The sequence below is a fragment of the Robinsoniella peoriensis genome (assembly GCF_000797495.1).
Taxonomy (GTDB): Bacteria; Bacillota; Clostridia; order Lachnospirales; family Lachnospiraceae; genus Robinsoniella; species Robinsoniella peoriensis.
Genome location: NZ_JTGN01000001.1, coordinates 468,872 through 526,542, shown reverse-complemented (window position 1 = coordinate 526,542; position 57,671 = coordinate 468,872). Strand labels below are relative to the sequence as shown.

Annotated in this window: 48 protein-coding genes, 1 pseudogene and 1 riboswitch (1 of these 50 cut by a window edge); of the genes and pseudogenes, 45 read left to right on the top strand and 4 right to left on the bottom strand. The window is 41.3% G+C overall.

The genetic code is table 11. From position 1 onward, the window contains the following. Positions 1-431: 431 nt before the first annotated feature. Positions 432-722, bottom strand: a complete 291-nt coding sequence (locus tag QR40_RS02220; RefSeq protein ID WP_044293129.1) for an FtsW/RodA/SpoVE family cell cycle protein — start codon at positions 720-722, stop codon at positions 432-434. A 363-nt stretch (positions 723-1,085) separates the two neighbouring features. Here QR40_RS02220 and QR40_RS02215 point away from each other — a divergent pair, with 363 nt between their 5' ends. Both QR40_RS02215 and QR40_RS02210 read left to right on the top strand, forming a co-directional pair. After that, positions 1,086-2,039, top strand: a complete 954-nt coding sequence (locus QR40_RS02215; protein WP_044293127.1) for an Rpn family recombination-promoting nuclease/putative transposase — start codon at positions 1,086-1,088, stop codon at positions 2,037-2,039. Positions 2,040-2,234: 195 nt separating this feature from the next. Continuing rightward, positions 2,235-2,412: riboswitch (NiCo riboswitch) on the top strand. Between the two features lie 103 nt (positions 2,413-2,515). After that, on the top strand, positions 2,516-3,397 hold the full coding sequence (locus QR40_RS02210) for a cation diffusion facilitator family transporter (RefSeq protein ID WP_044293126.1): 882 nt from the start codon (positions 2,516-2,518) through the stop codon (positions 3,395-3,397). Between the two features lie 141 nt (positions 3,398-3,538). Here QR40_RS02210 and QR40_RS02205 read toward each other — a convergent pair whose 3' ends face one another. Then, positions 3,539-4,888, bottom strand: a complete 1,350-nt coding sequence (locus QR40_RS02205) for an MATE family efflux transporter (protein ID WP_044293124.1) — start codon at positions 4,886-4,888, stop codon at positions 3,539-3,541. Positions 4,889-5,183: 295 nt separating this feature from the next. Here QR40_RS02205 and QR40_RS02200 point away from each other — a divergent pair, with 295 nt between their 5' ends. From QR40_RS02200 to recQ, 6 genes are all read left to right on the top strand, one after another. Next, on the top strand, positions 5,184-5,858 hold the full coding sequence (locus QR40_RS02200) for a response regulator transcription factor (RefSeq protein ID WP_044293123.1): 675 nt from the start codon (positions 5,184-5,186) through the stop codon (positions 5,856-5,858). Continuing rightward, complete coding sequence (locus QR40_RS02195; RefSeq protein ID WP_027293505.1) at positions 5,846-7,039, top strand: HAMP domain-containing sensor histidine kinase; 1,194 nt, start codon at positions 5,846-5,848, stop codon at positions 7,037-7,039. Before QR40_RS02200 ends, QR40_RS02195 begins: the two co-directional genes overlap by 13 nt. A gap of 65 nt (positions 7,040-7,104) precedes the next feature. Continuing rightward, entirely contained in the window at positions 7,105-7,983 is an 879-nt protein-coding gene (locus QR40_RS02190) for an ABC transporter ATP-binding protein (RefSeq protein WP_027293506.1), read from the top strand. Continuing rightward, complete coding sequence (locus tag QR40_RS02185) at positions 7,983-9,248, top strand: ABC transporter permease (protein WP_044293122.1); 1,266 nt, start codon at positions 7,983-7,985, stop codon at positions 9,246-9,248. The genes QR40_RS02190 and QR40_RS02185 overlap by 1 nt, the downstream gene beginning before the upstream one ends. Beyond that, a complete protein-coding gene (locus tag QR40_RS30655; protein ID WP_052430653.1) occupies positions 9,205-9,822 on the top strand; it encodes a hypothetical protein in 618 nt (205 codons plus the stop codon). Before QR40_RS02185 ends, QR40_RS30655 begins: the two co-directional genes overlap by 44 nt. A gap of 259 nt (positions 9,823-10,081) precedes the next feature. After that, the gene (gene recQ / locus QR40_RS02175) at positions 10,082-12,346 is read left to right on the top strand and encodes a DNA helicase RecQ (RefSeq protein WP_081998785.1); all 2,265 of its coding nucleotides are present in this window, start codon (positions 10,082-10,084) and stop codon (positions 12,344-12,346) included. Here recQ and QR40_RS32935 read toward each other — a convergent pair. Further along, on the bottom strand, positions 12,292-12,423 hold the full coding sequence (locus tag QR40_RS32935; RefSeq protein ID WP_334291764.1) for a DUF6783 domain-containing protein: 132 nt from the start codon (positions 12,421-12,423) through the stop codon (positions 12,292-12,294). The genes recQ and QR40_RS32935 overlap by 55 nt on opposite strands. Between QR40_RS32935 and QR40_RS33490 the strand changes: the two are divergent. The 27 genes and pseudogenes from QR40_RS33490 to ftsZ form a co-directional block, all read left to right on the top strand. After that, positions 12,424-12,483, top strand: a pseudogene (locus QR40_RS33490) (DUF6783 domain-containing protein); the annotation flags it as partial. 208 nt (positions 12,484-12,691) lie between these two features. Further along, entirely contained in the window at positions 12,692-14,170 is a 1,479-nt protein-coding gene (locus QR40_RS02170) for a UDP-N-acetylmuramoyl-L-alanyl-D-glutamate--2,6-diaminopimelate ligase (RefSeq protein WP_044293121.1), read from the top strand. A 47-nt stretch (positions 14,171-14,217) separates the two neighbouring features. After that, positions 14,218-16,440 (top strand): replication restart helicase PriA, encoded by a 2,223-nt coding sequence (priA, locus tag QR40_RS02165; RefSeq protein WP_044293120.1) that lies wholly within the window; start codon positions 14,218-14,220, stop codon positions 16,438-16,440. 49 nt (positions 16,441-16,489) lie between these two features. Further along, a complete protein-coding gene (gene def, locus QR40_RS02160) occupies positions 16,490-16,966 on the top strand; it encodes a peptide deformylase (RefSeq protein WP_027293511.1) in 477 nt (158 codons plus the stop codon). A 133-nt stretch (positions 16,967-17,099) separates the two neighbouring features. Then, entirely contained in the window at positions 17,100-18,032 is a 933-nt protein-coding gene (gene fmt, locus QR40_RS02155; protein WP_044293486.1) for a methionyl-tRNA formyltransferase, read from the top strand. Positions 18,033-18,224: 192 nt separating this feature from the next. Next, entirely contained in the window at positions 18,225-18,908 is a 684-nt protein-coding gene (locus tag QR40_RS02150; RefSeq protein ID WP_138002641.1) for a zinc metallopeptidase, read from the top strand. Further along, on the top strand, positions 18,901-20,256 hold the full coding sequence (rsmB, locus tag QR40_RS02145) for a 16S rRNA (cytosine(967)-C(5))-methyltransferase RsmB (protein WP_027293514.1): 1,356 nt from the start codon (positions 18,901-18,903) through the stop codon (positions 20,254-20,256). The genes QR40_RS02150 and rsmB overlap by 8 nt, the downstream gene beginning before the upstream one ends. A 4-nt stretch (positions 20,257-20,260) precedes the next feature. Then, positions 20,261-21,298, top strand: a complete 1,038-nt coding sequence (gene rlmN, locus QR40_RS02140; protein ID WP_044293118.1) for a dual-specificity RNA methyltransferase RlmN — start codon at positions 20,261-20,263, stop codon at positions 21,296-21,298. 31 nt (positions 21,299-21,329) lie between these two features. Next, entirely contained in the window at positions 21,330-22,067 is a 738-nt protein-coding gene (locus QR40_RS02135; protein ID WP_027293516.1) for a Stp1/IreP family PP2C-type Ser/Thr phosphatase, read from the top strand. Then, positions 22,067-24,415: a Stk1 family PASTA domain-containing Ser/Thr kinase gene (pknB, locus tag QR40_RS30645; protein WP_044293117.1), complete on the top strand. Its 2,349-nt coding sequence runs from the start codon at positions 22,067-22,069 to the stop codon at positions 24,413-24,415. The genes QR40_RS02135 and pknB overlap by 1 nt, the downstream gene beginning before the upstream one ends. A gap of 10 nt (positions 24,416-24,425) precedes the next feature. Continuing rightward, entirely contained in the window at positions 24,426-25,304 is an 879-nt protein-coding gene (gene rsgA, locus QR40_RS02125) for a ribosome small subunit-dependent GTPase A (protein WP_027293518.1), read from the top strand. Position 25,305: 1 nt separating this feature from the next. Beyond that, a complete protein-coding gene (gene rpe, locus QR40_RS02120; RefSeq protein ID WP_027293519.1) occupies positions 25,306-25,968 on the top strand; it encodes a ribulose-phosphate 3-epimerase in 663 nt (220 codons plus the stop codon). A gap of 21 nt (positions 25,969-25,989) precedes the next feature. After that, positions 25,990-26,637: a thiamine diphosphokinase gene (locus tag QR40_RS02115; protein ID WP_044293484.1), complete on the top strand. Its 648-nt coding sequence runs from the start codon at positions 25,990-25,992 to the stop codon at positions 26,635-26,637. Between the two features lie 156 nt (positions 26,638-26,793). Beyond that, positions 26,794-27,891: a redox-regulated ATPase YchF gene (gene ychF / locus QR40_RS02110; RefSeq protein ID WP_044293116.1), complete on the top strand. Its 1,098-nt coding sequence runs from the start codon at positions 26,794-26,796 to the stop codon at positions 27,889-27,891. Positions 27,892-27,900: 9 nt separating this feature from the next. After that, on the top strand, positions 27,901-28,773 hold the full coding sequence (gene lgt, locus QR40_RS02105; protein ID WP_027293522.1) for a prolipoprotein diacylglyceryl transferase: 873 nt from the start codon (positions 27,901-27,903) through the stop codon (positions 28,771-28,773). Between the two features lie 10 nt (positions 28,774-28,783). Next, a complete protein-coding gene (locus QR40_RS31660; RefSeq protein WP_156042849.1) occupies positions 28,784-28,933 on the top strand; it encodes a hypothetical protein in 150 nt (49 codons plus the stop codon). Between the two features lie 908 nt (positions 28,934-29,841). Then, entirely contained in the window at positions 29,842-30,273 is a 432-nt protein-coding gene (gene mraZ / locus QR40_RS02100) for a division/cell wall cluster transcriptional repressor MraZ (protein WP_027293523.1), read from the top strand. A gap of 15 nt (positions 30,274-30,288) precedes the next feature. Continuing rightward, positions 30,289-31,227 carry a 16S rRNA (cytosine(1402)-N(4))-methyltransferase RsmH gene (gene rsmH, locus QR40_RS02095; RefSeq protein ID WP_027293524.1) on the top strand — a complete coding sequence of 313 codons (939 nt, stop codon included), beginning with the start codon at positions 30,289-30,291 and terminating at the stop codon, positions 31,225-31,227. Positions 31,228-31,457: 230 nt separating this feature from the next. Continuing rightward, a complete protein-coding gene (locus QR40_RS02090) occupies positions 31,458-31,985 on the top strand; it encodes a hypothetical protein (RefSeq protein WP_044293114.1) in 528 nt (175 codons plus the stop codon). Between the two features lie 84 nt (positions 31,986-32,069). Then, entirely contained in the window at positions 32,070-34,127 is a 2,058-nt protein-coding gene (locus tag QR40_RS02085) for a peptidoglycan D,D-transpeptidase FtsI family protein (protein WP_242849077.1), read from the top strand. 58 nt (positions 34,128-34,185) lie between these two features. Beyond that, the gene (locus tag QR40_RS02080) at positions 34,186-35,940 is read left to right on the top strand and encodes a peptidoglycan D,D-transpeptidase FtsI family protein (protein WP_044289286.1); all 1,755 of its coding nucleotides are present in this window, start codon (positions 34,186-34,188) and stop codon (positions 35,938-35,940) included. Between the two features lie 300 nt (positions 35,941-36,240). Next, a complete protein-coding gene (gene mraY, locus QR40_RS02075; protein ID WP_044289287.1) occupies positions 36,241-37,206 on the top strand; it encodes a phospho-N-acetylmuramoyl-pentapeptide-transferase in 966 nt (321 codons plus the stop codon). 133 nt (positions 37,207-37,339) lie between these two features. Beyond that, positions 37,340-38,698, top strand: coding sequence for a UDP-N-acetylmuramoyl-L-alanine--D-glutamate ligase (gene murD, locus QR40_RS02070; RefSeq protein WP_044293112.1), 1,359 nt, complete (start codon positions 37,340-37,342; stop codon positions 38,696-38,698). A 19-nt stretch (positions 38,699-38,717) separates the two neighbouring features. Beyond that, positions 38,718-39,797, top strand: a complete 1,080-nt coding sequence (locus QR40_RS02065; protein ID WP_027293528.1) for an FtsW/RodA/SpoVE family cell cycle protein — start codon at positions 38,718-38,720, stop codon at positions 39,795-39,797. Between the two features lie 78 nt (positions 39,798-39,875). Continuing rightward, positions 39,876-41,138 carry a UDP-N-acetylglucosamine 1-carboxyvinyltransferase gene (gene murA, locus QR40_RS02060; protein ID WP_027293529.1) on the top strand — a complete coding sequence of 421 codons (1,263 nt, stop codon included), beginning with the start codon at positions 39,876-39,878 and terminating at the stop codon, positions 41,136-41,138. 77 nt (positions 41,139-41,215) lie between these two features. Further along, positions 41,216-42,223, top strand: a complete 1,008-nt coding sequence (locus QR40_RS02055) for a cell division protein FtsQ/DivIB (protein WP_052430652.1) — start codon at positions 41,216-41,218, stop codon at positions 42,221-42,223. 306 nt (positions 42,224-42,529) lie between these two features. Continuing rightward, positions 42,530-43,708: a cell division protein FtsZ gene (gene ftsZ, locus QR40_RS02050; RefSeq protein ID WP_027293530.1), complete on the top strand. Its 1,179-nt coding sequence runs from the start codon at positions 42,530-42,532 to the stop codon at positions 43,706-43,708. 59 nt (positions 43,709-43,767) lie between these two features. Here the strand turns inward: ftsZ and QR40_RS02045 are convergent, their stop codons facing one another. Next, on the bottom strand, positions 43,768-44,712 hold the full coding sequence (locus tag QR40_RS02045; protein WP_044293111.1) for an AraC family transcriptional regulator: 945 nt from the start codon (positions 44,710-44,712) through the stop codon (positions 43,768-43,770). A gap of 174 nt (positions 44,713-44,886) precedes the next feature. Between QR40_RS02045 and QR40_RS02040 the strand changes: the two genes are divergently transcribed. From QR40_RS02040 to QR40_RS01995, 10 genes are all read left to right on the top strand, one after another. After that, positions 44,887-45,816 (top strand): nucleotidyltransferase family protein, encoded by a 930-nt coding sequence (locus tag QR40_RS02040; RefSeq protein ID WP_027293531.1) that lies wholly within the window; start codon positions 44,887-44,889, stop codon positions 45,814-45,816. Next, the gene (locus QR40_RS02035; RefSeq protein WP_044293110.1) at positions 45,816-46,928 is read left to right on the top strand and encodes a phosphotransferase enzyme family protein; all 1,113 of its coding nucleotides are present in this window, start codon (positions 45,816-45,818) and stop codon (positions 46,926-46,928) included. Before QR40_RS02040 ends, QR40_RS02035 begins: the two co-directional genes overlap by 1 nt. A gap of 257 nt (positions 46,929-47,185) precedes the next feature. Continuing rightward, a complete protein-coding gene (locus QR40_RS02030) occupies positions 47,186-48,106 on the top strand; it encodes a nucleotidyltransferase family protein (RefSeq protein ID WP_044293109.1) in 921 nt (306 codons plus the stop codon). A 163-nt stretch (positions 48,107-48,269) separates the two neighbouring features. Next, positions 48,270-49,286: a UDP-glucose 4-epimerase GalE gene (gene galE, locus QR40_RS02025; protein ID WP_027293534.1), complete on the top strand. Its 1,017-nt coding sequence runs from the start codon at positions 48,270-48,272 to the stop codon at positions 49,284-49,286. 316 nt (positions 49,287-49,602) lie between these two features. Continuing rightward, positions 49,603-50,595: a coiled-coil domain-containing protein gene (locus tag QR40_RS02020; protein ID WP_044293108.1), complete on the top strand. Its 993-nt coding sequence runs from the start codon at positions 49,603-49,605 to the stop codon at positions 50,593-50,595. 89 nt (positions 50,596-50,684) lie between these two features. Then, on the top strand, positions 50,685-51,452 hold the full coding sequence (gene aroD, locus QR40_RS02015; protein WP_044293107.1) for a type I 3-dehydroquinate dehydratase: 768 nt from the start codon (positions 50,685-50,687) through the stop codon (positions 51,450-51,452). A 318-nt stretch (positions 51,453-51,770) separates the two neighbouring features. Then, complete coding sequence (locus QR40_RS02010; RefSeq protein WP_044293106.1) at positions 51,771-52,604, top strand: sigma-E processing peptidase SpoIIGA; 834 nt, start codon at positions 51,771-51,773, stop codon at positions 52,602-52,604. An 11-nt stretch (positions 52,605-52,615) separates the two neighbouring features. Then, positions 52,616-53,356, top strand: a complete 741-nt coding sequence (gene sigE / locus QR40_RS02005; RefSeq protein ID WP_027293538.1) for an RNA polymerase sporulation sigma factor SigE — start codon at positions 52,616-52,618, stop codon at positions 53,354-53,356. Between the two features lie 238 nt (positions 53,357-53,594). After that, positions 53,595-54,875 (top strand): glycoside hydrolase family 125 protein, encoded by a 1,281-nt coding sequence (locus QR40_RS02000; protein ID WP_027293539.1) that lies wholly within the window; start codon positions 53,595-53,597, stop codon positions 54,873-54,875. A gap of 129 nt (positions 54,876-55,004) precedes the next feature. Beyond that, positions 55,005-57,671, top strand: partial view of an alpha-mannosidase gene (locus tag QR40_RS01995; RefSeq protein WP_044293105.1) — the 5' portion only. 468 nt of this gene lie beyond the right edge of the window; 2,667 of the gene's 3,135 nt are visible here — the first part of the coding sequence; it begins with the start codon at positions 55,005-55,007; its stop codon lies off the right edge, out of view.

The following is a 57,671-nucleotide window of genomic DNA, read 5'->3' as shown; positions in this document are numbered from 1 at the left end:
AATTATACTACATGCAACTGTCCAAAGCAATGAGCAATACCCGACCATTCCGACCATCCAACCGGTCAAGGGACGAGTAGTAATTTTTCGCAAAGAAAGCGAAAAAGTCTCCACTCTTAAACCCTTGACCGGCTGGATTTTTGCCGTGACATTTCGTTTGCTTCATTATACGGCAAAACCGTCTGCACTATTGCGGCGGTTATTGTTAGCTTTACGGTGGCTCTGTCCCCGCCCCCCCGACCTCTACAAAGAACAGAATGAAAAACCTGTTTACTGGAAGATTTGGATACGGTATGGAAAGAACAGGCAAGTGAGTGGAATGAGCGCTTAAATTTGTATATCCAGTGAAATGATAATGGCAGAACTGCTGATTCTGTGGTCATCAGCAGTTCTGCCATTCATATCCAATTATATGTTTCAGATTCTATTATCTAAGCGCGTACCTTACCACGAATTCCAAATTCCTTTGAAGGCGGCGAAACAGGCAGGATATTCTGGTACCGGCAGATACTTAAAAGTATTCCGATAAGTATATAGGTAATCACTGTCCCGGTACCGGCGTAGGAGAGGAACGGACAGTTGGTGTCTGTGAACATAAGTCCCATATTGTTTAAAAAATAAAGAATTACCTGCAATAACAATATAGTGGAGCATGCCATGCCCATTATCATGCCCAGTTGATTTTTTTGTCTGAGAGAAATCCTTAAAAAGCGGCAGAACACATAAATCACTGCTTTTCAAGGTCTGTTGCACAAGGTGATGATTGATTTGTGGGGGCACGGGATGAAGTGGAAAAAGAAAAGTGATAGACAATGAGGTAACAGAATCTCAAGTGAGAAATTACATACAATAAGATGAAATAAATAAATATATAAAAGTCACAAAAAATAAAAATAAAGCTTGAACTTTAGAAAAAACTGTTATATAATGAAAAAAAGAAATACATAGATACATTTCATTGAACAACACTTTTTTCTAAAGTTCTTAAAATTCATTTTATATCTGGTACATATTCTGTACAATTTCCCTTTAGAATTGTTATATCATTTTTGTGTCTTTGTATTCGGAATGAATAGGAGGAATCTATGACACAAGAAAAAGATATTGCAGCAAAGATATTTTTTGCTAAGCCGGAGCATTTTGCAGATCTTTATAATGGTGCCTGCTTTAAGGGCGAGCAGATTTTAAATCTGGACGATTTAACCCCTCTGGATTCTGTGCAGGAATGCTTACCTGGCAGTCAGAGCTTTAGTAAAAAAGCCGTACGAAGGAACCGGGATGTAGTCAAAATGACTGCGTTGGGTGCAAATTTTTTAATTCTGGCATGTGAAAACCAGGAGCATGTACATTATGCAATGGTAATTCGGAATATGCTGTATGACGCTATGAATTACGCAGAACAGGTACAACAGATAAAACGTAAATATAAAATCGCCGGGGATTATGGTAATTCAGATGAATTCTTATCTGGAATGAAAAAGCAGGATAAGCTTCTGCCGGTTATTACATTGGTTGTATATTTTGGAGCAAAGCCCTGGGATGGCTGTCTGGATTTGCACAGTATGCTGGATATACCAGCAGAAATGGAGACATTCCGTCAATATCTGCCGAATTATAAGATACAAGTTCTGGATGTAAAGAGGATAGATCATCTGGAATATTTTCAAACGGATTTAAGAGAAGTATTCGGAGTTATTAAATATGCAGAAGATAAGAATATGATGAAAGCACATGTGAAGAAGCACCAGGACAGATATAGCAGATTGATGAAAGAAACAATAGAAGTTATTTTCATCATGCTGGGTGAAAAAGAAAAGATGTCAGAGATCATAGAACAGGCACAGATAGATAATAAGGAGGAATATGATATGTGTAAAGCATTTGAAGATATGAGAAGTGAAGGAAGAATGGAAGGCGAAGAATTATTTGCCAGATTAACATTAAATTTAATAAATGATAATCGAACCGTAGAATTAAAAAAAGCGGTAACAGATAAAGATTCCAGAGAAAATCTGTATCAGGAGTATTGTCTGGTGTAACTGTAGTTTTTTTAATCTTATCTTGTGATTTTATGAATACATGATAGGGATATCTCACATGGATGCCATGCATTCTTAATTTTTTCGCCATGCATCCTTAATTTTTTTCACCTTGACATGCTATACTGAATATGTTAGATTATTAGAAATCGATTTGCACTGCATTACATTCTAATAAAAAAGAATGCGAGATCAACAGTACAAACTGAGCAGGCGATAAACCATCTAATGCCGCCCGAGTAAATAGGCCACTATAACACCTGACGCAGACATCAGGCACTATATCGGCATATTTACAACCGGTGGCACTGGTTTGTGGGGCCGGGCCGCTAAGCGGCAGCAGATGGGTATGAAACACATCTGTGGGACAGTAGTATGTTCCGCAGGTGTGTTTTTTTTGTTTTCCGAACAGAACAGCGCATCTTATGAATGAGTCTGAGCATGGTCGGTTAACATTTAGAATAGGGGTGAAGAAAATGAAATCAAATCAACAAATTGCAACAAAAGTATCAATTGTCACCATTATAGGAAATATAGTTTTGTCTCTGTTTAAGCTCTATGCAGGTATATTTGCAAAATCAGGAGCAATGATTTCTGATGCAGTTCATTCTGCTTCGGATGTATTTAGTACATTAATTGTAATTCTCGGTGTTAAGATGGCAAGCAAAGAATCGGATAAAGAACATCCGTATGGCCATGAACGAATGGAATGTGTGGCCGCCCTGGTACTTGCTATTGTACTGGGGATTACCGGGCTTGGAATCGGATACAGCGGGATACGGAAAATATTCTCCGGGGATACGGAGTCCCTGGCGATTCCGGGAATGCTGGCGCTTGTGGCAGCGATAATTTCGATTGTGACCAAAGAAGCCATGTATTGGTATACCAGAGCGGCGGCAAAAAAAATTAATTCCGGAGCGTTAATGGCGGATGCGTGGCATCATCGTTCCGATGCTCTGTCATCGATTGGAAGTATGATAGGTATTCTGGGGGCAAGACTTGGGCTTCCTGTTTTTGATCCCATTGCCAGTGTGGTAATCTGCATTTTTATCCTAAAGGCAGCATTTGATGTATTTAAAGATGCCATTGATAAAATGATGGATAAAGCCTGTGAAGATGAAGTCGTTGATGAGATGCGTAAGGTAATCAGCCGGCAGGAAGGTGTTATGGGAATTGACCAAATTAAAACAAGATTATTTGCAGATAAAATCTATGTAGATATTGAAATTCAGGCAGATGGGGAAGAAACACTCACTGAGGCCCACTCAATAGCACAGAGGACCCATGATGAGATAGAAGGTACTTTTCCTAGTGTGAAGCACTGTATGGTGCATGTGAATCCGGTAAGAAAAGCATAAGGACGTATGAGCGATTTTAAATAGAATACATAAGAATAGAACAGAAAATAAAAAGAAACCTTTCAGGAATTATGGAATGCTGTGAGGTTTCTTTTTTCTTAATTATTGTCTGTGAATGAATTTCAGACAAGCTGCTTAACTTTATGCCCTTGTAAGATTCTTTACCCATTTATAACTGTTTACCCGGATAAAAGCAATGACACATTTAAATATCTGATCTGAATTCAGACAGCATACGACGATAATCGGTGACAATCGGAAATAAAAGGCAGCAAGGAAGGAGATGGGAATGACAATCAACCAGATACTGATGATGTCATTAATCATGGCAAACCTTGTATCGCCGCCGCCACGGATTAAGCCTGTCAGGACAGGCATCTGGTATGCGGTGCCGATGCAGGTCACACATAATATGGTTAAAAATGCATTTGCCAGGTATTTGGTTTCTTCAGATAAAGCGTAAAGTCCCAAAATCGGAGTTTTTAACAGGAATAAGGCAAGGCTGGTTAAAAGGCCGATACAGAGGAACATTAATTGTAAGGTTCGGGTATATTCTTTTACCTTGTGCATATCTCCGCAGCCGATTGTCTTGCCGATTACAATTGTGGCGCAGGAGGAAGCACCTACCGATGCCACTTTCAGAATCAGGAACAAGGTAGAGGCGACACTGTTGGCTGCAATAGCATTGGACTGCAGATGTCCCAGGATTACGGTCTGCATGGCTGTGGATAACCCCCACATTCCTGCCACAATAATTACCGGATAACATACATGGATATAGTCGTGAAGCAGAGTACGGTCGCAGTGCAGAAAATCCATGAGTTTTAAATGCAATTTCTGATCTTTTTTATATAGGTAGAAACAGACGATAAGCAATTCGCTGATTCGCGCAGCCAGTGTGCCGATTGCAGCTCCTTTTGCTCCCATTTCCGGAAAACCAAAATGTCCGTAGATCAGAGTATAATTGATACAGCAATTTATTACCAGAGCGCTGATTGATATATAGAAAGCAATCTTAACACTTTCCACACTTCGAAGGGAGGCCAGAAGTACAGTTGTAATCGCAAATATAATATAGGTAAAACGAATAATGGATAAGTATTCCATTCCTGCAGCGATAATTGCTTCGTCGTTGGTAAATAAGCTCAATACACCATGAGGGAAGAGGCTGACTGTAATAAACAAAAGAACGGCAAAAAGCAAAGCCGCCCGCAGGGCAATAGTAGAGAGCTTACGAATAGGTTCAATTCGCCGCTGCCCCCAATATTGACTTCCCAATACCACCAGGCTGTCACCACATCCATTCATCAGCTGCTGAAGCACAAACTGTATCTGATTCACTGCTGCAACGCCGGATAAAGCTGTTTCATTATAGGCACCAAGCATAATATTATCAGCCAGATTGACACTTAAAACAATAACATTCTGAAGGACCAGAATCCAATACAGAGAGAAAAAATTATGATAAAAACTGCGATCCTTAGTAAACATAAAGAGCCTCCTGAATGTATTTATTTAAATAGAAAAATGTATAAATAATCTAGTTGTCAGGGATATTCTAGCATAGTAGGTTTGGGAAGTCTATAGGGGAATTGGTATGCGTGGGTAAATACTAAACCCAATATATTTTTGTAACTTATCTATATCTCCTACAAAATTATGAATTCCTTTCATAGTAAAAATTTCCTACGTTGATATAGTATTTTTATAGAGATTTATATGATAAAATAAGCTCGTTATTTTAACAAACGAAATTTATTATGTTTTCACATAAAGGAGAGTCTTAATGCAGTATAAAATCTTGGCAGTTGATGATGAAATACATATTTTAAAGTTATTAAAGGATTATTTTAATATGCAGGGATATCTGGTCTATACGGCCTGCGGCGGGAGTGAGGCTCTGGAAAAAATTGAGATACAGCCGGATATCATTCTGCTGGATATTAATATGCCGGATATGAATGGGCTGGATGTGTGCAAAAAAATCAGAGATCATGTCGCTTGTCCGATTTTGTTTTTGACGGCAAAGGTGGAAGAAAGGGACCGGATTAACGGGTTGATGATCGGAGGGGATGATTATATATTAAAACCCTTTAGTATAGAAGAATTAGGGGCAAGGGTGGCGGCACATTTGAGGAGGGAACACAGGAGCGGTGCAAAGGAAACCTTGAAGTTTACAGATGATCTGCTTATCAATTATACGGAGCGGAGTATTTATTATCAGAATAAAGAAATTACCTTAACGAAAACTGAATTCGATATTATAGAACTGCTTTCCATGAACCGGGGGCAGATTTTCAGTAAAGAGACGATCTATGAGCGCATCCGGGGCTTTGACGGGGAAAGTGACAGCAATATTATTGCGGAACACATTCGCAGAATACGTTTGAAAATCGGGAAATATGCAGACAAGACCTATGTAGAAACTGTTTGGGGAGTGGGTTATAAATGGATTGGATAGATGAACTGGTATTTAAATTTAAGAAAAAGATGCTGGATATTTCCCTGAAAAGGGCAATGGCAACGTACCTGCTGATTGCCATTGGAGCGGTTTTAATACTTTTTGCAGTCAGTACGGCGGTCGGCGAAAAATGGAGTACGCTGCTAAGTATACGATATTTTGGAAATACCTATGGGATTACAACAAATCTGGTATGGACAGAGGTTAAAATGACACTGCCGGATCAGATTCTGACTTTTGCGGTGATCTTTTTACAGTCATTCAGTATTGTTGTTTATAGCATAGGTGCAGTTATTGTTACCTCCTATTTATTTTATAAGAATAAGCTGGCGGAACCGATTGAGTTATTAAAGCGGCAGGTAAAGCATATTGGAGACAATGAACTGGGGTACGAGTGTGTCTATGAGGGGAAGGATGAACTGGGAGAGGTGTGCAGTGCATTTGAGCAGATGCGCATTACGCTGATAGAAAATAATAAAAGAATGTGGAATATGATGGAGGAGCAGCGTCGCTTGAATGCAGCGTTTGCACATGATCTTCGGACTCCCCTTACAGTTATCCATGGATATGCGGATTTTTTAAGTAAATATTACCCTACCGGTAAAATTACGGAGGAGCAGATGATGGAAAATTTTAATTTAATCAATGCACAGGCAATGCGGCTGATGAATTTTACCAATACCATGAAGGAAGTGGGCAGCCTGGAGGCTCTGGAATTAAACAGAAAAAATATAAAAGGGGAAACACTGTTAAAAAGGGCATCAGGGATTGCACAGATTATGGAAGAAATGGGAGAAATAAAAGTTACCTGTGAGTCTGCACTTCCAACGGATTCTGACTGGTTTTTGGATGAGATGATGTTTATGGAAATTCTTGAAAATATGCTGTCCAATGCTATGCGGTATGCCAAATCAAAAGTTGTTATTACCCTGGAAAGCAGTGAAGATTATGGGGAGTTGTACCTCTATGTTCAGGATGACGGAGAAGGATTTTCCAAGGAAGGACTTAAAATGGCAGACCGTCCATATTACAGTGACCAAAAGGGGAAGGATGATGGTACACATTATGGAATCGGTCTGTTTATCTGTAAATTTTTATGTGAAAAACATGGCGGGAGCCTGGACCTGGCAAACAGCATAGATGGGGGAGCAATTATTTGTGCAATTTTTGGTGTGAAATAGGAAAAGTGTAGATATTTAGTCCGTATGATAAAAACCACAAAGGAATAGCAGAGAGGAGAATAAAAATGTCTACAGAAATCATAATCGAAAATCTGGATAAAAATTATGGCAAAAAACAGGCGTTAAAAAATATCAATCTTAAGATTGAAAGTGGAATGTTTGGGTTGCTTGGCCCTAACGGAGCAGGAAAGACCACACTTATGAAAGTCCTTGCCACACTGCTTAAAAAAAATGCAGGAGAAGTAACGGTGTGTCAGGTTCCCATCGGGAAGGCGGAGGAAATAAGGAAAATGATCGGTTATCTGCCACAGGATTTTAACATGTATGGAAATATGACTGCTTATGAAGCGATGGATTATTTAGGGGTCTTGTCCGGAATGAGCAGATCCCGCCGCCAGGAGCGTATTGGGATCCTGCTTGAAAAGGTAAATCTGCAGGAGGAAAGAAAAACGAAGGTACGGGCCATGTCAGGCGGAATGCGCAGAAGACTGGGGATAGCGCAGGCTATTCTCCATGATCCAAAAGTATTGATTGTGGATGAGCCTACGGCAGGGCTGGATCCGGAAGAACGGGTGCGTTTTCGGAATTTGCTCTGCGAGCTTGCAGAAGAACGCATCGTAATTTTATCTACGCATATTGTTGGGGATATTGAGGCAACCTGTGAGGATATTGCAATCCTGAACCACGGCAGAATTCTGTATAAAGGTACTGTGGAACAGCTTCTTCACGAAGCAGACCAGAAAATCTATACAGCTGAGATTTCCAAAAAAGAACTTTCGGGTATGAAAGAAAAATATGTTGTTACCAGCATGATGACAATAGGGAATCATCTGAATGTGAAATTTGTTTCGGAAGAAAAACCATTTTCCGGAGCTGTCCCCTGTGAGCCAAACGTCGAGGATGCATATATGTATCTGATGCAGAAGGAAAGAGGTGACAGGTGATGTTTCTGAGTTTGTTAGGAAAGGAATGCAAACAGATATTTAAGAGCCTAATCTTTTACCTGTACCTGATTATACTTGCAGTGTTTGTTACTTCGCAGATGGAGGAATTTTCAATTATTACAAAGCCTCAGCCTGGACAGGAGTCTTATGGAATGAAAGAGAGCAGCGACCCTAAAGAGATTATGGAGGCTACAACAGGCAAACTGATACGGGATTGGTATAACAATTCGTATGCTGCTTATCCTATCGGATTTTATAAATCAGTATCCCTGGATAAAGAAGATTATAACCGTGTAGCAGAGATACTGGAAGAAGTGACGGGAAAGACAGAAGAAGATTTAGTACGTGATTTACAAGCAGACAGTCCAAATTCTTCTAACCAAACGCAGCAGGGAACCATCATGCCGCCGATGTACGGGCGTACAGTAATATCAGATACCATTACTTATGAGCAGTTTGAACAGTTAATGAAAGAAGTGGATTCTATTCTGGGGGCTAACGGATCTTCCTATTATGCACCTGAGAAGATGTCCCGCAATGCAATGGTTCCAATGAATTATGAAGAGGCTCTGATTGAGTATCAGCAGATCATTGATGTGGATCATGTGACCGGTGCATTTGCCCGGATATTCTGTGACTATATGGTGTTGATGCTGGCGATACTTCCGGTATTTCTGGCTGTAACAAGGGGACTGCGGGATAAGCGTGCAGGTGCCAGTGGACTCATATATTCCAGAAAAGCATCTTCTGTATCAATTGTACTTTCCCGCTATCTGGCAACACTGATTATGAGCATGATACCAGTGGTTATTTTAAGCATTTCACCTATGATGGAAGGAATTTACTATGCAAGAACACTGGGAGTATCTGCAGACGTATTCTCATATATGAAATACATTTTGGGATGGCTTTTTCCTACGGCAATGATGGTAGTTTCCATTGGGTTTTTCTTTACTGAACTCACGGACAGCGCTCTGGGGATACTGATTCAGGGAATCTGGTGGTTCATTGATATAAATAGTGCAGTAAAAAATGGACTTGTAGGAGGATTTGGTTTACATTTGGCACCAAGATGGAATACGGTGGGAGAGGGTGAGAAATTTTTAGAAGAGTACCAGGGGCTTTTAACCAACCGTATCTTTTTTACCGTGTTGGCAGTTGTCATATTAATAGCAACCATATTTATTTATGAATGGAAAAGAAAGGGGATCTGGAAATTCAATGGAATTGTATATCGCAGTGGGAAAAGCAAATCTGAAGCATAATTTTCTGCCCCATCTTTTGATTGCCTTATGTTTTAGCCTGTTAGCTCCGGTTTTGATGGGGATGAAAGGATTGGATTCTGGCCAGGTAGCACAGACGCTGGAAATGTATGTACAGTTAGCGGGCATTATTCTGTTAGTTCCGATTTTTATTCCTGACCAGGATAAGAACATCCGGGATCTTGCTAAGAGTAAATATATGCCTGAGGTCAAAGTACATCTGATACGGCTGTCGGAGTCCCTGTTGGCATTGTTTGTGGTATTGGGGGCATTTATCATCATTTTGTATTCCAATAATCCGGTGTTTTCTCCGATTCAGTATTACTTTGGAGTCATGGGAGGCGCTGTCTTTTTAGGCGGGCTTGGAATATTTGCATACAGCTTATCTGATAATGTAGCAATTGCTTATATGGCTCCAATGGTATATTATGTATGTAATTATTCCGGAGATAAATATTTTCAGAAATTCTTTCTGTTCTCCATGGCAAGAGGCAGTTTTGAGGAGAAGATTGTTTTAGGTGCGGCAGGTATCGTATTGATTGGTGTTGGTATTTTATACAGGCAGAGAAGAAGGTAGGTAAAATATTAATCGTTGAAAAGAAGAGCTGGCCCGTAACAGGCAGATGACGGCATGGACCTATGAGGTATGCGTCATCTGCCTGTTTTCTTAATCAGTATCCCCATTACTACATCCAAGAAACTATTGACATCCTTTTGAATAACCGCTATATTCATATTATAAGAATCATTAAGAATATAAAGATTTAGCATATAATAAATCAGCAGCCGCAGCAGACGGCAGAAAGGTGAATATTTTGGATTTACGCAAGGAAAAGATGAAGGTTTTAAAGCAGTATTTTGGATACGATGAGTTCCGTGAAGGACAGGAAACTCTGATTGACAGTATTTTGTCAGGACGGGATACACTGGGGATTATGCCAACGGGAGCGGGAAAGTCGTTGTGTTTCCAGGTACCCGGTTTGTTATTAGATGGTATTACTTTAGTTATTTCTCCACTCATTTCTCTTATGAAAGATCAGGTCAGAGCATTAAATCAAGCAGGCGTTCATGCCGCATTTTTAAATAGTTCCCTTACAACATCTCAATATTATAAAGCTTTGGATCTAGCCAGAATGGGTCAGTATAAGATTATTTATGTGGCGCCCGAACGGTTGATGACAGAAGAGTTTTTAAACTTTGCTATGCAGGTGAAAATTTCAATGATTGCAGTAGATGAGGCACACTGTGTATCTCAGTGGGGACAGGATTTCAGACCAAGTTACTTAAAAATTCTGGAATTTATCCAGCTATTTTCCATAAGACCGGTTATTTGTGCATTTACGGCTACTGCAACACAGGAAGTAAGAGATGATATTATTGATATTTTAATGCTCCAGGCGCCCACTGTGGTCAGTACGGGATTTGACAGGTCGAATCTGTATTTCTCGGTTTTAAAGCCGAAGGACCGTTATGGAGCTGTTAAAAATTATTTGGATATGCATCCTGAAGAAAGCGGAATTATATACTGCCTGACCAGAAAAGTGGTAGAGGAAGTTCATGAAAATCTGGTACGGGATGGGGTTTTGGCAACCCGTTACCATGCTGGGCTTGGTGATAGGGAAAGGCAGGAAAACCAGGAAGATTTTACATATGACAGAGCACCTGTCATGGTGGCAACGAATGCATTTGGAATGGGAATTGATAAATCCAATGTCAGATTTGTTATCCACTATGGAATGCCCAAAAATGTTGAGAACTATTATCAGGAAGCAGGAAGAGCGGGAAGAGACGGGGAACCGGGGGAATGTATCCTCTTATATAACGGGCAGGATGTGATTACCAATCAGTTTTTTATCGAGCATGATATAGATAATGATGAATTGGATGATATTACCAGAGCAGTGGTAAGAGAACGTGACCGTGAGCGGTTGAAAAAGATGACTTTCTACTGCTGTACCAATGACTGCCTGAGGGATTACTTACTTCGATACTTTGGAGAATACGGAGATCATTACTGCGGGAATTGTTCTAATTGCCTGACCCAGTTTGAAGAGGTTGATGTAACCGATTTGGCTAAGAGTCTGATTGGGTGCGTACAGACCAGCCATCAGAGGTATGGTATAAATGTAATCATTGATACGGTACATGGTGCGAATACCGCGAAGATCAGGCAGTACCGGATGGATGGCAATCCCCATTACGGAGAGCTTGCAAAAACACCTGCACATAAGCTGCGTCAGGTGATGAATCATCTGCTGCTGAACGAGTTTTTAAGTGCGACAAATGATGAGTATACGATTATAAAACTTACGGAAAAATCCGGACTGATTCTTCATGAGGATGAACGGGTTTTGATGAAGATGTCTAAAGAACAAGAAAAAGAAACTAAGGCAAAGCAGGAAAAGAAAGCGAAGAAGAGCAAAACGGCTGGGCTATCTCTTTCAGAAGCGGATGAGGATTTGTTTGAAAAACTGCGGAGTTTAAGGACAGAAATTGCAAGAGAAGAAAAAGTACCGCCATACGTTGTATTTTCAGATAAAAGCCTGGTTCATATGTGCGTGTTGAAACCAAAGACCAGGGAAGAAATGCTTACGGTATCCGGTGTGGGAGAATTCAAGTACGAAAAGTACGGAGAACGATTTTTAAACTGCGTGCAGAATGGAGCCACAACTGCATCTGCAAGTGAAATCGGATTTGCAGGAAGTGCAGATAGTGATTTTGCGGAAGAGGGAGAAATAAAAGAAAAACGCAGCAAGAACAAAAAATCTGAATTTGTTTTAACCAATGAAACTGCGGAACAGATCTATTACTCGGAACAGACGACATTAAGTGACCTGGTGGGACAAATCAATGACTTACGGGATGATCAGGTTATGAAACGGCTCACGAATAAAGCAATATTACAGAAACTGACAGAAGAAGGTTATCTGGAAGACAGAGTGATAAACGGACGGCTATTTAAAACCGTAACAGAAACGGGTGCCGGATATGGAATACAGGCTATAACACGGATAAGTGAAAAAGGAAATGAGTATGAAGTACTTTATTATAATGAGGATGCACAGAGGAAAATAGTGGCGGCTCTGCTGGAACGCGCTTGAAAATTCATTCCCGCCATCTGCACGCCCCACTTTGCGGTATATTTGCCCGGATTCAGGTTACGTAGCCCGCTACGCACTTCATCCGGGACAAATCTCCCACAAACTGTGACGCGCAGCTGTCAGAAAGCAATTTTTAAATACGTACTAAAGCAGGGGTGAAAAGCCATCAATTTTAAGTCGTCTCCTGCGATGATAAAAAGTTGAAAAGTACCTGTAGGTATGTTATCCTAAAGGGTAGAAAATCTCTGTAACCACATAAATCAGCTTCTGTTGTCAGAAAGCAATTTTAAACACGCTCTGGGGTTATGGATTAAGACATGTAAGACAGACATGGAGGATAATATTATGAAATTAGCACAATTATTAGAACGGGTAGAATATCAGTGTATTCAGGGGGATATTCAGACAGAAGTTACGGAAGTAGTGAATGACTCCAGAAAAGTATCAGATGGTTCTCTGTTTATCTGTATTAAAGGAGCCGTCAGTGATGGACATAAATATGCAGCAGAAGTTGTTGAAAAAGGAGCAAAGGTTCTGGTGGCAGAAGATCCGGTAAATGCTCCAAAACATGTTACGGTGATTCAGGTAGCAGACACACGTTACGCCATGGCCCTTATTGCCGCGGCATATTATGGATATCCTGCGGAAGAATTAAAGGTGATTGGGATTACAGGAACCAAGGGAAAAACCACAACCACATATATGGTAAAATCTATCCTGGAATCCGCAGGTCATAAGGTAGGACTGATAGGGACGATAGAAGCCATTATCGGAGAGGTTGTAATTCCAGCGGCAAACACAACACCGGAATCTACGCTGGTGCAGGAATATTTTAGACGCATGGCAGATGCAGGATGCGACTGTGTTGTGATGGAAGTTTCCTCTCAGGGGCTGATGCTCCACAGGACGGCAGGATTTACCTTTGAAATTGGTATTTTTACGAATATAGAACCGGATCATATCGGCCCTGCGGAGCATGAGAGCTTTGAGGACTATTTAAGGTGTAAGGCAATGCTGTTTAAACAGTGCAAACTGGGTATCTTCAATGCAGATGATGAACATCTGGATCAGATACTAAAAGGGCATACCTGTGAAGTGGAAACCTACGGCTTTTCCGAAAAAGCAGATCTTCGTGCAACCAACACAGAACTGGTATCGAAACCGGGATATCTGGGGATTTCCTACCATGTAAATGGGCTTATGGATTTTGATGTTGAAATAGATGTCCCAGGGAAATTCAGTGTATATAATTCACTGACAGCTATTGCAATCTGCAGGCATTTTGGGGTAAAAGAATCGGATATCGTTAATGCTCTTGGAAAGGCAAAAGTAAAAGGCAGAATAGAAATGATTAAGGTGTCGGATGCATTTACCTTGATGATCGATTATGCCCATAATGCCATGAGTCTGGAGAGCCTGCTTGGAACGCTGAAGGAGTATCAGCCCAAAAGACTGGTCTGTGTCTTTGGATGCGGCGGAAACCGGTCAAAAGCCAGAAGATATGAAATGGGCGAGGTGTCAGGCAGGCTTGCAGACTTCACGATTATTACATCCGATAATCCCAGGTTTGAAAAACCGGAAGATATATTAGCAGATATTGAGATTGGAATTTCGAAGACAAAGGGAGAGTTCATTAAGATTAGCGACAGAAAAGAAGCAATTGCCTATGCCATTCATCACGGCCAGCCGGGAGATGTCATTGTTCTGGCGGGTAAGGGACATGAAGATTATCAGGAAATTGAGGGTAAAAAATATCCTATGGATGAACGTGTTCTGATTCAGGAAATATTGGATGAAGACAGACAAATCTCCCGCAAAGTGTGATGCACTGCAGTCAGAAAGCAATTTCAAATCACGCTCAAGGAGAATAAATGCAAAAGTTATACGCAAATATTATTGTGGATATTACACAGGAGAAACTGGATCGAACATTCCAGTACCAGATTCCCCAAGAAATGCAGGGCAGCCTGCAGATAGGAATGGTTGTAAAGATTCCGTTTGGCAGGGGAAACAGATTCATTAAAGGGTACGTGGTTTCTATCAGCCGCAAATGTGAATACGAACCGTCAAAAATGAAGGAAATCTGCGAAATCGTCACAGACAGCAGTGACAGTGAATCCAGGCTGATTGCCCTGGCGGCCTGGATTAGGGAAAATTATGGTGCGACGATGATACAGGCGCTTAAAACGGTAATTCCCATAAAGCAAAAGGTCAAACCAAAAGAAAAAAAACAGATCTGCCTGATCATGGAACGAAGGGAAGCGGAAGAAAAACTGGAATTTTATAAAAAGAAACACCAAAAAGCCAGAGAGCGCCTGCTGGAAGCACTCTTAGAGGCAGAAGAGCTTCCCTATGAACTGGTAACAACAAAGCTGAATATTACCGGAGGCACCATAAAGTCACTGACAGAACAGCAGATCATAGAGGTAAAAACCACGAAGGTCTACCGCAATCCCATAAAACTGGGGATGAAAGAAGATTATCTGCTTCGGCTTAACGAAGAACAGGCATATATTGCAGATAAGATCATTGCCGGCTGGGAAGATAAAGAAGAACGTACGTATCTGATACATGGGATCACCGGCAGCGGCAAGACAGAGGTATATATGGAGCTGATTGCCCATGCAATCGATAAGGGGCAGCAGGCGATTGTGCTGATCCCGGAAATTGCACTTACTTATCAGACTGTGATGCGTTTTTATAAACGGTTCGGAGACCGGATTTCGATTATGAACTCCCGGCTGTCCCCGGGGGAGCGTTTTGATCAGTTTGAACGGGCAAAGCAGGGTGACATCGATGTGATGATCGGTCCAAGGTCTGCATTGTTCACCCCCTTTCCTAATTTGGGAATCATCATTATTGATGAAGAGCATGAGCCGACATATAAAAGTGAAAGCGTACCCCGCTATCATGCCAGGGAGGTTGCAATCCAGCGTGGTGTCTTAGAAGGCGCCAAGGTGGTACTTGGTTCGGCAACTCCATCAGTGGATGCTTATTATAAGGCAAAGACTGGAGAATATACACTGTTCACCATGCAGAACAGGGCAAGGACCAGTGAACTTCCAAATGTATTTGTGGAAGACATGCGTAAAGAGATTAAGACAGGAAACCGTTCGGTCATAAGCGGCAGGTTAAAAGAATTGATGCAGGACCGGCTTGATAAGAGGCAGCAGGTTATGTTATTCTTAAACAGAAGAGGTTATGCAGGCTTTATCTCCTGCCGTATGTGCGGACATGTTATTCAGTGCCCTCATTGCGATGTCTCCCTGTCAGTTCATAATAACGGAAAGCTAGTCTGCCATTATTGCGGTTACGAAGAACCCCGGCCCGAGAAGTGTCCGAACTGCGGTTCTGAATTCATCAGGGGATTTCGGGTGGGAACCCAGCAGGTAGAAGAGTTTGTACAGAAAGAATTCCCCCAGGCAAAGATATTAAGAATGGATATGGACACTACGAAAGAAAAGGATGGACATGAAAAAATACTGTCGGCCTTTTCTAATCAGGAAGCAGACATATTAATCGGAACCCAGATGATTGTAAAAGGGCATGATTTTCCAAATGTGACCCTGGTTGGGATATTAGCGGCGGATCTTTCACTTCATGCCAGTGATTACCGGGCAGGGGAACGTACTTTTCAATTGCTGACCCAGGCTGCGGGCAGAGCAGGCAGAGGTGAGGAAAAAGGGGAAGTCATCATCCAGACGTATGACCCGGAGCACTATTGCATTATCACAGCAGCAAATCAGGATTACGAAAGCTTCTACGAACAGGAAATAGCCTATCGGAGTCTGGCGGGGTATCCGCCTGCATCAAATATGATGGCAATTCACGGAGCATGTCAGGAGTTGATGCATTTAAGTCTGGCCATGGATTATCTGCAAAAGTTTATTGTACGGATTGCGGGAAATACCAGTGTGCGCATTATCGGACCGGCGGATGAACCGGTTGCAAAGGTAAATGATATCTATCATAAAGTTATATATCTGAAGGAAGAAAGACACGATTTACTGACTATGATTAAAGATAAAGTGGAACAATATATAGAAGCAAACCAGGGATATGAAAGTGTAAATATACAGTTCGATCTGAATTGATTACATTGATGCCCTGATAATATAAACAAAAGAGTTGGAGGAAAGTAAAATGGCACTCAGAAAGATAAGAATTATGGGGGATCCGGTTTTAACGAAGAAATGTAAACCAGTAAAAGAGATGACTCCGAGAATCCAGGAACTTATCGAGGATATGTTTGAAACGATGTACATGGAAATGGGAGTGGGCCTTGCGGCACCACAGGTTGGAATTTTGAAAAGAATTGTGGTGATTGATACGGACGGAACTCCAAGAGTATTTATCAATCCTGAGATTGTGGAAAAAGCGGATGAACAGACTGGAAATGAAGGATGTTTAAGCCTGCCTGGCAAGACCGGCATTGTAACAAGACCCAATTATGTAAAAGTGAAAGCACTGGATGAAAATATGGAAGAATTTACGCTGGAAGCTACGGAATTGCTTGCAAGAGCAGTCTGCCATGAGTGCGATCACCTGGACGGAGTTATGTTCACCAACCATGTGGAGGGGGAACTGATGGATGTGGAAAGTTTAGAGGAAGAAGAATAGTCATTCTTTAGAAAAAAGTTATAAGGCTGAAAGAAAATTCTGATATTGAAAGGATGCCACGCTTTGATTCTTTCAGCCTGTTTTGTAAGTGGCAGTATTGCAGGCAGGCCTGGAATATGCAAAGGGTATAAAGTTGAAAATTGTATTTATGGGAACCCCGGATTTTGCAGTGGGGACATTGAAGAAACTAATAGAATCCCGGCATGAGGTTTTGGCAGTAGTAACCCAGCCGGACAAACCAAAGGGCAGAGGAAAAGCAATGCAGTTTCCTCCGGTAAAAGAAGTGGCAGAGAAAGCAGGAATCCCTGTTTACCAGCCGAAAAAAGTAAGAGATCCGGAATTTTTAGAAATATTAAAAGAACTTTCTCCGGATGTGGTTGTAGTGGTGGCTTTTGGTCAGATTATACCCCAGGCAGTCCTGGACGTTCCAAGACTTGGATGCCTGAATGTACATGGTTCATTATTACCGAAGTACCGGGGGGCTGCACCTATTCAGTGGGCAGTGATTGATGGGGAAAGGGAATCCGGAGTCACAATTATGCGTATGGATGCAGGATTGGATACCGGTGATATGATCACAACCAGAGTGGTGGAGCTTGAGAAAAAAGAAACGGGAGGCAGTCTGTTTGATAAGCTTAGTCAGGCGGGGGCAGAGCTGCTGATAGAAACATTGGACAAGCTGGAATCCGGTCAGGTATCTTATGAAAAACAGCCGGTAGAGAGTTCCACCGATTATGCCAGAATGTTAAAAAAAGAAGACGGGCAGATCGACTGGAAGAAGAGTGCGGCAGAACTGGAACGCCTGATCAGGGGATTGAATCCATGGCCCAGTGCATATACGCATCTGGACGGGAAAACATTGAAGATCTGGATGTCTGACGCAGAAGAAGGTAATTCCGGGTCAGCACCGGGGACGGTTGCCGAAATCACCAGAAACTCGGTAAAAGTGCAGACCGGGGACGGTATGTTAAGCCTTTTGGAAGTCCAGCTGGAAGGCAAGAAAAAAATGCCTGTGGATGCATTTTTACGGGGATGCCAATTAGCGGTTGGCAGTCTTTTATCTTAAAAAAGTTTAAGAATTTATGAAATTACTGTGAAGTCGGTGGTTTTTTGCAAAAAATAGGTTAGAATAGTCTCACTTGAAGCAGTGTGAATGTTATTTATCACACTTAGATGATGATAGAAGGGAATGAAAATCATGTTACTTAGCTATAGCAGTTCAAACGGATTTTATGGATTAGGTTTTGGCGGTTTAGGTATGCTTTATGATCCGACTATGATTCTGGTGCTGATCGGACTGGTAATCTCATTGATCGCTTCTGCCAGGGTAAAAAGTACTTTTGCAAAATACGACAAGGTGCGCAGTATGTCTGGCCTTACCGGTGCGCAGGCAGCAGAGCGGATTCTTCACGGTGCAGGTATTTATGATGTAGGGATCCGGCGGGTACAGGGAAATCTGACCGACCATTACGATCCCAGATCTAAGACATTAAATTTATCAGATAGTACTTACATGTCAACCTCAGTGGCTGCCATCGGAGTGGCGGCACATGAATGTGGTCATGCAATCCAGCATCAGGAGCAGTATAAGCCTCTGATCCTCAGAAGTACTCTGGTTCCCGCAGCAAACCTGGGATCCACACTGTTCTGGCCGATTTTCCTGGCAGGGCTGATATTTTCAATGGGACCGCTTATGACAGCGGGAATCGTTTTATTTACACTGGCGGTAATTTTTCAGCTGGTAACACTTCCAGTAGAATTCAATGCTTCATCACGTGCTGTTAAAATTCTTGGGTCTTCCCATATTTGCGGAGACCAGGAGGTGGCTGGTGTAAAGCAGGTACTTTCAGCAGCAGCACTTACTTACGTTGCGAGTCTGGCATCTTCTATTTTGCAGCTGCTTCGTTTGATCATACTATCAGGAGGAAGGAATCGTGACTAAAACGGTGAACTTAAGAGAAATTGTACTGGGTATTTTAATGGAGGTTACGGAGGAAGAAGAATATAGTCATGTTGTAATCCGCGGCGTCCTGGAGAAGTATCAGTATTTAGAAAAAAGGGACAGGGCATTCATTACGAGGCTTGCGGAGGGAACCATAGAGTATATGCTTCAGATGGATTATATTCTGGAGCAGTTTTCTACGGTAAAGGTGGCAAATATGAAGCCTTTAATCCGCAATCTTCTGCGGATGTCAGTGTATCAGATTAAATATATGGACAGCATTCCGGATTCGGCAGTCTGTAATGAAGCTGTAAAAATAGCCCAGAAGCGCGGGTTTTACAGCTTAAAAGGATTTGTAAACGGAGTGCTTCGAAGTATAGCAAGAGGAATAGACAAGGTTGAGTACCCGGATCCGGTAAAGGATCCCCTTCATTATCTTTCGGTAAGGTACTCCATGCCGGAATGGATATTGAGAAAATGGCTGGGACAGTATGATCTGAAAACCGTTGAAATGGTCTGCACTAATTTTGAGAAAGACCAGAAGACCAGTATCCGCTGTAATCTGAATAAGGCATCAAAAGAAGAAGTAAAGGCAAGTCTAAAAGAGCAGAATATCACGGCAGAAGATGTTTCGTACCTGGATTATGCACTGGAGATCTCTGATTATAATTATATGCAGGCCATCAATGCATTTAAAGAAGGAATGTTCCAGGTACAGGATGTAAGTTCCATGCTGGTTGCGGAGATAGCAGCGCCGAAGTTTGGAGACTACTGCATCGATGTCTGTGCGGCACCGGGAGGAAAAAGCCTTCATTTAGCAGATAAGCTAAATGGCAGCGGACATGTGGAAGCAAGAGATATTACGGATTATAAAGTTGATATGATGCTGGAAAATATCGAGCGGGTCGGACTTATTAATATGATAGCCGTACGTCAGGATGCTACGGTATTCGATGGTGCATCAGTGGAAAAGGCAGATATTCTGCTGGCAGACCTTCCTTGCTCAGGCCTGGGTGTAATTGGTAAAAAAACAGATATTAAATATAAAATGACAGAGACAAAGCAGCAGGAACTGGTTAAGCTGCAGCGGAAGATACTGGATACAGTTTACCCTTATGTAAAAGTTGGCGGAACCCTGATTTACAGTACCTGCACCATAGGAGCAGATGAGAATCAGTTTAATGTTAAATGGTTTTTGGATAATTATCCTTTCCAGCTGGAAAGCATTGATCCGTATATCTGTGAAGAACTGAGAAGTAAAACCACAAAAGCAGGTTATCTGCAGTTATTGCCGGGAATTCACAAGACAGACGGATTCTTTATGGCAAGATTTAAGAGGATAGGTTAGTGAAATGGGAAAAGTAGATTTAAAGACGCTTGATTTTCAAGAGATGAAAGCGGAGATGGCAAAGATTGGAGAAAAACCGTTTCGGGCGGGTCAGATTTATCAGTGGATACATCAAAAACTGGCAGATTCGCCTAATGAAATGACGAATTTATCCAAAAATCTCAGAGATACACTGACAGAGCATTATGATTGTACATGTCTTTCGGTAGCGGAAGTACTCACTTCTCAGATAGACGGGACACAAAAATACTTATTTGAACTGAAGGATCAAAATGTAATTGAAAGTGTACTCATGCGATATAAACACGGGAATTCCGTGTGTATTTCTTCCCAGGTGGGGTGTAAGATGGGATGCCGTTTCTGTGCTTCGACGATTGGAGGATGGACCCGGAATCTTACGGCAGCAGAAATGCTGGACCAGATTTACCGGATCCAGAAGCTGTCTGGGGAGCGGGTTAGCAATGTCGTTGTAATGGGAACGGGTGAACCTCTCGACAATTATGACAATATATTGAAATTTTTCCAGATGCTTACAGACGAACACGGGCTGAATATCAGCCAGCGAAATATTACTGTTTCCACATGCGGAATCGTTCCCAGGATGAAACAGCTTGCAGATGAACAGTTACAGATTACCCTGGCGCTGTCTCTTCATGCATCTAACCAGGCAAAGAGGCTTGAACTAATGCCAATATCCAATAAATACAGCCTGGATGAAGTAATCGATGCATGCAAGTATTATTTTGAAAAAACAGGCAGGCGGATTACTTTTGAGTACAGCCTGGTTGGCGGTGTGAACGACAAAAAGGAAGATGCAGATGAACTGGCCGCATTGGTTAAGCCGTTAAACTGTCATGTAAATCTGATTCCTGTGAATCCGATTAAGGAACGGGATTATGTTCAATCCCAGAAAAAAGTTATTGACAATTTCAAAAATAAACTTGAAAAATGTGGAATTAATGTTACTATAAGAAGAGAAATGGGCAGAGATATCAATGGCGCCTGTGGACAGTTACGCAGAAGTTATATGGAAAAAGTTTAAGTGTCATAAATTGTAAAGGAGAGGAAGAAACATGAAATCATATTGCGTTACGGATGTAGGGCAAAAAAGGACAACAAACCAGGATTTCGTTTATGCTTCTGGTGGGCTTGTGGGGAATCTTCCAAATCTTTTTGTAGTTGCAGATGGTATGGGCGGACATAACGCAGGCGATGAGGCTTCCAGCTATACGGTGGAGGTATTGCTTGAGGATATCCGTAAAAACCAGGATACAAATCCGATAAAAATAATACGTTCAGCAATCGAAACTGCAAATAATAAAGTTATGGAAAAATCAAGTTCATCCGAGGCATTGGCGGGTATGGGGACCACCCTGGTGGTAGCGACAATCATCGGGCAATATCTGTATGTGGCAAATGTAGGGGACAGCAGGCTGTATCTGATCAGTGATAAAATTTTACAGATTACAAAAGATCATTCTCTTGTAGAAGAGATGGTCAGGATTGGTGAGATCAACCGGGAACAGGCTAGGAATCATCCGGATAAAAATATTATTACAAGAGCAATTGGGGCCAGAAAGAAAGTGGTAATAGACTTTTTTGACATGAGGCTTCAGAGGGGAGACATCATTTTGATGTGTTCAGATGGGTTAAGCAACATGATAGAGGACGCAGAAATAGAGAAAATTGTAAAAAGCGGACCCAATCTACAGTGGATTGGAAACGAACTGATTGCAAGGGCGAATCAAAATGGTGGTAAAGATAATATTGCGGTTGTTTTGATAGAACCGTTGACAGGTGAGGTGGAATAATGTTAAAAGAAGGAATGTTTATCCAGGAACGTTATGAAATCGTAGGCAGAATTGGTGCCGGCGGTATGGCGGATGTCTATAAGGCGAAAGACCATAAGCTGAATCGGTTTGTAGCGGTCAAGGTGCTCAAACAGGAATTTCGGGATGACACAGCGTTTATTTCCAAATTCCGGGTGGAGGCACAGGCTGCAGCAGGCCTTGCGCATCCAAATATTGTTAATGTCTATGATGTAGGGGACGATCATGGAATCTACTTTATTGTAATGGAGTTAGTTGAAGGAATTACATTAAAGGATTATATAGGAAAAAAAGGAAGACTTGCGGTTCGTGAAGCGACCAGCATTGCGGTGCAGGTTTCCATGGGCTTACAGGCGGCACATAAGAAGGGTATTGTGCATCGTGATGTAAAGCCCCAGAATATCATCATTTCTACAGATGGTAAAGTAAAAGTAACAGATTTTGGAATAGCCAGGGCTGCTTCCTCCAATACCATAAGCTCCAATGTGATGGGGTCTGTACATTACAGTTCACCGGAGCAGGCGAGAGGAGGTTACAGCGATGCGAAGAGTGATATCTATTCACTTGGTATTACACTTTTTGAAATGCTGACAGGCCATGTTCCGTTTGATGGTGACTCTACGGTTGCAATTGCGATCAAGCATCTGCAGGAGGAAATGCCGTCACCTCATAAATTTGTTCCCGATCTTCCATACAGTACGGTTCAGATTATTGCAAAGTGTACCCAGAAAAGTCCGGACAGGCGTTATAATGATATGACGGAACTGATTCATGACTTAAAAGAATCGCTGGTAAATCCGGATGGGGACTTTGTTCAGCTGACCCCTATTAATAATAATGCAAGAACGGTTGTTATATCAAAAGATGAACTGGATCAGATTCATAACAGCTATGGTGACAGAGGGAATGATAGCCGCGGCAATGATAACCGCGGACAGGATGGAAACTACGGCGGCTATATGAACAATGGCTACCAGGGCGACGGCTATATGGGCAATGGCTACCAGAATAACGGTTACCAGGGCGGCGGATATCAGGGCGGTTATGGAGACAATTACAATAATGGATATATGAATGATGATTATGATCCGGATGATGATGACGACGATGATGACGATGACGGAAGATCCGGTATTAATCCAAAACTGGAAAAGGTAATGACCATCGGAAGTATTATTATTGCCATTGTTATTGGATGCGTGTTCCTGGTTTTAATCGGAAATGCTTTGGGATTATTTAATTTCGGAGCGGGTAAGAAAAAGACAACGGAGTCTCCGAAGGTTACGGAAACATCAACAGTTAAGACGACAGAGTCAGAATCTGCGTCCAAGGGTAATGGAACAGGCAGTACACAGCAGAGCAATTCCTCTGCGGACCAGGCAGAAGTTACCGTACCTAATCTGCAAGGCCTTACGGCTGATCAGGCTAAGGAAAAATTAAATGCATTAGGTCTTGGGGCTTCCCTTGCAGGAGAGCAGGCATCATCTGTGTATGCACAGGGACAGATTGTTTCCCAGAACCCCGCTGCAAATACCAGTGTCAGCAAGAACACCACGGTTACCTATACGATCAGTAAGGGACCGGAAGAATCAGATAACCAGCAGCAGTCTGTTACGGTACCGGATGTGACAGGATTGACAGAGGAAGAAGCAAAATCAGAACTGGCAGAAAAGAATCTGAGCATCTCTGTGACAAGAGAAAATGATGATCTGATTGCAAAAGACCTGGTAATCCGTTCCACACCGGAAGCCGGAGCATCTGCAAGTTCAGGAGATACGGTAATCGTTGTAATCAGTGATGGACCGGAAGAAGAAGACGATATTACTGTGCCTAATGTAATCGGCAGCACGTTTTCTGATGCCAAAGATACTTTGTCCGCACTTGGACTGACCGTAAAATCGCAGGAGCAGTATTCAGAGATGTATTCTGCGGGAACCGTTATGGATCAGGATATTACCTCCGGGCAGGGAGTAGGAAAAGGCACTGTCATTACGCTGACGATCAGTGCAGGTTCCGGGGGCCAGGATCCTGCCCAGACTGACCCGAATTTAGGAAATGGCACAACAAATAATACGGATGCTTCCACAACCGGAACCTGTGATGTTGGATTACAGGCGCCGGATGGCTATAACGGGGAAGCCGTTAAGATCTTATTAGTACAAGGCGATAAAACTACTACCATAGTAGAGGGAACCGCAGTTGAATTTCCTTATGTGCTGAATGCAAAAGGTACAAAAGGAGTAAATGGTGTTGCTTATATCTATGTGAAAGATGCTTCTACAGGAGAATACGGCAGTCCGGTTCGTTACTCGCCGATACCGTTTAATTAGAGGAAAATACATGCAGGGAAAGATAGTGAAAGGTATAGCTGGATTCTACTACGTTAATGTAGTAGGATCCGGTCTTTATGAATGTAAAGCAAAAGGAATATTTCGAAAAGACAAAATGAAACCTTTGGTGGGGGATAATGTAAAGATTGATGTCATAAGTGAAGCGGATAAGAAAGGCAATGTTGTCGAGATTTTGCCGAGAATGAATACGCTGATCCGTCCGGCTGTTGCCAATATCGATCTTGCGCTGGTTATTTTCTCTATTGACCGTCCCAAACCGAATTTTAATTTGCTGGATCGTTTTTTAATTATGATGGAGTACCAGAAGGTGCATACCATCATTTGTTTTAATAAGCAGGACATCTCTTCTGCTGAAGAAGAAGAGAAGCTTCGGAAAATATATGAAAATTGCGGCTGTGATGTCTTATTTACCAGCGCTCTGGAAAATACTGGATTGGAGCTGGTAATAGAGCGGCTGAGAGGAAAAACCACTGCGGTGGCAGGTCCTTCGGGTGTGGGCAAATCATCAATCATAAATATCCTGCAGCCCAAAGCAATGATGGAAACAGGAGAAATCAGTCATAAGATTGACAGAGGAAAACATACCACAAGGCATTCAGAACTTATTATGATAGAAGAAAATACGTATATCATGGATACGCCGGGATTTAGTTCCCTGTATATCCAGGATTTTGAAAAAGAAGACTTGAAAGAATTCTTTGTTGAGTTCCGGGAATACGAACCGGAGTGCCGCTTCCAGGGATGTATGCATATCCATGAACCGGACTGCGGAGTAAAACGGGCAGTAGATGAAGGTAAAATCAGCAGGATGCGTTATGATAATTATGTGGAATTATTTGGAGAACTAAAAGATAAGAGGAGGTATTGATGTGAATATTTTAGCACCATCTATATTAGCAGCAGATTTTAAAAATTTAGGAAGTGAGCTGAAGCGTATTGATGAAGCCGGAGCACAGTATGTTCATATTGATGTGATGGACGGTCAGTTTGTGCCCAGCATTTCCTTTGGAATGCCGGTAATCCAATCGGTGCGCAGTGCCACAAAACGTATTTTTGACGTACATCTGATGGTGGTAGATCCGGAACGGTACATTGATGATTTTGCGGCTTGTGGAGCAGATATGATTACTGTGCATGCGGAAAGCTGCAGGCATTTGGATCGTGTGATCGGGCAGATCCATGAAAAAGGATTGAAAGCAGGGGTAGCGCTCAACCCGGCAACCTCCCTGTGTGTATTGGACTATGTGCTGGAAAAAGTAGATATGGTTCTGATTATGACTGTGAATCCCGGATTTGGGGGGCAGAAGTACATTGACAGCTGTACCAATAAAATCAGTGCGCTTCGCAAAATTGCAGAGGCTAAAAATCTGGATCTGGATATCGAAGTGGATGGAGGTATTAATAAGGATACGATCCGTACCGTTTTAGAGGCCGGAGCAAATGTAGTCGTAGCAGGCTCAACGGTATTTAATGGGAATGTTACCGAAAATGCTAAGGAATTACTAGCCATTATGAAAGAATATGAAGGTTAAAAGTGTGCAATGGGTGCGGAGATGAAAATAACAGCGATTATCAGCGGGGGCAATATCAATTTTGATTTTGCCCTCTCATTTTTGGAAAAACATCCGGTTGACTGTCTGATTGGGGCAGATCGTGGAATTGAATTTTTAAAAAAAGCAGAAATGACACCGGATTATATTGTAGGGGATTTTGACTCAGCGGGAAGTGATGCTCTGGTGCATTTTCGGGAAAAAGGAGTTGAGATTCGTGAATTTAAGCCGGAAAAAGATGATACGGATACCCAGTTAGCCGTTAATCTGGCTATAGAGAAAGGAAGTACCTGTATTTATATATTAGGCGGAACCGGAAGCCGGCTGGATCATGTTCTTGGGAATATCCAGATATTAGGTCAGGCGGCAGAAGCCGGTATAGAGTGTTTTCTTATTGACGAAAATAACCGGATCCGGGTAATAAATAATAAAGTTTCTATAAAAAAATCAGAACAGTATGGCAAATTTGTGTCGGTAGTGGCACATACAACCGAGGTAAAAGGTTTGGATTTAGTTGGATTTTATTATCCTTTGTCGAATTATACAATGTCTTGTAACCAGGCACTTGGTCTCAGCAACGAAATTATTGCAGAAGAAGCACTGATTTCTGTGACCGAAGGTGCTCTAATCGTGATAGAATCAAGGGATTAATAATTTTGTGAAAATTTAAATTTGACTGGCGAAATATGTCGACATCTTAAAGGTAGAAAAGCTTGCATTTTTGTCAGATTCTGTGATAAACTGTTACTTGTTAAGAGATACAAAAGAAAAACAAAGAAAAACGGAATACAAGAAAGGAAATCATACATGAAACTAGGAATCGTAGGTTTACCGAATGTCGGTAAAAGCACATTATTTAATTCTTTAACAAAAGCTGGAGCAGAATCTGCGAATTATCCGTTCTGTACTATAGATCCAAATGTGGGAGTTGTAATGGTACCAGATGAGCGGCTAAAGTTATTGGCAGATTTATATAATTCAGCGAAGGTTACCCCGGCGGTAATTGAATTTGTTGATATCGCAGGCCTTGTAAAGGGGGCGTCAAAGGGAGAGGGATTAGGAAATCAATTCCTGGCTAATATTCGAGAAGTGGATGCTATCGTGCACGTAGTCCGCTGCTTTGAGGATACAAATGTAATTCATGTGGATGGAAGTGTAGATCCTATCAGGGACATTGAAACAATTAATCTGGAACTTATATTCTCAGACATTGAAATAATGGAGAGAAGGATTGCCAAGGCCTCTAAAGGTGCCCGAAATGACAAAACGCTTGCCAAAGAATTAGACTTCCTGCAGAGAGTAAAAGCGCATCTGGAAGATGGAAAAATGGCGGTCAGTTTTACTGCTGAGGATGATGAAGAGACAGAATGGATCAGTTCTTATAATCTCTTGACATACAAACCGGTAATATTTGCAGCAAATGCCGCGGAAGACGATCTTGCGGATGATGGCGCATCCAATCGTTATGTTCAGTCGGTCCGCGAACTGGCTGAAAAAGAAAACAGTGAAGTATTTGTAATCTGCGCACAGATCGAACAGGAGATCGCAGAACTGGATGACGATGAAAAGAAAATGTTTTTGGAAGATTTAGGATTAAAAGAGTCAGGATTGGAAAAACTTATAAAAGCAAGTTATAGCTTATTAGGACTTATCAGCTATCTCACAGCAGGTGAAACTGAAACAAGAGCTTGGACAATTGAAAACGGTACCAAGGCACCTCAGGCGGCAGGCAAGATCCATTCTGATTTTGAGAGGGGATTTATTCGTGCAGAGGTTGTTAATTACCAGAATTTATTGGATTGCAAGACATATGCTGCTGCAAAAGAGAAAGGATTGGTAGGACTGGAAGGCAAAGACTATGTAGTAAAAGATGGAGATGTGGTTCTCTTTCGGTTTAATGTATAGGAGTACGGCATGAATACTTCGATAGCCTTCCCAAATCTGGGAATAGAACTGGAGAATGTGGGTAAGAGTATTAGTTTATTTGGATTTCCGATTGCATATTATGGGATAACAATTGCAATTGCAATGGTGTGTGGGATTTTAGCAGCTATGCGTGTTGCGAAAGTTACGAAACAAAATCCGGATGATTATTTTGACCTGGCGTTAATTGCAATATTTTTTGCCCTGATTGGTGCAAGACTGTATTTTGTTATTTTTTCATGGGATAATTATAAAGATAATCTATGGAAGATTTTTAATACCCGTGAAGGCGGGCTGGCAATTTATGGAGGTGTAATAGCAGCAGTAATTACGGTATACGTATTTGCCAGGATTAAGAAATTACAGTTTTGGAAATTAGTAGACACCGCCTGCATTGGACTTGTTTTGGGTCAGATAATAGGACGGTGGGGCAATTTTTTTAACCGTGAAGCGTTTGGTGGATATACTAATAATCTGTTTGCCATGCGGCTTCCATTAGACGCTGTACGATCGTCGGAAGTAACCCCTCAGATGATGGAACATTTACAAAAGATAGATGGAGTATCATATATACAGGTGCATCCCACTTTTTTATATGAAGGAATGTGGAATCTGGTATTATTGATTATACTTATTTGGTATACTAAGCGAAAAAAATTCGATGGAGAGGTATTTTTGTTGTATCTCTTAGGATATGGATTAGGCAGAGCCTGGATAGAAGGGCTGCGCACAGACCAGCTTCTCCTGCCAGTAATCGGACTGCCGGTGTCCCAGTTGTTAGCCATACTGTTGGTATTTGTTTCTATTATAATCATTTTGTTCAAAAGAAAATCAAACAAAATGGAGAAAGGTACGGGTGAATGATATGAGTCATATGGAAGAATTAAGAAGGAAAATTGAGGCAGAGAAAGTGAACTTAGATAAAATCGTTGAAAGAGGTTTACTTACAGAAGAAGTCTATAAGCAAAGTATTGTTGTGGATGAATTGATGAGTCAATACATTAAATTGGGAAATCAATTATAAAATAGATTCTTTTATGAACTTGTGGTCTGGTGGGGACTGCGGGTTCTTTTTTTACTCTCATTTGCAAATTGTAAAAATGCAAATCAGTAAATTGACAAAATAGTAACACTGCATAAGATGACAAAAGAACAGTATATCTGGTTAGAGTGGGATAGATTTTGATCTGTGTAAAAATGATACGCAATTAGGTGGGGCGAAGTGGAGAGGATTGAAATGAAGATCACTAAAGTGGGGATTTGGTTATGATTATAGAAGAAAATTTTTTCAAAATATAAATACAGGTGGGAGAATAAAACTAAAAATTGTAAAAAAGAAGAAAAAATAAAGGAAAGTGGGAGAGCTTAATTTTTTATAATGAATGGAATTATGAATAAAAAATTTAAATTTTCATATGAACCCCGAAATATAAGTAAAAAATTATAACGCATAATTATGTAATAATATGAATATATATTCGGAAATGGATTGAAAATCTTAACTGCTTAAATATAGTGTAAATCAGTGGGGGATATATAGCACATTTTCATAGTTAAAAGTGATAACAGCAACAGAAAAAACAGATTATCCCCCCACTTCCCTCCCCACGATAACAAGGCTTCCCAATTTTTATGGTAATATTTCCCACTGTGCACATTTATCTGGTATATTTCGCTTTTACACACACAATATCTGGTAAAACCCGCGAAAAATGGCGAAAAATGGCGGGCTCCTTAAGAAATTCTTATGCAAAAAAAATAAAATTAGCCCTTGTATTTTTGTACAAAGTAAGCTATTATAAACATACAAGTGGTAGAAAGTGGTGGAAGGTGGTAGCAAATGGGGACTAAGTGGTAACCAGAACCACATTTCACTGAAAGTGCAAAAGAAGGATCGTAAGTTTTGCATTTTCACGAAAGAAGGTGCGTCATATGTTTATGGGAGAATACAATCATACGGTTGATACCAAAGGCAGACTGATTATCCCCTCCAGATTTAGAGATGAACTGGGTGACGAATTTGTTGTTACAAAGGGATTAGATGGATGCTTATTTGTTTTTCCCAATAATGAATGGCAGGCGTTCGAAGAAAAACTTAAGGCTTTACCACTTACAAACAAAAGCGCTAGACAATTTGCACGTTTCTTTGTAGCAGGTGCGACACCATGCGAGCTGGACAAGCAGGGGAGAATTCTTTTACCGGGAACGTTAAGAGAATTTGCAGGTCTGGAAAAGGACGTAGTACTGACAGGAATGTTAAACAGAATTGAAATTTGGAGCAAGTCGAAATGGAATGAGAATAATTCTTATGATGATATGGATGACATTGCAGAACAAATGACAGATTTAGGTTTAAGCATATAGCCTGGGGAGGACAATATGGAATTCAAACACAAATCTGTGCTTCTTGAGGAAACGATTGAGGCTCTGAACATAAAACCTGACGGCATTTATGTCGATGGAACTCTGGGTGGTGGCGGACATGCTTATGAGATATGTAAACGGCTGTCTGACAAAGGCAGACTGATTGGAATTGATCAGGATGAAGACGCAATAGAAGCGGCAAGGCTGCGCTTAGGGGAGTTTAACGATAAAGTAACGATTATCCGCAGTAATTACTGCGATATGAAAAAGGAACTGGCAAACATACAGATTACATCAGTTGATGGGATAATTTTGGATCTAGGTGTTTCCTCCTACCAATTGGATACGGCAGACCGCGGCTTTACTTACAGAGAAGACGCACCACTGGATATGAGAATGGACAGGCGTCAGAGCATGACCGCCAAAGATATTGTAAATGAGTATAGCGAACACGATTTATATCGTATTATTCGTGATTACGGGGAAGACAAATTTGCAAAAAATATTGCCAAACATATTGTAAGTGCGCGAAATGTAAAAGCATTAGAAACAACTGGGGAGTTAATTAATGTTATAAAAGCGGCAATTCCAATGAAATTCCGGGCAGTAGGAGGACACCCGGCCAAAAAGACATTCCAGGCCATAAGAATCGAATTAAACAGAGAATTAGAGGTACTTCGGGATTCTCTGGATGACATGATAGAACTTCTGAATGATGAAGGGCGAATTTGTATTATTACCTTTCATTCATTAGAAGACAGGATTGTAAAGACAATTTTCAAAAAGAATGAGGATCCATGTACCTGTCCGAGAGAATTTCCGATTTGTGTATGTGGGAAAAAATCCAAAGGAAAAGTAATAACCAGAAAACCAATAATACCAGGCGAACAGGAGCTTGAAGAGAACAAGAGGGCAAAAAGTTCGAAACTACGTGTATTTGAACGCAGACTGTAATCAGGATCTGATACAGGCTGTATTCATAAACAAAGAGTGAGACGAATGATACAAGTGTGAAAGAACATCGCTTTCACACTGCTGATTTAGCACAAGCCTGCTTGCGCTATTCAAAGGGTTAAGTTTGTTTAACTGTAAAATACGCTAGAGTATGTCTTGAAAATGATTGTACCTTACAGGTGCGATGACTTTAAGACACGATCTAAGACAGCGGGGTAAGGAGAAGCTAAATGGGAAGATCAGCCAGAAGACCGGAACACGGTTACGCGAGAAGAAATCAGCATCAGACAAGAGCATACGTTGACGGCAATACGGCAAGAGAGCTGCAGGCAGTTCCACGCAGGCAGGAAAACAGGCCTGTAAGACAGGAACCGAGGCGGAAGAGAAGACCGGCAACTAGTCAGAAAACCAGAAAAAATCGGGAAAAAGCATTGCAAATGAACTTTGCATATGTTATATTCTTAACGGCGGCAGCAGTAGCAACCCTTTTTGTATGTGTGAACTATTTACAGTTACAGGCAGCAAATACAGCCCATCGGAAGAATGTTACAGTTCTTGAGAGCCAGCTCAGTTCTTTGAAATTAGCGAATGATACGAAATACGACGAAACCATGGCATCTGTTGATTTGGAAAAAATCAAAGATATTGCAATTAATGAACTCGGCATGGTATATGCCCAGGAGGGACAAATCATTAATTATAATAGTCAGGATGGAGACTATGTAAGACAATACGAAGATGTACCAACCAATAAGTAGGTGATATGATTGGCATCAGAAAGAAATAGAGATAGAAAACGAAACAGTAAAAAAATATTTACCAAAAAAATGCAAATAAAGCTTATGGCTATATTTGCATTAGTTTTATTAGCGCTTGTGGGGCTGAATGTCCGGATTGCGTATATTACGGCTAAGAGCGGTGATAAGTACGCCAGGAAAGTTTTATCCCAGCAGCAGTATGACAGCCGAACCATACCATTTCGCCGGGGAGAGATTCTGGACCGGAATGGTAATATTCTGGCAAGAAGTGAGAAGGTCTATAATGTGGTTCTGGATTGCTTTGCAATCAATGCAGATGAGGATTTTATAGAACCAACCATAAGCGCCCTGGTAGCAACCCTGGGTGTGGATGAATCGGAAGTGCGCAAGATAATTACTTCAGAGGAAACCAAGGACAGTCAGTATCAGGTTATTAAAAGAGAAGTGTCCATGGAAGACAAACAGAAATACGAGGATTACACAGATTTATCCGAAGACCGCAAGCTGAGTGATGAAAGACGGCTGGAACTGGAAAACGTGCAGGGTATCTGGTTTGAAGAGGATTTTATACGTAAGTATCCCTTTAACACCCTTGCGAGTAATGTACTTGGTTTTTCCAATGATCTGAATGAGGGTATCGTTGGGCTGGAGTCCTATTACAACGATGTATTGAGAGGAGTAGACGGACGTGAATTCGGATATCTGAACGAAGATTCCGAGCTTCAGCGAACCACGGTAGAACCTACCAATGGTAAAAGCCTGGTGTCTACCATTGATGTAAATATCCAGCAGGTTGTGGAAAAATATATCAAAGAATTTGACGATAAGTATAAAGATGGCCCATGGGTAGATTTTGCAGGACATGGAAGTAAAAATACCGGTGTTATTGTGGGAGATCCCAATACGGGAGAAATTCTGGCAATGGCTACCAATCAGGCTTATGATTTAAATGATCCGGAAAATCTGGATGGATGGTATACTAAAAAGCAGATCGAAGCAATGTCTGATGAGGAATATGTAACAGCGCTGAATGGACTTTGGAGTAATTTCTGTATTTCAGGAGCATTTGAACTGGGTTCCACTTATAAACCGGTTGTTGTGGCATCCGCTTTAGAAGGCGGGTTTGCAGATGATTCAGATCATTACTATTGTAATGGCTATCTGCAGTATGGATCGGAACCTCCGATTTATTGTGATAACCGGAATGGACATCAGGACGAAACCTTAAGTGATGTAGTAAAGAATTCCTGTAATGTTGGTATGATGGAGATTGCTGATAAAATGGGAGTGGATGCTTTCGTTAAATATCAGGAGTTATTTAATTTTGGTAAGAAAACCGGAATTGATCTGCCAAACGAAAATGCGGGTATTTTATATAACAGTAATAACATGCATGTAATTGAATTGGCAACCAATTCATTTGGACAGGGATTTACCGCTTCTATGATTCAGGAATTTGCAGCGTTTTCAACCGTTGTAAACGGCGGCAACTATTATCGTCCCCACATGGTAAGACAAGTACTGGATTCAAAGGGCGGAGTTGCTAAAGATATTGATCCGCTGCTGTTAAGCCAGCCGGTTTCATCTAAGAACTCTTCCTTATTAAAGGAATATCTGGAAGCCGTTGTAAAAGAAGGAACCGGACAGAAAGCGCAGATTCCCGGCTACCGTATCGGTGGTAAGACAGGTACTGCGGAGACTCTCCCGCGTGGAGAGGATCGTTATATCGTATCCTTTATCGGGGCGGTACCTATTGATGATCCGCAGGTGGTTATTTATACGGTTGTAGATGAACCAAACGTAGAGGATCAGGAAATCGGCGGATATTCCATGGAGATTTCCAAAAAGATCTTATCAGAAATCCTTCCCTATTTGGGAATATATCCAACGGAGGAGATTACAGATGATGAACGTGGTACCCTGGGTATGAAGACAGGAGAAAATGCAGACGGCACATCAGATGGAACTACGGATGGCACGACGGACGGTACAACGGACGGTACAGGCGAGAATGCAGATGGTACTGCTCAGAACGGAGTGCCGGATCAGAATTATGTAGAACCTTTGGAAGACACGGGAGAGCCTCAGGAAGATCCCTGGGACGATGGCGTGACCAACGAAGATCTGCAGCTTGAACAATAAAGACATATCCCCGTAGAAGTAATAATAGATTATACTAATTACTTCTACGGGGATTTTTATGCTCAAAATTAAAACGTATCACAAGAAGAAGATTGTTGTAGTATTTACCCTGTGCTTTTTGGTATTAGCTGCCCTGGTGGGACGCCTTGTTTATCTGATGATATTTAAATCGGATTACTATGCCCAGAAAGCGGAGGAACTTCACGAAAGAGAAAGAGATATTAAGGCTGCCAGAGGAGAAATTATGGATGCTACGGGAACTGCCCTGGCAACAAATAAAACTGTTTGTACAATTTCTGTTATTCACAGTCAGATTAAAGAACCGGATAAAGTGATTGCCATGCTGGTAAAGGAGTTGGGGCTATCCGAGGCTGAGGTACGGAAAAGGGTAGAGAAGAGAAGCTCTATTGAACGTGTAAAGACGAATGTAGAAAAAGAGGTTGGGGATAAGATCCGGGAATATAATCTGGCCGGAGTGAAGGTAGATGAGGATTTTAAACGTTATTATCCATTTGGATCCCTGGCATCCAAGGTTTTGGGATTTACAGGGAGCGACAATCAGGGGATAATCGGTCTGGAAGTAAAGTACGAGGATATCTTAAAGGGCAGCCCCGGTAAAATTCTTACGATGACAGATGCCAGGGGAGTGGAACTGCCGGAAGCAGGAGAGAGCAGGCTGGAGCCTATTAACGGAAATGATTTGTATATCAGCCTTGACAACAATATACAACAGTATGTCGAGCAGGCAGCCAAGAAGGTAATGGAACAGAAAGGTGCGGACAGTGTATCCATACTGCTTATGAGACCCGGGAATGGAGAAATTGTGGCTATGGTTAATGTTCCGGAATTTGATCTGAACAGTCCGTTTACATTAAATGTAGATTCCTCACAGATGACAGATAAAGAGAAACAGGATGCCCTGAATCAGATGTGGAGAAATGGGTGCATTAATGATACCTATGAACCGGGATCCACATTTAAAATTATTACTGCTGCGGCAGGTCTGGAAGAAGGAGTAGTTTCTCTGACGGATCAGTTTTCCTGCCCCGGATATAAAATTGTGGAGGACAGAAGAATACGCTGCCATAAAGTAGCGGGCCATGGAGGAGAAACTTTTGTACAGGGAGTCATGAACTCCTGCAACCCGGTATTTATTGAAGTGGGGCTGCGGCTGGGTGTGGACAATTATTTTAAATATTTCAATCAGTTCGGCCTGAATAACAAGACCGGTATTGATCTTCCCGGTGAAGCAGCAACCATCATGCATAAAAAGGACAATGTAGGGCAGGTAGAACTTGCCACGATCTCTTTTGGGCAGTCATTTCAGATTACGCCGATGCAGCTTGCAACAACGGCAAGTTCCATCATTAACGGCGGCAGGCGGGTTACACCGCATTTTGGTGTATCTGTTAAGGATAAAGAAGGGACGCTGATTAAGAAACTGCAATATCCCCTGGGAGACAGAATCCTGTCAGAAGATACTTCGGCAACCATGCGCTATGTATTGGAGCAGGTAGTTGATGGCGGTTCAGGCAAAAATGCTTATATTGCAGGATACCATATTGGTGGTAAAACAGCTACATCAGAGACACTTCCAAGAAGTGCCAACAAATATATTTCTTCATTCCTGGGATTTGCACCGGCAAATGATCCCCAGATATTGGGACTCTGCGTCATTCATAATCCACAGGGTGTTTATTATGGCGGAACCATAGCAGCTCCTGTAATTAAAGACATTTTTGCGAATATTCTGCCTTATCTGGAAATACCAATAGATGAATCCCAGTTGGAAACGGAGACAGAAACGCAGTGATTTGTATAGGCCTGATAGCTTTGTAACGGCAACCTGAATCTCGGAAAGATGGGAAGCGGGGGACCTGCATGGACGGCAAAGGCAACTGACAGAGTCCATGCAGGTCCCCCGCTTCCCATCTTTCCGGACACTACCCAAAATATACAAAGCGTTATTAATCAACAAAACACCAATTTCATGTTTTCATAACCAGATCAGTTTATCATGTTTTTTAGATTTCAAGGTTGATTAATAACCAAAAAAAGTTTATACTAATCTATAGTATGTCTACAAATAGCGAAAGAATTAAAGAGGTGTATTATGATTATTGGTACTGAAGTTATTATTCCATTACTAGTGGCGTTTGCCATCAGTGTAGCACTTAGTCCTTTTGTAATTCCATTTTTACGGAAGCTGAAAGTGGGACAGACGGAGAGAACAGACGGCGTCCAGTCTCATTTGAAAAAGGCGGGAACTCCTACTATGGGAGGGTTGATTATTTTAATCAGCATACTGGCAACTTCTTTGTTTTTTGTGAAGGATTATCCGCAGATCATACCGGTCTTATTTTTGACTCTTGGATTTGGTATTATCGGATTTTTAGATGATTACCTGAAAGTCGTATTAAGACGGTCAGACGGATTACTTCCATGGCAGAAGATGCTGGGGCAGATTGTAATTACAACCATTTTCCTGGCATATATTCTTATTGTAGATTCATCCGGCCTTACGATTATGAATCCTTTTGACAAAGGAACTTATATTGATTTTAAGCTGATTACAATACCCCTTGTGTATATTGCGGTAATTGGAACGGTAAACGGTGTTAATTTTACAGATGGTCTGGATGGTCTGGCTACCGGAGTTACTACGATGGTCGCTGTATTTTTTACAGTAGTGTCCATTGCTTATAAAGGCGGAATACAACCTATCACAGCAGCCGTTGTAGGGGCGCTGCTGGGATTTTTATTGTTTAATGCACATCCGGCTAAGGTATTTATGGGAGATACCGGATCGTTAGCTCTGGGAGGTTTTGTGGCAGGCTGTGCCTATGCCCTTAGGATGCCATGGATTATTATCATTGTAGGATTGGTTTACCTGGTAGAGGTAATCTCAGTTATGATCCAGATTACTTATTTTAAGAAGACCGGCGGCAAGAGATTTTTCAAAATGGCTCCGATTCATCACCATTTTGAGTTATGCGGATGGTCGGAAACCCAGGTGGTAGCTGTATTTACCGTTGTTACAGCGTTATTATGTCTGGTAGGGCTTCTGATACTATCCTAAAGAGAATCAGCTGGCAGATATGGATTCCCTGGTTTATTACTGACCCGGGGACAGAGACAGATGAAAAGCAGATTAATGATAGAGATAAGAACATACGGTTTGAGAAATCAAATGACCGGTTAGGAGGATTACAATGGAATTAAAGGACAAGAAAGTTCTTGTATTTGGTACCGGAATCAGCGGTATAGGTGCGGTAGAATTATTGGAAAAAGTACAAGCGAAACCAGTCCTGTATGATGGAAATACAAAACTTACAAAAGCAGAAATAAGTGAAAGACTGCCAATGGGCAGCAATGCGGATATTATAATCGGAGACCTGCCGGAAGATATTATGGCAAGCCTTGATCTGGCGGTTTTAAGTCCGGGTGTACCTACGGATCTTCCTCTTGTGAACAAAATGAGGGAAAACGGGATTCCAGTCTGGGGTGAAGTAGAACTTGCCTATGTTAACAGCAAAGGAAGTGTGCTTGCAATTACGGGAACCAATGGAAAGACTACTACAACCAGCCTGCTTGGAGAGATCATGAAGTATCATGCTAAGGAAGTGTATGTAGTTGGAAATATAGGGAATCCCTATACCCAGGTTGCGCTGGAAATGACTCCCGATGCGGTAACAGTAGCGGAAATCAGCAGCTTTCAGCTGGAAACCATACATTCTTTCCGGCCAAAGGTGAGCGCTGTTTTAAATATAACACCGGATCATCTGGACCGGCATCATACCATGGAGGAATACATCCGGGTAAAAGAGAGTATTACCTTAAATCAGGGAGAAGAAGATACCTGTGTCCTGAATTATGAAGATGAGCTGTTAAGAGAATTTGGCAGTTCGCTAAAATGCAAGGTATTATTTTTCAGCAGCCTGCGTACACTAGATAAGGGTATTTACATAAATGATGGAGCGATTGAATACAATGATGGTACAAATAAAATCACGGTATGCCAGATCAGCGAGTTAAAACTTCCCGGAAGGCATAATCATGAAAATGTTATGGCAGCTGTGGCAATGGCGATAGCTTTTGGAGTGCCGTTTGAAGAAATTCATTATGTAATAACAAGATTTACGGCTGTGGAACATAGAATAGAGTATGTGACTAAGGTTCGCGGTGTGGCATATTATAATGATTCAAAAGGTACGAATCCGGATGCCGCAATGAAAGGAATTCAGGCTATGGACCGCCCCACATTACTCATTGGGGGGGGCTATGATAAAAATTCTTCCTATGATGAGTGGATCCATTCTTTTGATGGAAAAGTCCGTTACCTGGTATTAATCGGGCAGACTAGGGAGAAGATTGCAGATGCAGCAAAACGATGTGGTTTCAATGACATTATTCTGGCAGATTCACTGGAAGAAGCTATTGATATCTGTGCTAAAAAAGCCAATCCGGGCGATGCCGTATTACTTTCACCGGCATGTGCAAGCTGGGGTATGTTTCCCAATTATGAAGAGCGGGGACGGGTTTTTAAAGAGCATGTAAGACATCTTCATTAATTAAAAAAGGAGTGATGGTTTGAATCAAGGTGTGAAAAGACAGGACTACACACTACTGATAATCGTGCTTTTCTTAATTTGCTTTGGTTTAATAACACTCTATAGTACAAGCGCATATAATGGCCAGGTTAAGTTTGCTGATCCCGGCTATTATTTTAAAAAACAATTATTTGCAACAATCCTGGGCATTGTGGCGATGCTGATCGTTTCCAGAATGGATTACCATATTTTCGGGAAGTTTGCATTCTATGCTTATCTGCTATCCCTGGCATTATCCGGGGCAGTACTGATCTTTGGGGATTCTTATAATGGTTCAAAGAGATGGCTGTCTCTTGGACCGCTGTCTTTCCAGCCATCTGAGTTTGCAAAGCTGGCGGTCATATTATTTCTGGCATATATGGTCAGCAGCCAGAAAAAAAAGCGGGGAAATGTATTCCTGATATCTATGGTTATTGGTCTGGTACTCCCGATTGTAGGTCTGGTTGGAACGAATAACTTAAGTACAGCTATTATTATCCTTGGTATTGCGGTTATTCTGATTTTTGTATCAAATCCAAAATATCTGCAGTTTATCTGGATAGGTGCCGTTGGGATTGGATTTATCAGCATTTTTCTGAGTATGGAATCCTATCGCCTGGAACGTCTTGCAATCTGGAAGAATCCGGAGAATTTTGAAAAAGGTTTTCAGACGATCCAGGGGCTTTACGCGATTGGTTCAGGAGGTTTGTTCGGAAGAGGATTAGGGGAGAGCATTCAGAAACTGGGATTCGTTCCGGAAGCACAAAATGACATGATCTTTTCTATTATCTGCGAAGAATTGGGGCTGACAGGTGCCATTATTCTGATTATTATATTTATTGTCATGATCTGGCGTTTTATGGTGATTGCGACTCATGCCAAGGATTTATTCGGATCTTTGATTGCGGTGGGCGTTATGGGACATATTGCCATTCAGGTTATGCTGAACATTGCGGTTGTAACAAATACAATTCCCAATACCGGTATCACCCTTCCGTTTATCAGTTATGGAGGAACTTCCGTACTATTCCTGCTGTCGGAAATGGGGCTGGCGCTTAGTGTCAGCCGGTGGCAAAAATAGATTCCGTGCATATAATGAGATATATGGGTTTAATGGCCGCCTTATAGCGGTCATTAGAAGTTATCGGAGGAATCTTACTTGGATGGTATAAAAGTTCTGGGTGGTCATCCGTTGCACGGGGAAATCGCGATACAAGGCTCGAAAAATGCCATACTTCCTATTATAGCAGGAACACTTCTGCATGATGGAATCACGGTTCTGCATAATTGTCCGAAAATCTTGGATGTTATGTATATGGTAGAGATACTAAAACAATTGGGATGCCGCGTCTGCTGGAAGGATGATACACTTGTAATTGATGCATCCTGCCTGGACTGCTGTGAAGTGCCGGCAGATCATGCAGGCAAGCTGCGTTCATCTATTATTTTATTAGGTAGCCTTCTGGGCAGGCATAGAGAAGCACATGTACCTTATCCGGGTGGATGTACAATCGGAGCAAGGCCAATTGATCTTCATTTGGAAGCCTTCAGGCAGATGGGTGTTTGCATAGAGGAGCAGGAAGGTTTGCTTCTGGCACAGACAAAGGGTCTTTGCGGTGCCAGAATTCATTTGCGTTTCCCGAGCGTGGGTGCCACGGAAAATATTATTCTGGGTGCCGTGCTAGCGGACGGAACGACAGTTCTGACAGGTGCGGCAAGAGAACCGGAAATTGTAGAATTGGCTGTATTTTTAAATAAAAAAGGGGCCAGAATAACAGGGATGGGAAGTGACTGTATCTGTATCCGTGGTGTTGACAGGCTGCATGATTCAGAATATACTATGGGACCGGACAGAATTGTAGCCGGGACATATGTATTGGCAGCTCTGGGCAGCCGGGGATGTGTCACATTGTGGAACGCGCCTGTGGATCAGATAAAAAATATATTGTATCTATCAGGTAAAATGGGAGCTTCCCTCAGATGGAACCGTAATTGTCTGAGAGTAGATGCAAGAAGGGCTGGAGCTCCGGTCCCGTTTATTGAGACCAACCCATACCCGGGTTTTCCTACAGATCTGCAGTCTCAGCTTATGGCAGTACTTTGTATGGCAAAGGGGAAAAGCTGCATACGGGAAACAGTATTCGAAGCCAGATTCCATGTGGCTGAAGAACTGAACCGGATGGGGGCCAGGGTGCTTACCAACTCAATGGAAGCACATATCGAAGGCGTAGATAGGCTGACAGGCTGTGATGTAAAAGCGTCAGAACTTCGGGGAGGTGCTGCACTTACTATAGCCGGTCTGATGGCCGAGGGAGTTACGAGAATAAGTAATAAACATTTTATTGATAGGGGATATGTAGATATCTGTGAAGATCTGAAGGCATTGGGAGCCAGGATCTCTCCTATAGAAATAACAGAGTAATTATCTGACTCGGAGAATGGGGAATGCAGTCAGGTAGTCACAAATTGTTTTAAAATGAGAGGATACAGGTGATTAGTATGGAGCAGGGCTACAAAAGAAAGAAGAAGAGAAGGAAAAAAATTGGAAAAATAGCTGCCTTATCAATTCTCGCACTTCTATTAATAAGTGCAATTGTAGTATTTGGATTATTCCGCATTCAAGAGGTAGAAGTTGTGGGGAATGATTATTATACGGCAGACGAGATAAAGAAAATGGTAATGTCAGATTCTATGGCGCAGAATTCAATTTATCTGACGTGGAAATACAGCCACGCGAATATCCAGGAAGAACTTCCCTTTTTAAGTACGGTGGAAATAGAGATGCTGGCTCCATATAAGGTTCGTATTCATGTTTATGAAAAAACCATCGTCGGGTATATCCAAACTGCTGGATCAAATGTATACTTTGATAAGGACGGGGTTGTCATGGAGAACTCTCAGGAAGTGAGAGAGGGAGTTCCCATGATTTCCGGGGTGAATCTTGGTAAAGTGGAAGTACTGGGAAAACTGCCGATTGAAGATAAAGACCTGTTTAAGTCAGTGGTGACTCTGGCACAGCTTCTGAATAAGAATGCAATTATGCCGGATGAAATCCACTTTGATGAAGAAAATGCCATGTCATTGTATTTTGCAAAAAACACGGTACTTTTGGGACAGAATAAAAACCTGGAAGAAAAGATCTCTAATCTGAAGGCGATCTATCCGAAAATGTCTACTATGGATGGCACTTTGGATATGGAAAATTTTACTGCAGATTCCAGTACGGCTATTTTTAAGAAGGGAAATGGCAAGAAAGACAGTGCAGGTAAGGAAGAAGGAGAATCCGAGAGCGAGTCAGAAAGTGAAAGCAGCAAGAGCTCAGGACCTAACTATAAAGAGGAATCGGGAAGAGTATCCAAGGATGCGGCCGGAAATGAAGTTTATACCGATGATGCAGGAAACGTAACAAATGATATGACGCAGCAGTATTTGGGTGATGATGGACAGGTTATTACAGATGGTTATGGATATATTGATCCGTATACCGGTGCCTATATCCTGAATTAGGCCGCAAAACTGACTGCCCCGGTATGCAAAGAATTCTTAAGAACCGGTATTGACTGAAAAACGCTGTTTTTGTCGATTACCGGAGTATGAAATCGAATCCGTAATGCATATTCTTTTATATATGTTAGGATTTTATGAAGAATGCTTAAAAAAACAATGAAATTTAAAAATCTACTTGATTAATTTGAGAAAAAACTATATTATATAATAAATGCAGTTTGGATACTGGGATGATATTGTCCAAAACTGTAAATGAATTTTAGAATGTACAGATACGAGAAGGAGGAAATACCCTTGTTAGAGATTATGACAAACGAAGCTGAATCCGCTGCGAAGATTATTGTAATTGGAGTGGGCGGTGCAGGCAATAATGCTGTAAATAGAATGGTGGACGATACAATTGGAGGAGTAGAATTTATCGGTGTGAATACTGATAAGCAGGCATTGCAGTTATGCAAAGCGCCTACTACAATTCAGATTGGTGAGAAATTAACAAAAGGACTCGGCGCAGGAGCACAGCCTCAGGTTGGGCAGCAGGCTGCTGAGGAAAGTGCAGAAGAATTAAAACAGGCTATGCAGGGTTCAGATATGGTATTCGTTACCTGTGGTATGGGTGGCGGAACAGGAACAGGTGCAGCTCCGGTTGTGGCAGGCCTGGCAAAAGAAATGGGAATTCTTACCGTTGGTGTTGTAACAAAACCTTTCCGTTTTGAAGCAAAAACACGTATGAATAATGCCCTGACAGGTATTGAAAAATTAAAGGACAACGTTGATACTTTAATTGTAATTCCAAATGACAAATTATTAGAGATTGTAGACAGAAGAACTACCATGCCGGAAGCTTTGAAAAAAGCGGATGAGGTTCTGCAGCAGGCAGTTCAGGGTATTACAGACCTGATTAACTTACCTGCACTGATCAATCTGGACTTTGCAGATGTTCAGACAGTGATGACAGATAAGGGTATTGCCCATATCGGTATCGGACAGGCTAAGGGCGATGATAAAGCGTTAGAGGCTGTGAAGCAGGCAGTATCCAGTCCACTTCTGGAGACTACGATTGAAGGCGCATCTCATGTTATCATTAATATTTCCGGTGATATCTCTCTGATGGATGCCAATGATGCAGCAAGTTATGTACAGGAACTTACCGGAGATGATGCTAATATTATCTTTGGTGCGATGTATGATGATACTTATGCAGATGAAGCAAGTATTACGGTTATTGCAACCGGATTGGACGAACATGCTGGTTCACAGCCATCTGTGAATAAGAAGATCGTGCCGGAGTACAGCAGTTCTTTTGCTGGAAAAGAAAAGCAGAATACAGGATTTGGTTTCCAGAAATCTGCAGCACCGAGCAGAAACACAGTACCTCAGAATACAAGAACTTCAACTCCAAGTTCTTCTGTAGGGAAATTGAGAACACCTGAAAGTAACGTAGCTGAGAAAAACATTCAGATTCCTGATTTCTTAAAGAGAAGATAATAGAAACTTCGAATGTCATGATAGAGAAAGTATCTGTTTAAAATAAGCCCGGGATGATTTCATTCCGGGCTTGACTTGTGTGCTGCTGTGCTGTTTGGTTTCATCATTCCGTCATGGCGTTCCGAAAAAACTTTAATGCTGGAAGCGTATTCACTGGGAGTCATCCCGGTTACTTTCTTGAATTGACGGCTGAAGTAGTGTATGGATGTGTAGCCAAGAGTATCTGCAATCTGAGTAAAATTCATATTTTTATTACGGATCAGCTGTTTGGCAGCATCTATTTTTATCTTACAGAAATAATCTATAATGCCGCAGTTATTCTTTTCACGGAAAAGCTTTTGCAGCTGAGACCGGCTGATCAGATTGTCACGGCAGATTTGTTCTATGGTTAATTGGTTTTTCATATTGCCCACCAGATAGTTTACGATACGGTTATAGATTTCTTCATCATTTTTTGCTTTAATAGATTTCGTGATGGGAGTCAGACTTTGCAGTGCGGTGTATCTTCGATACAGTTGTATCAGTATATGTTCCAGATTAATCTTAATCAACTGCTGGCTGCCAAAAGGATGCTCCGGGTTTAATTCCATTTCTTCCAGATAAGGGTCATCCAAAGGAGAAGTAAATGTATGCATCGCCTCGATAATGATAGATGCCAGAAAATTTCTTTCGACTTCTCCGATGGTCAGGATTTTGTTCTCAAAAAAACTCATGCGTGGTGAATCACAGATGAAAGAAATAACGACCAGATTGGGTGCCGTCAGTCCATTTGCTGTAACATTGTGAAATTCATTGGGCTTATGAAATATAATATCCCCCTTTTTTAAAGAGATCTTATGGCTGTCAGACATAACCGACACCTCTCCTTTATCCACACATAAAAATTCCCAGAAATCATGGGATTCTCCATCAAATTTAAAGTCACTGGTATATTCAAAATAATGAACTGTGACAATCTGATCAATTCGAAAATCTTCATGAAGTGTTATGCTTTTATATTCCATAAAAAATACCCCCTTGTATGCTATAGAATATCGCATTTTTGGACAAAATGCAAATAATAAATCCGATAGTGCAAAATTGCTGAAAGATTGTACAAATATTTTTGAGAAAAGGTATACTATAATGACGTTAATACAAAGTTAGATGAATAAAAAATAAAAGATAAAAGGAGATGTATGGACATGAAACCAGTATTGGTGATTATGGCAGCAGGAATGGGAAGCCGTTATGGAGGCCTGAAACAGATTGATCCTGTAGATGAGCAGGGACATATCATTATTGATTTTTCCATTTTTGATGCAGTGAAAGCAGGATTTGAAAAAGTAGTATTTATTATTAAAAAAGAGGATGAGGCAGATTTTAAGGAATGCATCGGCGACCGGATGAGCAAACAAATGGATGTTTCTTATGTTTACCAGGATTTACATAACATTCCGGAAGGATTTGAAGTTCCGGAGGGGAGAGTAAAACCCTGGGGAACAGGACATGCAATTTTAAGCTGTCTGGGAAAAGTGGACGGACCATTTGCAGTTATCAATGCAGATGATTATTATGGACAACATGCTTTTGAAACCATTTACAATTATTTAAGTACCCATGAGGATGATGAACAATACCGCTATACTATGGTGGGATACGTACTGGAAAATACGCTGACAGATCACGGACATGTTGCAAGAGGTGTCTGTGAGACTGATGAGCAGGGATTCCTGGTAGGCATTCATGAAAGAACCCGTATTGAAAAACGCAGCGAAGGTGCAGCATATACGGAAGATGACGGAATAACCTGGACTAAGATTCCGGCAGGAAGTACGGTGTCCATGAATATGTGGGGATTTTCTAAGAGTATCTTAGAGGAACTGCAAAACCGGTTTGCAGCATTCCTGAAACAAAATTTAGAAAGCAATCCTCTGAAATGTGAATACTTCTTACCAACTGTTGTAGGTGAGCTTCTGGAAGAAAAAAAGGCAACGGTAGAAGTACTGAAATCTTCTGACAGATGGTATGGTGTTACCTATAAAGAAGATAAGCAGGTAGTTGTGGATGCGGTAGAGAATTTCAAGAAGCAGGGATTGTATCCTGAAAAATTGTGGGAGGAACAGTAATGGCAAAACAAGAAACTTGCAGTAAGTTAGAGGAAGTGATTCAGAATTTTCAATATGAAGGAGTTTATCAAAGCGGCAATGCTTATGGAAGCGGGCATATCAATGATACATTTTTGCTTATATTTGATAATGGAGGCAAAATGATAAGATATATTCTACAGCGTATGAACCGTGAGATTTTCAAAAACCCGGTAGAATTAATGGAGAATATCGTTCATGTGACATCCTTTCTGAGAAAAAAAATAATTCAGATGGGAGGTGATCCGGAACGTGAGACTCTAAATGTGATTCCTACGCTCAAAGGAGAACATTATTATGTGGATTCTTCCGGTGAATATTGGCGCAGCTATGGATTCATCGAGGGTGCAACCAGCTATGATGCTGTAGAAAAACCAGATGATTTTTATCAGAGTGCTGTTGCATTTGGCAATTTTCAAAGGCTTCTATCGGATTATCCTGCAAAAACCCTGCATGAAACTATTAAAGATTTCCATAATACAATCGATCGCTTTGACAAGTTTAAAAAAGCGGTGGAAGAGGATATCTGCCAAAGGGCAAAAGAGGTACAGCCGGAAATTCAATTTGTCCTGGAGAGGGAAGCGGATGCCCATATCCTGTGTGATATGCTGGAAAAAGGAGAACTGCCGCTGCGGGTTACCCATAATGACACCAAGCTTAATAATATTATGATTGATGACAAGACTGGAAAGGGTATATGTGTCATTGACCTGGATACCGTAATGCCGGGATTAGCACTGAATGATTTTGGTGATTCCATTCGTTTTGGTGCCAGCACCGGAGCGGAAGATGAAAAGGATTTATCAAAAATTTCCTGTGACCTGAATCTGTTTGCATTATATACAAAAGGTTATATCGAAGGATGTGCGGGTAGCCTTACGGAAATGGAGATTAAAATGCTTCCTACAGGTGCCAAGCTGATGACTTTCGAATGCGGTATGCGTTTTCTGACGGATTATCTGCAAGGTGATACTTATTTTAAGATTCATCGGGATAAGCATAATGTAGACAGATGCCGAACTCAGTTTAAACTGGTGGCAGATATGGAAGACAAGTGGAATGAAATGGCGGATATTGTAGAAAAATATCTATGATTTTAAAGGTACATAAGGAAAAGGGGGTGCCCAAATCTCTTCTTTTGTGATAAACTTACTTAGTAGTCCATCATTGCGCAATTAACAGTGAATTAAACTCTCGCTATCTACGCCGGAAGCACGCCCACGAAGCTAGCCGTAGGATCCACTACGTGTCCCTTCGTGGACGCACATCTGACGCAGATATCAGGCACTTTATTCACCATTAATTACGCAATGCTGTACTAGGAATGATTTAAGCTAAACGGAGGAAGAATATGAGCAAACCAGTTTTAGTGATCATGGCAGCAGGAATGGGCAGCAGATATGGCGGACTGAAGCAGATTGATCCAGTAGATGAACAGGGACATATGATTATTGATTTTTCCATTTATGATGCCATTCGGGCCGGTTTTCAAAAAGTAGTATTTATCATTAAAAAAGAAAATGAGGCAGATTTCCGGGCAGCAATTGGCAATCGGATGGAAAGACAATTGGAAGTGGAGTATGTATATCAGGAGATGAACAGCCTGCCGGAAGGTTATGAGGTACCAGAGGGGCGTCAGAAGCCATTTGGAACAGGTCATGCAGTGCTTAGCTGCAGTAGTGTGGTAGATGGCCCATTTGCAGTCATCAATGCAGATGATTACTATGGACGGCATGCCTATCAGATGATCTATGATTACCTGTCTAATCACCAGGATGATGCAAAATACCGTTATACGATGGTTGGGTATGTCCTTGAAAATACCCTGACAGATAATGGGCATGTTGCCAGAGGAGTCTGTGTGACCGATGATCATCACTATTTGACAGGAATAAATGAAAGAACCCATATTGAAAAAAGAAATGGTAAGGCTGAATATACGGAAGACGAGGGTGCAACCTGGACAGAGATACCGGAAGGAAGCACAGTGTCTATGAATATGTGGGGATTTTCAGGCAGTATCCTTCAGGAATTAAAAGATAGATTTCCGAAGTTTCTGGATGAGAATCTGAAAATGAATCCATTAAAATGTGAGTATTTTCTGCCTACAGTTGTAAATGACCTGATCGATGAAGGAAAAGCGACAGTAGAGGTTTTAAAATCTTTGGATAAATGGTATGGGGTTACTTACAAAGAAGATAAAGAGTATGTAGTAAATGCGATTAAGAATTTAAAGATGACCGGACTGTATCCGGAGTTTTTATGGAAATAACGTGCAATCACGGATATTAATGAAAGCAGCTTTGTGACGCACATCTTGCAGAAAGCATTTTTCAGGCACGCTCTAATGCAAAAATATGTTGCGAAATATACAGAGTGGGTATAGACTATAAAAGAAACTAATTCAGTTGGCAAAGAATGAGGAGGAGCACATCATGGCAATTTTAGTTACTGGCGGGGCTGGTTATATCGGCAGCCATACATGTATTGAGTTATTAAGCGCAGGGTACGATGTGGTTGTCGTAGACAATCTTTACAATTCAAGCGAAAAAGCAATCCAGCGAGTAGAAGAAATCTCAGGTAAAAAAGTAACGTTCTATAAAGCTGACATCCTGGACAGAGAAAAATTAAATGAAATTTTTGATAAGGAATCGATTGATTCCGTAATTCATTTTGCAGGATTGAAAGCTGTTGGAGAATCTGTAGCAAAACCTTTGGAATATTATCATAACAACATGACAGGTACCTTTATCCTGTGCGAAGTAATGAGAGACCATAATGTGAAAAACATTATCTTCAGTTCTTCTGCAACTGTATATGGAGATCCTGCATTTATTCCGATTACGGAAGAATGCCCGAAGGGAAAAATAACAAATCCTTATGGACAGACCAAAGGAATGCTGGAGCAGGTATTAACAGATCTTCATGTTGCTGATCCGGAGTGGAATGTGGTATTGCTTCGTTACTTTAATCCGATTGGAGCACATAAGAGCGGATTAATCGGAGAAGATCCTAAGGGAATTCCAAATAACCTGGTACCATACATAGCACAGGTTGCAGTCGGAAAATTAGAATGTCTCGGTGTCTTTGGAGATGACTATGATACTCCGGATGGAACTGGCGTACGTGATTATATCCACGTAGTAGACCTTGCAGTAGGACACGTAAAAGCGTTAAAGAAAATAGAAGAAAAAGCAGGTGTAAATATTTATAATCTGGGAACCGGAAATGGATACAGTGTACTTCAGGTAGTAAAAGCATTTGAAAAAGCTTGTGGAAAGCCAATCAAATACCAGATCAAACCACGCCGTGCAGGTGATATTGCAACATGCTATTCAGATGCCGCAAAGGCAAAAGAAGAGCTTGGCTGGGTAGCTGAAAGAGGCATTGAGGAAATGTGTGAAGATTCCTGGAGATGGCAGAGCAATAACCCGAACGGATACGAAGAGTAAATATATAGAAATATTTGCAGAAACAACATTAATTGCGAATGAATCTTGGCAGAACTGGTGTATAAATACATCGGTTCTGTTTTTTATTAAAGTCTTATTACGAAAATAAATGAAAACTTATTGACATATAAATGTAAATAAGATAAAATATAAATCACATAAACGCAATAACAATCTTAGGGATATTCAATCCCAATCTGGAAAATAATTTTGACAGACTATTCTTAAAAACCCCCAATGAAATTAAGTGTACCTTGAAAACTAAATAGACTTTGGAAATAGTATATGATAAAATAGAAAACACGAGGTGAATCGGATGGAAAATACCATTCTACTAAAAGAAATTGGCAAAATGTTTGAGAGGCAGGAGAAAAAAATTGACCTGCGATTTACAGAACAGGAAAAGAAGATAGATCAGAAAATGGATCAGCGATTTACAGAGCAGGAAAAGAAGATAGATCGGAAATTTGTAGAACAGGATCAGAAGTTGGATCAGCGATTTGCAGAACAGGAAGAAAAGATAGATCGGAAATTTGCAGAACAGGATCAGAAGTTGGATCAGCGATTTGCAGAACAAGATGAAAAGATAGATCGGAAATTTGCAGAGCAGGATCAGAAGTTGGACCTGCGATTTACAGAGCAGGAAAAGAAGATAGATCGGAAATTTGCAGAACAGGATCAGAAGTTGGACCTGCGATTTACAGAGCAGGAAAAGAAGATAGATCGGAAATTTGCAGAACAGGATCAGAAGTTGGATCAGCGACTTACAGAACAGGAAAAGAAGATAGATCAGAAATTTGCAGAACAGGATCAGAAGTTGGATCAGCGGTTTGCAGAACAGGAAAAGAAAATAGATCAGAAAATAAATCAGCGATTTACAGATCAGGAAAAAAAGATAGATCAGAAATTTACAGAACAGGATCAGAAGTTGGACAAGCGATTTGCAGAGCAGCATAACAACAACACTCAGTGGAGAAGCAGTCTGAAGTCGGAGATTGATGCAGCATTTGATAAGAATAAAAAGGAATTTGATGCAAAACTTGAAGCGATGGAGGCAAGGATCGATCATAACATGAGTAAACGGTTAGAACCGCTTCAGAAAGAAATCTTAAGTTTCCATAGTGAAATGCATAATATGAATCTTAGAATGGAACGTGTTGAGAATAAGGTGGATGAACTCAATGAGGTTACCAGAAATCTGAATACGAAGATTGATGTTAATACAGAGAGGATCATGAATAATTTTGTGAAGATTATGGAAACACGAACGATTTTAGGTGAACATGAGCGGAAGCTGGAGCTGGCTTGATTATTTATTACAGCAATCTGCGGCAAGGAACTTGCTGGCACCAGGCTCTGTTAGTAATAAATTAAATACATGATGAGGAGTGATACCGTATGGATTTATCAGTTAAAGTCAGGAATATTACAATTGGAGAAGGAATGCCGAAAATATGTGTTCCGATTGTGGGTGGAAGTAAGGAAAGAATATTGGAAACTGCACTGAAGATTACGGCGCGTCCTATTGATATGGTGGAGTGGCGTGTGGATTTTTTTGATTATGTTATGGATCAGAAAAAGATGGCAGAAACCCTGAAAGAATTGCGCAAGATACTTGGTGAGATCCCACTGCTGTTTACTTTCCGCACGGTGGATGAGGGGGGGAATCGCCCGATTGAGATGAAGGACTATGTAGATATGAATCTGCATGCTGTTAAGACAGGATATATCGATTTAGTTGATGTAGAGATATTTCGTGGAGAAGCAGTGAGTGCTCCAATTGTGAAGAGTGCACACAGGCACGGTGTTAAGGTAGTGGGATCCAACCACGATTTTGAGAAGACTCCGCCTAAAAATGAAATTGTAGAGCGATTGCAGAAAATGCAGAAAGCTGGTGTCGATATTACGAAGATAGCAGTTATGCCAGCTGAGCGGCAGGACGTGTTAACGCTCTTGGATGCTACGCTGGCAATGAAGGAGTCTTATGCGGACAGGCCTTTCATTACCATGTCAATGGGAAGCATGGGATTTGTCAGCAGAATTACCGGAGAAATATTTGGTTCAGCAGTAACTTTTGGCGCTGTAGGACAGGTCTCCGCACCGGGACAGATTCCGGTAGAAAAGCTGGAACAGGTATTAAATATCATTGGCAGATATGGCTTATAAAGCTTTTTTAGAATACGTTTAGGAAGCTGGTACATTTTTGCATAATAAACAGTGAATTAAACACCCGTTATCTACGCAATAAGCACGCCGGGCGGCACTAGCCGTGATCCACTGCGTCGTTGCTTCGTGGACGCATATCTGATGCAGATATCAGGCACTTTATTCACCATTAATTACACAATGCGGTACCAGGCTGTCGAGGTCTGTCGAAGAAAAATTGAATATAGCGTTGCGTTTTTGACAAAACTCACACCCCCTATCACCTATAATGAATAGTGCTTGGATCAAAGCATTCATTTTGGTGGCAGGGGGTGTTTTGTGTATTATGAAATATACATAGATAAATTCTTTTTGGAAAATATGATAATGGATTATCTATTGCTTACACTGGTACGCCGTTCACTGAAATGTCAGACAAACTGGTGGAGGATACTTTTAGCCAGTGTGCTTGGGGCAGCAGGGATGTGTATTCTTATCATATTGCCCGTTCAAAATACATTCGTTTATAACATTTGCGGATTTGGCATTCTGAGTGTGCTTATGGTTAAAATAGGGTGCAGGATAAAGGACAGAGACCATTTAATACGGGGTACGATAATTCTGTATTTATCAGCTTTTGTTCTGGGAGGCATCTGGGAGATGTTACTGGGGCAAATTGCTTCCAGTGGTCTTCTTCTGGGAGTAATAAGTTTTCTTACCTTGCGATGTATTTTAAGCTGCTATCAGAGATACAAACAAAAAACAGAATATCTTTACGAGGTTGTAATTAATCTGAATGGTAAGAACAAACATGTAATGGGGTTGTGCGATACCGGAAATCAGTTAAAACAGCCGGTTACCGGAAAGCCGGTAAATATCATTGATTTTGATGCCATCAGTGATATGTTGGAAGAGGAAGTAAAAAATCAGATACTCCAGATGTACCAATTTCAAACTGCAGAAGCGTTAACAGAGAAAATTTGTTATATCCCGTATCATTCTATTGGAGAAAAAAATGGTTTGCTGCCGGGAATACGATTAGATTATATCAGCATACGAAGGTCTGGGGCGTCGCAGCTTATCAAAGGAGCTGTTGCAGCAGTCACAAAAGAGTCCGTTAGTGCGAAGGGAAAATATCAGATGATATTAAACCCTTCAATGTTAGAAGATTAGGAGGAATAAAAATGGTTATAAAAGTTTCAATGCCACATCGTTTTCAGTTTCGCGTTGTATCATCGCTTCCCAACCTTATTTTGAAAAGGCCAAATGATATTCATTATATTGGCGGCAGTGAAGTGCTTCCGGCACCTTTAGAGCCGGGAAAAGAGGCTGAGGTAATCAGTGACCTGGGAACGGAATACGATAGTGATGCGAAATCGTTATTAATCGAACACAACTTAAGATTAGTAGTATACATAGCAAAAAAATTCGACAATACAGGTGTCGGAGTAGAGGATTTAATATCAATAGGAACCATTGGTTTAATTAAGGCAATTAATACCTTTAATCCGGAGAAAAATATCAAACTGGCAACTTATGCTTCAAGATGTATAGAAAACGAAATCTTAATGTATCTGAGAAGAAATAATAAAACAAAGATGGAAGTGTCATTCGATGAACCGCTGAATGTGGATTGGGATGGAAATGAATTATTATTATCCGACATCCTGGGAACGGACGAAGATGTAATATATAAAGACATGGAAAATGAAGTTGAACGGAAATTGCTGGGAAAAGCAATTGAAAAACTTTCAGATAGAGAAAAAACAATCGTGCAGTTGAGATTCGGTATTAATACAAGAGACGGGGAAGAAAAAACACAAAAAGAAGTTGCAGATCTGCTTGGTATTTCCCAGTCTTATATCTCCAGACTGGAGAAGAAGATTATAAAGAGACTGAAAAAAGAAATTGTGAGGTTTGAGTAATTCCAATATAAAACAAACAGCGGAAGTAGTGAGCCGGCAGGGATTTTATCCTGTGTGGACTGATTGCTTCCGCTGTTATTTTTTATCTGGAATATTAATAATTTTTCAGTTGTAATTAGTCGCAAGCAATGATAATATAGTGCTAACAACTTGTAAAGTGAGTTTACTATTTAAGAAGAAAAGGGGTAATATTATGGGTGTTATTGTAGGAAATGAATCAAAGAATCTGCCGGAGTCTATGGAATGCCTGCTGAAAGATGTCCGGGAAAAATTAAAAGATGAAGACTTGTTTGACATGTTTCGCAACTGCTTTACAAACACACTGGATACCACGGTGAAAAAAATGGAAGATGGGACAACTTATGTGATTACCGGAGATATTCCCGCAATGTGGCTTCGGGATTCAGTGTGTCAGCTCCGTCCCTATTTGATTTTGGCAGGCAGAGACAGTGAAATAGCAGATACGCTGCAGGGATTGATTGAACGGCAGTTTCAGTGTATCGGAATTGACCCCTATGCGAATGCATTTAATGAGGCTGCAAATGGACACTGCTGGGAAAAGGATGAAACGGATATGGGACCATGGATATGGGAACGAAAATATGAGGTGGATTCTCTTTGCTTCCCGCTTCAGTTTTCCTATCTGTTTTGGAAAAATACCGGACGGACGGCACATTTTAATGATACTTTTGCAAAAGGAGCCAGAAAGATACTGGAGGTTTTCAAAAGAGAGCAATATCATGAAGAAAAGTCTGAATACCGTTTTATCCGGAAAAACTGTACTTTCACGGATACGTTATCCAGAGATGGGAAAGGTGCTTTGGTCCGTTCCGGAATCGGTATGACATGGTCAGGTTTTCGTCCAAGTGATGATGCCTGCACATACGGTTATCTGGTTCCCTCCAATATGTTCGCAGTAGTTGTCCTGGGATATCTGGAAGAAATTGCAGAGTTAATATTAAAGGATCAGGAATTAAAAGAAGCATCAGGAAAACTGAAAGAGGAGATAAGAGAAGGAATTGAGACATATGGCATTACCAGAAGAGATGGGTTTGGAGAAATATATGCATATGAGGTGGATGGATATGGACAGTTTAATCTGATGGACGATGCCAATGTACCAAGCCTGTTAGCGATGTCATATCTGGGATACCAGGGAAAAAGCCTTCCGGGAAGGCCTGGTGATGAGGTTGCAAAAAATACCAGAGCATTTATTTTGAGTGATGGGAACCCCTTTTATTATGAAGGAAAAGCTGCCAGGGGAATAGGAAGCCCCCATACACCAGTGCGCTATATCTGGCATATTTCCCTGGCTATGCAGGGACTGACCAGCGACACCCAGGAAGAAAAACGAAAAATTCTGGAAGTGCTGAAAAGTACCGATGGAGGAAAAGCACTGATGCATGAAGGCTTCGATGTGGATGATCCCACTAAATATACCAGGGAGTGGTTTTCATGGGCGAATGCTATGTTTAGTGAACTGGTACTGGAATATTGTGGTTACCATGTAAATAAGTAAAATTTGTACATTAAATATAGAATCCTGCAAATTGCAGATACAGTCTGGTTATAGTACGATGATATAAATGATATGAAATAAATTAAAATTATATATCTAAAAATAAATGATAGAGCACAGGAGGATGCCATGTTTTTAACGGATAATAAATTAGAAGCGAGAACCCAACAACTGAAGGGATACCGTTATCGTGAAGTAATGCATCTGGGTGATTTTCTGGTAAGTGAGGACCGTCAGGGAACTGTGAATCCTGAGGTACCGGCTGATTACGATGGATGGGACAGCATGCAGGTAAATGATACCTGGCAGGGAAGAGACAGATATCTGTGGCTTCATAAAGATATCACAATTCCGGAAGAATGGAAGGGAAAAAAGGTATTGGGTATATTTGATTATGGTAATACCGGAGCCGGAAATAATTCGGGATTTGAGTCACTGCTGTATGTGGATAAAACACCATACCAGGGGGTAGACGTTAACCATAAAGAAGTGTTTTTTGAGGAAGAGCATCTGGGACGCAGTCTGGATCTGACATTTCGCCTGTGGTCGGGCCTGGAAGGCGGCGGAGCACCTGTTCCCCAGGAGCATAGAATCAATCAGGCTGACCTTGCCTGGCTGGATGAAAAAACGGATGACCTCTACTATTTGTCATCTATGATAATAGATGCTGTTAAAAATCTGCATGATGATGACCCGGTAAAACATCAGCTGCGCACAGCACTGGACAGTGCGCTGGAATGTATAGACTGGTCCTATCCGGGAAGCAGCAGCTTTTATGAATCTGTTCATTTGGCAGATGAAAAGATAAACGAAAAGATCGAAAGCATGGGTAAGGATGCCCGGATACTGGTAAAATGCGTTGGGCATACACATATAGATGTCGCATGGCTGTGGCGTTTGAAACACACCAGAGAAAAGTGTTCCCGGTCATTTTCTACGGTTCTGCGTCTGATGGAACAATATCCTGAATATGTCTTCCTGCAGACCCAGCCTCAGTTATATGAATACATAAAAAATGATTTTCCGCAAATATTTGAAAAGATCAAAGAGAAAGTAAAATCCGGTCAATGGGAAGTGGACGGAGGCATGTGGGTAGAAGCAGATTGTAACATTACAAGCGGTGAATCTCTCACAAGACAGATATTAATTGGCAGTAAATTTATAAAAGATGAATTTGATAAAGAGGTGGAGTACCTCTGGCTTCCCGATGTATTCGGGTATTCCTGGGCGCTGCCCCAGATCTTAAAAAAATCCGGTATAGATATGTTCATGACAACCAAGATCAGCTGGAACCAGTACAACCGCATGCCCCATGATACGTTCAAATGGAAGGGCATAGACGGAAGCGAAATCCTTACCCATTTCATAACTACACCGGATCCGTGGAGTACACCGGGATCCTGGTTCTACACTTATAACGGGCAGCTTACGGCGAAGACGGTAAAAGGAGTATGGGATGCTTACAGTGAAAAAGATATGAACAAAGAACTTCTCATTTCCTATGGATATGGAGACGGGGGAGGAGGTGTGAACAGGGATATGCTGGAGCAGAGAAGACGGATCGATAAGATACCGGGACTTCCGGCGCTTAAGACCTCCACTGCAGGCGCTTACTTTAAAGACCTTAAGGATACGGTAAAGAATACTGATCAATATGTCCATACCTGGGATGGAGAATTATATCTGGAGTATCATAGGGGAACTTATACCAGCCAGGGTTATAATAAGCGCATGAACCGGAAAATGGAATACCTGTATGGTAATACGGAGTGGCTGACAGCCATGGCAGCACTTTCCCAGGGAGATCTGAAAAAAGCGAATCAGGAAGCCCTGACAGAAGGTTGGAAAATCCTTTTGACAAACCAGTTCCATGATATCATACCCGGTTCTTCTATCCATGAGGTATATGAAGATTCCAAAGTGGACTATGAAAAAGCGAGAGATATTGCAAGGGAAGTAGAAAAAGAAGCATATGGAATTATACTGGATGAATCAGAAGATACCTATACGGTTCTCAATCATGCATCCTGGAAGCTGGATGGCATTATAGAAATACCTGAGACGGGAATACTCCGCTGCATGGATCAGAGTGGAAACAACCTGAAAATGCAAACCGGAACGGAAGGAACATATGTCCAGACAGGAGAAATTCCGGCGATGGGATTTGCACAGATCAGGTGTGTCAAAGAATCCGGCGGGGCGGATAATTCCGGACTGGAAAATGACTCCTCTTATATAGAAGGAAAAAGTATCGAAACAAAATATTATATTATTGATTTTAACGAGCATGGGCAGATCAGCAGACTTTATGACAAGGATGCAAAGCGGGAAGTGCTTGCAGAGGGAACAAAGGGCAATGTATTGCAGATGTTTGAAGACAAACCTCTTGGGAATGATGCCTGGGATATTGATATTTTCTATCAGCAGAAGATGAAAGAAATTACAGATCTTCAGAAATTCCAGATTGTGGTTTCCGGTCCCCTTATGACAGTGGTCCATCTGGAATGGAAATATATGAATTCTACGGTTGAACAGGATATTATTTTGTATGAGGATAACCGCAGGATAGATTTTCGGACAAAGGTGGATTACCATGAGAATCATCAGCTGTTAAAAGCAGCATTCCCTGTGGATATTCGAACGACTTATGCCACATACGATGTGCAGTACGGGAACGTGAAGCGCCCGAACCATTGGAACACCAGCTGGGATCAGGCTAGATTTGAAACAGTTGCTCACAGATTTGCAGATTTATCAGAACATGATTATGGGGTTGCGCTATTAAATGACTGTAAA

Bases quoted from the DNA above. Each gene is read 5' to 3' on its own strand.
- QR40_RS02215 (WP_044293127.1), top strand. From the start codon at position 1,086: ATGACACAAGAAAAAGATATTGCAGCAAAGATATTTTTTGCTAAGCCG.
- QR40_RS02210 (WP_044293126.1), top strand. From the start codon at position 2,516: ATGAAATCAAATCAACAAATTGCAACAAAAGTATCAATTGTCACCATT.
- QR40_RS02205 (WP_044293124.1), bottom strand. From the start codon at position 4,888: ATGTTTACTAAGGATCGCAGTTTTTATCATAATTTTTTCTCTCTGTAT.
- QR40_RS02200 (WP_044293123.1), top strand. From the start codon at position 5,184: ATGCAGTATAAAATCTTGGCAGTTGATGATGAAATACATATTTTAAAG.
- QR40_RS02195 (WP_027293505.1), top strand. From the start codon at position 5,846: ATGGATTGGATAGATGAACTGGTATTTAAATTTAAGAAAAAGATGCTG.
- QR40_RS02190 (WP_027293506.1), top strand. From the start codon at position 7,105: ATGTCTACAGAAATCATAATCGAAAATCTGGATAAAAATTATGGCAAA.
- QR40_RS02185 (WP_044293122.1), top strand. From the start codon at position 7,983: ATGTTTCTGAGTTTGTTAGGAAAGGAATGCAAACAGATATTTAAGAGC.
- QR40_RS30655 (WP_052430653.1), top strand. From the start codon at position 9,205: ATGGAATTGTATATCGCAGTGGGAAAAGCAAATCTGAAGCATAATTTT.
- recQ (WP_081998785.1), top strand. From the start codon at position 10,082: ATGAAGGTTTTAAAGCAGTATTTTGGATACGATGAGTTCCGTGAAGGA.
- QR40_RS02170 (WP_044293121.1), top strand. From the start codon at position 12,692: ATGAAATTAGCACAATTATTAGAACGGGTAGAATATCAGTGTATTCAG.
- priA (WP_044293120.1), top strand. From the start codon at position 14,218: ATGCAAAAGTTATACGCAAATATTATTGTGGATATTACACAGGAGAAA.
- def (WP_027293511.1), top strand. From the start codon at position 16,490: ATGGCACTCAGAAAGATAAGAATTATGGGGGATCCGGTTTTAACGAAG.
- QR40_RS02150 (WP_138002641.1), top strand. From the start codon at position 18,225: ATGCTTTATGATCCGACTATGATTCTGGTGCTGATCGGACTGGTAATC.
- rlmN (WP_044293118.1), top strand. From the start codon at position 20,261: ATGGGAAAAGTAGATTTAAAGACGCTTGATTTTCAAGAGATGAAAGCG.
- QR40_RS02135 (WP_027293516.1), top strand. From the start codon at position 21,330: ATGAAATCATATTGCGTTACGGATGTAGGGCAAAAAAGGACAACAAAC.
- pknB (WP_044293117.1), top strand. From the start codon at position 22,067: ATGTTAAAAGAAGGAATGTTTATCCAGGAACGTTATGAAATCGTAGGC.
- rsgA (WP_027293518.1), top strand. From the start codon at position 24,426: ATGCAGGGAAAGATAGTGAAAGGTATAGCTGGATTCTACTACGTTAAT.
- QR40_RS02115 (WP_044293484.1), top strand. From the start codon at position 25,990: ATGAAAATAACAGCGATTATCAGCGGGGGCAATATCAATTTTGATTTT.
- ychF (WP_044293116.1), top strand. From the start codon at position 26,794: ATGAAACTAGGAATCGTAGGTTTACCGAATGTCGGTAAAAGCACATTA.
- lgt (WP_027293522.1), top strand. From the start codon at position 27,901: ATGAATACTTCGATAGCCTTCCCAAATCTGGGAATAGAACTGGAGAAT.
- QR40_RS31660 (WP_156042849.1), top strand. From the start codon at position 28,784: ATGGAAGAATTAAGAAGGAAAATTGAGGCAGAGAAAGTGAACTTAGAT.
- mraZ (WP_027293523.1), top strand. From the start codon at position 29,842: ATGTTTATGGGAGAATACAATCATACGGTTGATACCAAAGGCAGACTG.
- rsmH (WP_027293524.1), top strand. From the start codon at position 30,289: ATGGAATTCAAACACAAATCTGTGCTTCTTGAGGAAACGATTGAGGCT.
- QR40_RS02090 (WP_044293114.1), top strand. From the start codon at position 31,458: ATGGGAAGATCAGCCAGAAGACCGGAACACGGTTACGCGAGAAGAAAT.
- QR40_RS02085 (WP_242849077.1), top strand. From the start codon at position 32,070: ATGGCTATATTTGCATTAGTTTTATTAGCGCTTGTGGGGCTGAATGTC.
- QR40_RS02080 (WP_044289286.1), top strand. From the start codon at position 34,186: ATGCTCAAAATTAAAACGTATCACAAGAAGAAGATTGTTGTAGTATTT.
- mraY (WP_044289287.1), top strand. From the start codon at position 36,241: ATGATTATTGGTACTGAAGTTATTATTCCATTACTAGTGGCGTTTGCC.
- murD (WP_044293112.1), top strand. From the start codon at position 37,340: ATGGAATTAAAGGACAAGAAAGTTCTTGTATTTGGTACCGGAATCAGC.
- QR40_RS02055 (WP_052430652.1), top strand. From the start codon at position 41,216: ATGGAGCAGGGCTACAAAAGAAAGAAGAAGAGAAGGAAAAAAATTGGA.
- ftsZ (WP_027293530.1), top strand. From the start codon at position 42,530: ATGACAAACGAAGCTGAATCCGCTGCGAAGATTATTGTAATTGGAGTG.
- QR40_RS02045 (WP_044293111.1), bottom strand. From the start codon at position 44,712: ATGGAATATAAAAGCATAACACTTCATGAAGATTTTCGAATTGATCAG.
- QR40_RS02040 (WP_027293531.1), top strand. From the start codon at position 44,887: ATGGACATGAAACCAGTATTGGTGATTATGGCAGCAGGAATGGGAAGC.
- QR40_RS02035 (WP_044293110.1), top strand. From the start codon at position 45,816: ATGGCAAAACAAGAAACTTGCAGTAAGTTAGAGGAAGTGATTCAGAAT.
- QR40_RS02030 (WP_044293109.1), top strand. From the start codon at position 47,186: ATGAGCAAACCAGTTTTAGTGATCATGGCAGCAGGAATGGGCAGCAGA.
- galE (WP_027293534.1), top strand. From the start codon at position 48,270: ATGGCAATTTTAGTTACTGGCGGGGCTGGTTATATCGGCAGCCATACA.
- QR40_RS02020 (WP_044293108.1), top strand. From the start codon at position 49,603: ATGGAAAATACCATTCTACTAAAAGAAATTGGCAAAATGTTTGAGAGG.
- aroD (WP_044293107.1), top strand. From the start codon at position 50,685: ATGGATTTATCAGTTAAAGTCAGGAATATTACAATTGGAGAAGGAATG.
- sigE (WP_027293538.1), top strand. From the start codon at position 52,616: ATGGTTATAAAAGTTTCAATGCCACATCGTTTTCAGTTTCGCGTTGTA.
- QR40_RS02000 (WP_027293539.1), top strand. From the start codon at position 53,595: ATGGAATGCCTGCTGAAAGATGTCCGGGAAAAATTAAAAGATGAAGAC.